Annotated in this window: 46 protein-coding genes, 1 tRNA gene and 2 pseudogenes (1 of these 49 only partly in view); 22 read left to right on the top strand and 27 right to left on the bottom strand. The window is 68.6% G+C overall.

Annotation, left to right across the window (positions count from 1 at the left end):
* On the bottom strand, window positions 1–1,299 hold the 5' portion of the coding sequence (locus tag B2J86_RS13395) for a methyl-accepting chemotaxis protein (protein WP_173025857.1). The gene continues 381 nt to the left of window position 1, outside the view; 1,299 of the gene's 1,680 nt are visible here — the first part of the coding sequence; it begins with the start codon at window positions 1,297–1,299; its stop codon lies off the left edge, out of view.
* Window positions 1,300–1,525: 226 nt separating this feature from the next.
* Between B2J86_RS13395 and B2J86_RS18240 the strand changes: the two are divergent.
* A pseudogene (locus B2J86_RS18240) lies at window positions 1,526–2,599 on the top strand (methyl-accepting chemotaxis protein); the annotation flags it as partial.
* A gap of 645 nt (window positions 2,600–3,244) precedes the next feature.
* Here B2J86_RS18240 and ruvC read toward each other — a convergent pair.
* From ruvC to B2J86_RS13360, 6 genes are all read right to left on the bottom strand, one after another.
* Entirely contained in the window at window positions 3,245–3,793 is a 549-nt protein-coding gene (gene ruvC / locus B2J86_RS13385; RefSeq protein WP_169168029.1) for a crossover junction endodeoxyribonuclease RuvC, read from the bottom strand.
* Window positions 3,794–4,002: 209 nt separating this feature from the next.
* Window positions 4,003–4,557, bottom strand: a complete 555-nt coding sequence (locus B2J86_RS13380) for a PEP-CTERM sorting domain-containing protein (protein ID WP_205763696.1) — start codon at window positions 4,555–4,557, stop codon at window positions 4,003–4,005.
* A 185-nt stretch (window positions 4,558–4,742) separates the two neighbouring features.
* Window positions 4,743–5,504 (bottom strand): transglycosylase domain-containing protein, encoded by a 762-nt coding sequence (locus B2J86_RS13375; RefSeq protein ID WP_169168031.1) that lies wholly within the window; start codon window positions 5,502–5,504, stop codon window positions 4,743–4,745.
* Window positions 5,505–5,518: 14 nt separating this feature from the next.
* The gene (aroE, locus tag B2J86_RS13370) at window positions 5,519–6,418 is read right to left on the bottom strand and encodes a shikimate dehydrogenase (RefSeq protein ID WP_173025855.1); all 900 of its coding nucleotides are present in this window, start codon (window positions 6,416–6,418) and stop codon (window positions 5,519–5,521) included.
* Entirely contained in the window at window positions 6,415–7,275 is an 861-nt protein-coding gene (locus tag B2J86_RS13365; RefSeq protein ID WP_173025854.1) for a TonB family protein, read from the bottom strand. Before B2J86_RS13365 ends, aroE begins: the two co-directional genes overlap by 4 nt.
* Entirely contained in the window at window positions 7,272–9,347 is a 2,076-nt protein-coding gene (locus B2J86_RS13360) for a ribonuclease catalytic domain-containing protein (protein WP_173025853.1), read from the bottom strand. The genes B2J86_RS13365 and B2J86_RS13360 overlap by 4 nt, the downstream gene beginning before the upstream one ends.
* Window positions 9,348–9,531: 184 nt before the next feature.
* Between B2J86_RS13360 and B2J86_RS13355 the strand changes: the two genes are divergently transcribed.
* Entirely contained in the window at window positions 9,532–10,824 is a 1,293-nt protein-coding gene (locus B2J86_RS13355; RefSeq protein ID WP_216842393.1) for a c-type cytochrome, read from the top strand.
* A gap of 49 nt (window positions 10,825–10,873) precedes the next feature.
* On the opposite strand, the gene B2J86_RS13350 is transcribed toward B2J86_RS13355, so the two are convergent.
* The gene (locus B2J86_RS13350; protein ID WP_173025852.1) at window positions 10,874–11,470 is read right to left on the bottom strand and encodes a YqiA/YcfP family alpha/beta fold hydrolase; all 597 of its coding nucleotides are present in this window, start codon (window positions 11,468–11,470) and stop codon (window positions 10,874–10,876) included.
* 35 nt (window positions 11,471–11,505) lie between these two features.
* Between B2J86_RS13350 and rodA the strand changes: the two genes are divergently transcribed.
* The 6 genes from rodA to B2J86_RS13320 all read left to right on the top strand — a co-directional run bounded on the left by rodA (window position 11,506) and on the right by B2J86_RS13320 (window position 16,986).
* Window positions 11,506–12,678, top strand: coding sequence for a rod shape-determining protein RodA (gene rodA, locus B2J86_RS13345; protein WP_169168037.1), 1,173 nt, complete (start codon window positions 11,506–11,508; stop codon window positions 12,676–12,678).
* 88 nt (window positions 12,679–12,766) lie between these two features.
* Window positions 12,767–13,102, top strand: a complete 336-nt coding sequence (locus B2J86_RS13340; RefSeq protein ID WP_169634310.1) for a YegP family protein — start codon at window positions 12,767–12,769, stop codon at window positions 13,100–13,102.
* 81 nt (window positions 13,103–13,183) lie between these two features.
* Window positions 13,184–14,668, top strand: a complete 1,485-nt coding sequence (tldD, locus tag B2J86_RS13335; protein WP_173025851.1) for a metalloprotease TldD — start codon at window positions 13,184–13,186, stop codon at window positions 14,666–14,668.
* A gap of 39 nt (window positions 14,669–14,707) precedes the next feature.
* Window positions 14,708–15,250, top strand: coding sequence for a hypothetical protein (locus B2J86_RS13330; RefSeq protein ID WP_173025850.1), 543 nt, complete (start codon window positions 14,708–14,710; stop codon window positions 15,248–15,250).
* 249 nt (window positions 15,251–15,499) lie between these two features.
* Entirely contained in the window at window positions 15,500–16,636 is a 1,137-nt protein-coding gene (locus tag B2J86_RS13325; protein WP_169168041.1) for a 3-deoxy-7-phosphoheptulonate synthase, read from the top strand.
* Window positions 16,637–16,674: 38 nt separating this feature from the next.
* A complete protein-coding gene (locus tag B2J86_RS13320; RefSeq protein WP_169168042.1) occupies window positions 16,675–16,986 on the top strand; it encodes a hypothetical protein in 312 nt (103 codons plus the stop codon).
* A gap of 123 nt (window positions 16,987–17,109) precedes the next feature.
* On the opposite strand, the gene mpl is transcribed toward B2J86_RS13320, so the two are convergent.
* Window positions 17,110–18,534: a UDP-N-acetylmuramate:L-alanyl-gamma-D-glutamyl-meso-diaminopimelate ligase gene (gene mpl / locus B2J86_RS13315; protein WP_173025849.1), complete on the bottom strand. Its 1,425-nt coding sequence runs from the start codon at window positions 18,532–18,534 to the stop codon at window positions 17,110–17,112.
* A 190-nt stretch (window positions 18,535–18,724) separates the two neighbouring features.
* Between mpl and B2J86_RS13310 the strand changes: the two genes are divergently transcribed.
* The 8 genes and pseudogenes from B2J86_RS13310 to B2J86_RS13280 all read left to right on the top strand — a co-directional run bounded on the left by B2J86_RS13310 (window position 18,725) and on the right by B2J86_RS13280 (window position 25,141).
* The gene (locus tag B2J86_RS13310; RefSeq protein WP_169634308.1) at window positions 18,725–19,321 is read left to right on the top strand and encodes a hypothetical protein; all 597 of its coding nucleotides are present in this window, start codon (window positions 18,725–18,727) and stop codon (window positions 19,319–19,321) included.
* Window positions 19,322–19,377: 56 nt separating this feature from the next.
* The gene (locus B2J86_RS13305) at window positions 19,378–19,899 is read left to right on the top strand and encodes a TlpA disulfide reductase family protein (RefSeq protein ID WP_173025867.1); all 522 of its coding nucleotides are present in this window, start codon (window positions 19,378–19,380) and stop codon (window positions 19,897–19,899) included.
* 135 nt (window positions 19,900–20,034) lie between these two features.
* The gene (gene accB, locus B2J86_RS13300; protein ID WP_169634307.1) at window positions 20,035–20,484 is read left to right on the top strand and encodes an acetyl-CoA carboxylase biotin carboxyl carrier protein; all 450 of its coding nucleotides are present in this window, start codon (window positions 20,035–20,037) and stop codon (window positions 20,482–20,484) included.
* A gap of 116 nt (window positions 20,485–20,600) precedes the next feature.
* Window positions 20,601–21,950, top strand: a complete 1,350-nt coding sequence (gene accC / locus B2J86_RS13295; protein ID WP_169168046.1) for an acetyl-CoA carboxylase biotin carboxylase subunit — start codon at window positions 20,601–20,603, stop codon at window positions 21,948–21,950.
* 85 nt (window positions 21,951–22,035) lie between these two features.
* The gene (gene prmA, locus B2J86_RS13290; RefSeq protein ID WP_173025848.1) at window positions 22,036–22,926 is read left to right on the top strand and encodes a 50S ribosomal protein L11 methyltransferase; all 891 of its coding nucleotides are present in this window, start codon (window positions 22,036–22,038) and stop codon (window positions 22,924–22,926) included.
* Window positions 22,850–23,077, top strand: a pseudogene (locus B2J86_RS18445) (zinc-ribbon domain-containing protein); the annotation flags it as partial. The gene prmA and the pseudogene B2J86_RS18445, both read left to right, overlap by 77 nt.
* Before the next feature lie 591 nt (window positions 23,078–23,668).
* A complete protein-coding gene (locus tag B2J86_RS18230; protein ID WP_254068108.1) occupies window positions 23,669–24,211 on the top strand; it encodes a DUF3426 domain-containing protein in 543 nt (180 codons plus the stop codon).
* A gap of 30 nt (window positions 24,212–24,241) precedes the next feature.
* Window positions 24,242–25,141, top strand: a complete 900-nt coding sequence (locus tag B2J86_RS13280; protein WP_169168049.1) for a carbohydrate kinase family protein — start codon at window positions 24,242–24,244, stop codon at window positions 25,139–25,141.
* Between the two features lie 57 nt (window positions 25,142–25,198).
* Here the strand turns inward: B2J86_RS13280 and B2J86_RS13275 are convergent, their stop codons facing one another.
* On the bottom strand, window positions 25,199–25,840 hold the full coding sequence (locus B2J86_RS13275) for a histone (protein WP_371736549.1): 642 nt from the start codon (window positions 25,838–25,840) through the stop codon (window positions 25,199–25,201).
* On the opposite strand from B2J86_RS13275, the gene B2J86_RS18440 reads away from it, so the two are divergent.
* On the top strand, window positions 25,827–25,976 hold the full coding sequence (locus tag B2J86_RS18440) for a hypothetical protein (RefSeq protein ID WP_371736552.1): 150 nt from the start codon (window positions 25,827–25,829) through the stop codon (window positions 25,974–25,976). The two genes, B2J86_RS13275 and B2J86_RS18440, sit on opposite strands and share 14 nt — an antisense overlap.
* A gap of 163 nt (window positions 25,977–26,139) precedes the next feature.
* On the opposite strand, the gene B2J86_RS13270 is transcribed toward B2J86_RS18440, so the two are convergent.
* The 7 genes from B2J86_RS13270 to B2J86_RS13240 form a co-directional block, all read right to left on the bottom strand.
* Window positions 26,140–27,339 (bottom strand): ribonucleotide-diphosphate reductase subunit beta, encoded by a 1,200-nt coding sequence (locus B2J86_RS13270; RefSeq protein ID WP_173025845.1) that lies wholly within the window; start codon window positions 27,337–27,339, stop codon window positions 26,140–26,142.
* A 128-nt stretch (window positions 27,340–27,467) separates the two neighbouring features.
* A complete protein-coding gene (locus B2J86_RS13265) occupies window positions 27,468–30,377 on the bottom strand; it encodes a ribonucleoside-diphosphate reductase subunit alpha (protein ID WP_173025844.1) in 2,910 nt (969 codons plus the stop codon).
* Between the two features lie 373 nt (window positions 30,378–30,750).
* Entirely contained in the window at window positions 30,751–31,368 is a 618-nt protein-coding gene (gene ampD / locus B2J86_RS13260; protein WP_169168053.1) for a 1,6-anhydro-N-acetylmuramyl-L-alanine amidase AmpD, read from the bottom strand.
* On the bottom strand, window positions 31,343–32,827 hold the full coding sequence (locus B2J86_RS13255; protein ID WP_173025843.1) for a sigma-54 dependent transcriptional regulator: 1,485 nt from the start codon (window positions 32,825–32,827) through the stop codon (window positions 31,343–31,345). The genes ampD and B2J86_RS13255 overlap by 26 nt, the downstream gene beginning before the upstream one ends.
* A gap of 14 nt (window positions 32,828–32,841) precedes the next feature.
* Window positions 32,842–34,557: an ATP-binding protein gene (locus tag B2J86_RS13250; protein ID WP_169168055.1), complete on the bottom strand. Its 1,716-nt coding sequence runs from the start codon at window positions 34,555–34,557 to the stop codon at window positions 32,842–32,844.
* Window positions 34,547–34,768: a PP0621 family protein gene (locus B2J86_RS13245; protein WP_169168056.1), complete on the bottom strand. Its 222-nt coding sequence runs from the start codon at window positions 34,766–34,768 to the stop codon at window positions 34,547–34,549. Before B2J86_RS13245 ends, B2J86_RS13250 begins: the two co-directional genes overlap by 11 nt.
* On the bottom strand, window positions 34,765–35,562 hold the full coding sequence (locus B2J86_RS13240) for an inner membrane protein YpjD (protein WP_169168057.1): 798 nt from the start codon (window positions 35,560–35,562) through the stop codon (window positions 34,765–34,767). The genes B2J86_RS13245 and B2J86_RS13240 overlap by 4 nt, the downstream gene beginning before the upstream one ends.
* 89 nt (window positions 35,563–35,651) lie before the next feature.
* On the opposite strand from B2J86_RS13240, the gene ffh reads away from it, so the two are divergent.
* Window positions 35,652–37,031 carry a signal recognition particle protein gene (gene ffh / locus B2J86_RS13235; RefSeq protein WP_169634300.1) on the top strand — a complete coding sequence of 460 codons (1,380 nt, stop codon included), beginning with the start codon at window positions 35,652–35,654 and terminating at the stop codon, window positions 37,029–37,031.
* Window positions 37,032–37,156: 125 nt separating this feature from the next.
* On the opposite strand, the gene mdoH is transcribed toward ffh, so the two are convergent.
* The 9 genes from mdoH to B2J86_RS13190 form a co-directional block, all read right to left on the bottom strand.
* Window positions 37,157–39,247 carry a glucans biosynthesis glucosyltransferase MdoH gene (gene mdoH / locus B2J86_RS13230; protein ID WP_173025842.1) on the bottom strand — a complete coding sequence of 697 codons (2,091 nt, stop codon included), beginning with the start codon at window positions 39,245–39,247 and terminating at the stop codon, window positions 37,157–37,159.
* Entirely contained in the window at window positions 39,220–40,803 is a 1,584-nt protein-coding gene (locus tag B2J86_RS13225) for a glucan biosynthesis protein G (protein ID WP_173025841.1), read from the bottom strand. Before B2J86_RS13225 ends, mdoH begins: the two co-directional genes overlap by 28 nt.
* A 228-nt stretch (window positions 40,804–41,031) precedes the next feature.
* Window positions 41,032–42,360: a tRNA (N6-isopentenyl adenosine(37)-C2)-methylthiotransferase MiaB gene (gene miaB / locus B2J86_RS13220; RefSeq protein ID WP_169170515.1), complete on the bottom strand. Its 1,329-nt coding sequence runs from the start codon at window positions 42,358–42,360 to the stop codon at window positions 41,032–41,034.
* A gap of 103 nt (window positions 42,361–42,463) precedes the next feature.
* The gene (locus B2J86_RS13215; RefSeq protein ID WP_254068100.1) at window positions 42,464–42,892 is read right to left on the bottom strand and encodes a hypothetical protein; all 429 of its coding nucleotides are present in this window, start codon (window positions 42,890–42,892) and stop codon (window positions 42,464–42,466) included.
* 92 nt (window positions 42,893–42,984) lie between these two features.
* Window positions 42,985–43,061, bottom strand: a tRNA-Met gene (locus B2J86_RS13210).
* 24 nt (window positions 43,062–43,085) lie between these two features.
* Window positions 43,086–43,865, bottom strand: coding sequence for an enoyl-CoA hydratase (locus B2J86_RS13205; RefSeq protein ID WP_173025840.1), 780 nt, complete (start codon window positions 43,863–43,865; stop codon window positions 43,086–43,088).
* A gap of 35 nt (window positions 43,866–43,900) precedes the next feature.
* Window positions 43,901–45,715 (bottom strand): M61 family metallopeptidase, encoded by a 1,815-nt coding sequence (locus tag B2J86_RS13200; RefSeq protein ID WP_173025839.1) that lies wholly within the window; start codon window positions 45,713–45,715, stop codon window positions 43,901–43,903.
* Window positions 45,716–45,794: 79 nt separating this feature from the next.
* Entirely contained in the window at window positions 45,795–46,514 is a 720-nt protein-coding gene (locus B2J86_RS13195) for a DsbC family protein (RefSeq protein WP_169170518.1), read from the bottom strand.
* Between the two features lie 30 nt (window positions 46,515–46,544).
* The gene (locus B2J86_RS13190; RefSeq protein ID WP_173025838.1) at window positions 46,545–47,657 is read right to left on the bottom strand and encodes an FAD-dependent monooxygenase; all 1,113 of its coding nucleotides are present in this window, start codon (window positions 47,655–47,657) and stop codon (window positions 46,545–46,547) included.
* Window positions 47,658–47,741: 84 nt separating this feature from the next.
* On the opposite strand from B2J86_RS13190, the gene B2J86_RS13185 reads away from it, so the two are divergent.
* The 4 genes from B2J86_RS13185 to B2J86_RS13170 all read left to right on the top strand — a co-directional run bounded on the left by B2J86_RS13185 (window position 47,742) and on the right by B2J86_RS13170 (window position 56,050).
* Entirely contained in the window at window positions 47,742–48,614 is an 873-nt protein-coding gene (locus B2J86_RS13185; RefSeq protein ID WP_173025837.1) for an MOSC N-terminal beta barrel domain-containing protein, read from the top strand.
* 71 nt (window positions 48,615–48,685) lie between these two features.
* On the top strand, window positions 48,686–49,777 hold the full coding sequence (ychF, locus tag B2J86_RS13180) for a redox-regulated ATPase YchF (protein ID WP_169170521.1): 1,092 nt from the start codon (window positions 48,686–48,688) through the stop codon (window positions 49,775–49,777).
* A gap of 269 nt (window positions 49,778–50,046) precedes the next feature.
* A complete protein-coding gene (gene putA / locus B2J86_RS13175) occupies window positions 50,047–54,105 on the top strand; it encodes a trifunctional transcriptional regulator/proline dehydrogenase/L-glutamate gamma-semialdehyde dehydrogenase (protein ID WP_173025836.1) in 4,059 nt (1,352 codons plus the stop codon).
* Window positions 54,106–54,400: 295 nt separating this feature from the next.
* Window positions 54,401–56,050, top strand: a complete 1,650-nt coding sequence (locus B2J86_RS13170) for an AAA family ATPase (RefSeq protein ID WP_371736530.1) — start codon at window positions 54,401–54,403, stop codon at window positions 56,048–56,050.
* Here the strand turns inward: B2J86_RS13170 and B2J86_RS13165 are convergent.
* Entirely contained in the window at window positions 56,001–56,483 is a 483-nt protein-coding gene (locus B2J86_RS13165) for a YqaA family protein (RefSeq protein WP_169170770.1), read from the bottom strand. The two genes, B2J86_RS13170 and B2J86_RS13165, sit on opposite strands and share 50 nt — an antisense overlap.
* Between the last annotated feature and the right edge of the window lie 280 nt (window positions 56,484–56,763).

Here is a 56,763-nt window from a genome sequence, read left to right as displayed (position 1 = left end):
TTCGACCGATGCGGTGATCAGTGCCTTGATTTCTTGCGCCGCCGCCGCCGAGCGCGTGGCCAGGCTGCGCACCTCGGCCGCGACCACGGCGAAGCCCCGCCCCTGTACGCCGGCGCGCGCGGCCTCGACCGCGGCATTGAGCGCCAGGATGTTGGTCTGAAAGGCGATGGAGTCGATCACGCCGATGATGTCCACGATCTTGCGCGAGGACTGGTGGATGCCTTCCATGGTGCCCACCACCTGGGCCACCACACTGCCCCCCTCTTGCGCCACCACGGTCGCGGCGTTCGCCATGGCCTGCGCGTGCTGCGCCGATTCGGCGGACTGGATGACATGGTGGGTCAGCTGGTCGAGCGCGGCAGCAGTCTGCTGCAGGCTGGTGGCCGTCTCTTCGGTGCGGCCCGACAGTTCGCTGTTGCCGCTGGCGATGTCCGAGGTGGCCGCGCTGATGTTCTGCGCCGAGCCCCGCACCTGCTGCACCAGCGCACGCAAGGCGTTCTGCATCACCTCCAGAGACACCAGCATGCGGCCGGCCTCGTCGCGCCCATGGCCTGCAATGTCGTGGCGCAGGTCCAGGCTGGCCACGCGGTCGGCGGTGGTGCCAGCCAGAGCGATCGGGCGGGTGATGCTGCGCACTAGCCACAGCGCGAGCAGCGTGCCCAGCGCCAGCGCCAGGGCGCTGAAGGCGATCAGCACCAGCCGGGCCACTTCGCCCAGCCTGGCGACCTCGCGCGCACGCGCATCGATGGCATCGCGCTGTGCCTGCGTCAGCGTGCCCAGCGCCGACAGCAGCGCGTTCGACGACGGCAGGAAATGTTCGGCATAGACCTTGCGGATGCGCTCGGTCAGGCCCGAGTCGCGCGCCGCCACCAGCGCGGAGCGGGCCACCGCGAAATCCTTGCCGGCGGTGCGGATGCCTGCGAGGAGCTGCTGGTGCTCGGCCGCCTGCAGCCTGTCGGCCAAGGCGCTGAGCCGCCCGTCATAGAGCTGCTGCGTCGCGGCAATGTCCGCGCCCAGGGTATCGCCCACCTCGGGCTCTGAACTCAAGGCGATGGCCTTGTAGCGCTCCGAATTGATGGCCTGGTAGCGGTAGGCATCGGCCACCAGCCGCTCGGCCGCGACGCTGTGCTCCACCATGTGCTGCGTGGAGCGCTGGATGCGCTGCAGCGACCAGATGCCAAAGGCCGAGCCCAGCAGCGCGAGCGCCATGGTCGCGAAGAAGACGGCCAGCAATCTGCTGGCCAGCGAGCCGCGCGAAGCGGTGGCAGGGGAGGGAACGGAGGGGGTGGACGAAAGCATAGGAGAAGGAAGGGGTGCTGCCCGCGCGAGCGGCCAGTGCCGCGCGCAAGACAGGTACCTGGGGCCAGCGGCCCCGAGCCCTGTGGACTGTGCCGGTTGTTTGTGACAATTTGCTGTCAATCCCTGGGCAATGCGCGTGCCGTGAACACTGACTCCATGCCGGTGAATACCCTGCGGCTGCTCAAGCGGAAGACGCATACAGTTACTTTTGGTTCGCGCCGTGGGGCGCCAGGACATGGATGCGCGCGCTTCCCGCATGTCGGCGCTGATCGGCGGCGCGCTGCTGCTGGCGCTGGCGGTGCTGGTTCCACTCACCTTGTTCAGCGTGCGCTCCATCACGCGTTCGCTGTCGCAGGCGCGCGACCTGGCCGAGCGCATTGCCGGCGGCGACCTGTCCCAAGAGGTGCGGGCGACGAACCACGACGAGGTTGGCCAGCTGGTGATGGCCATGGAGCGCATGCAGGACGCGCTGCGCACGCTGGTGCGCCAGGTGCAGGACGCCGCGGGCAACATTGCCGCGTCCAGCGGCCAGGTTGCCACCGGCAACCAGGACCTGGGCCAGCGCACCGAGCAGACCGCCGCCAACCTGCAGGAGGCCGCCTCGTCGATGGAGCTGCTCACCGGCACCGTGCGCCACAACGCCGAGTCATCGCACCATGCGCGCGACTTCGCCACCTCGGCCGCCACCGTGGCCGAGCGCGGCGGCAGCGTGGTCGCCCAGGTGGTGACGACCATGGAGCAGATCACTGCCAGCTCGCGCCACATCGGCGACATCACGGGCGTGATCGACTCGATCGCCTTCCAGACCAACATCCTGGCGCTCAACGCGGCCGTCGAGGCCGCGCGCGCGGGCGAACAGGGCCGCGGCTTCGCCGTGGTGGCCAGCGAAGTGCGCAGCCTCGCGCAGCGCTCGGCCGAGGCCGCGCGGGAGATCAAGGCACTGATCGGCACCTCGGTCGGCCGGGTGAAAGACGGCGCCCGCTTGGTGGGCGAGGCCGGGCAGACCATGGGCGAGATCGTGAGCAGCGTGCGCCGCGTCTCGGGCATCATCGGCGAGATCACCGCCTCGGCGGCCGAGCAGAGCGAGAGCATCGACCAGATCGGCCAGTCGGTGCGCCAGCTCGACCAGATGACGCAGCAAAATGCCGCGCTCGTCGAAGAGTCCACCGCCGCCTCCGCATCGCTGCGCGAGCAGGCCGGCCAGCTCACACGGGCCGTGGGCCAGTTCAAGCTCGATGGCGGCAGCGCCGCCGCGCCGCAGGGCGGCCCACGCGCGGCGCCTGTCGCCGCCGGGCTACGCGCCTGGGCGTGGCCGCCGCCGCGCTGCCGCTGCGTTGATTTCGAGCGTTTTAAGGCTCCAGCGCTTGCCCATCAAGCGCTGGTAGCTCTTGATTTCGTAGCGAATGAGCGGGCCGCGCACAGCGCAGGCCCCGGGCGGGACACCGCAAACCAAAGCGTGTCAGCGCCAGGCCGGCGGCAGGCCGCGCGGCGCAGTGGCCAGGGGCTGTTGCAGCCGCCACCCGGCCGCCTCCGCCGTGTCGTGCAGGTTGCGTCCGTCCAGCGTGTAGTGGATCTCGGTGCCCTGCGGCGCATCCAGTGCGGGCAGCAGCGCTCGCAGCACCGAGAGCGCAGCCGCCAGGTCGTGCACAAGGATGTCGATGCGCAGGTACACCACGTCGCGCGAGCCGTCCAAGTGGCGCTCGCCCAGCGAATCGCCCCAGCCCACCACCAGGCCCAGGCCCTGCGCGCGCAAGGCCTCGTCCATCTGCTCCTCGCGCAGGTGCAGAGGGTCGGCCTCGTGCCGTCCCACCGGGATTTTGACGAACACGAATCCCGGCGCTGCGCTGGGCGGAGGGGCGGCAGGGGGAGGGTGGGCCATGGCAGGCCATTCTAGGAACAAGCGGGCCGGTGCGCTGGCCCCTTTGCGCGCGCAGCGCGCGCGCCGTCAGTAACTGCGCCCGCCCTTGTACATCGCGTGCTGGCGCCGCTGCAGCGTTCCCGCCTCGGCCAGCCGCGCCATGGCGGCGCCCGCGTGCGCGTGGGTGATGGCCATGCCCAGCGCGTCGGCCGCGTCGGTGCCCGGCAGGCCGGGCAGCTGCAGCAGGCGGCGCACCATCTCCTGCACCTGGCTCTTGGCCGCACGCCCGTGGCCGACGACCGCCTTCTTCATCTGCAAGGCCGTGTATTCGGCCACCGGCAGGTCGCTGGCCACCAGCGCCGTGATGCAGGCGCCGCGCGCCTGGCCCAGCAGCAGCGTCGACTGTGGGTTGACGTTGACGAAAATGATCTCGACCGTGGCCACGGTCGGCTGGTAGCGTGCCGCCACCTCGCTGATGCCGTCGAACAGCACCTTCAGCCGCCCCGGCAGGTCGCCCAGCGCGAGCTGCGTGGTGCGGATGGTGCCGCTGGCCACATAGCTGAGCGCGTGCCCCTCTACGTCTATCACGCCAAAGCCGGTCGTTTGCAGGCCGGGGTCGATGCCAAGGATTCGCATAACTGTGAAAAATGGAGCTGTCAGTGCTTGTCTGGTAAGCGCTGAGCGCCTTTTTGATTATGGACCAGCGCACCAGCGCACTGGAGGCGGGCTTGCGCTTCCGCACAGGCCTGAACGAACCAGGCGTGCGCTGAGACCGCACGCCGCGGGGATTTGCAGCGGGCACAAGAAAAAACCCGCCGAAGCGGGTCCTTGTTGCAGCGCTGGGCTTAAGCCTTGCGCTGGCGCAATGCGGCAATGCCAGCGAGCCCCAGTCCCAGCAATGCCAGCGCGCCCGGTTCAGGCACCGGGTTGGGCGCGGCGGCGGTGAACACATAGTTGAACGCGCCGCCGCCCTGTGTGGCCTTGTCGCCGCCCACATAGGCGGAAAGATCTCCGCCCTGGTTGTAGCCGCTCTTGCCCACATCGATGAAGAAATTCTCGGCCAACGCGTTGCCGCCACCAAACTTGTTGGTGGTCGGCAGATGGGAAGTGTCTCCGAATCCGTCGTACCAGGCCAGGTGATTCACGAAGGAATCAACGGTTGAAATGGCGTATTGGTATCCATTTGCGAGGGAGCCGAAGACCAATTCGGCGGCTTGCAAAGCCGTGTAGTTGAGAGGGGTGTTCTTCCAGAAAGGTCCGGACCCCACGTCGTAGCTGCCGATGTAGGTCCAACCGACATTGTCCGAATCCAGGTAAGTGTTACCGACCACCGGGGCCGCTTGAGCCCCCACGGCGAGCAGCGAAAAACCAAGAACCAAGGGCGAGAGAAAACGGTGCATTGACATCACCTAGTTGAGGTCTCAAAAAGAAGCATTTTGTGTGCCAAGGTTACAAATCAATGGCTTACGTAACTACACGTCACGAAGTGTCAAAAATATCGACGCTTATAGAACCTGCGGGGCGTTCTTTCGCGCTATGCCATCGCGCGTGCACTACCGCTTTGCTGCGCCGTTGGCCGTGGCAGTCACGGCAGCTCCGCCCCGCCCATGCGCCGCAGGATGGCCCGGGTGCGGCCGCTCAGGTAGGCGGAGCCGGGCATCTTTTCGAAGCGCTTGGGCGCGGGCAGCATCACGGCCAGGCGGGCGGCCTCGGCAGGGGCCAGGCGGGCGGCGCTTTTGCGGAAGTAGTGCTGCGCGGCAGCCTCGGCGCCGAACACGCCGGCGCCCCATTCGACGTTGTTGAGGTAGATCTCCAGGATGCGCTGCTTGGTGAGGAATTGCTCCAGCAGCAGCGTGAGCACGAACTCCTGGCCCTTGCGCAGCAGCGTGCGCTCGCCCGACAGCAGCAGGTTCTTGGCCAGCTGCTGCGTGATGGTGGAGCCGCCCCGGATCTTGGGCGCGCGCACGGGCCGCGCGGCGGCGGCCGGGGCGCGCGGCTTGGCGGGGCGCGCGGCTTCCTGGCGCGCGGCCTGGGCCTCGGCAAGGGCGTTGCGCTCCCAGGCCTTTTCGATGGCGTTCCAGTCCACGCCGTCGTGGTTGACGAAGCTGTCGTCTTCCGCGGTGATGACGGCGCGCTTGAGGTGGTCGGAGATCTGCGTATACGGCACCCACTGCTGGCGCCAGCGCACCGTGCCTGTGTCGGCCCATTGCACCCAGGCCTCGGAGCGCTGGAAGCCGGTGGATTCGGGGGCGATCGCGGCCATGGCGGCGATGCGCAGGGCGAAGAACAACTGCAGCGCCAGCAGCGCCAGCAACACCAGGCCGATCCAGCGCAGCAGCGGCTTCATGGGGCAGTGGCGCTTCAGTGCGCGTGGGTGCCGGAGGCGAAGGCGGGCTGCGCCATCAGCGCGCGCAGTTCAGCGAGTACCGCGGCGCTGGGCGGGCGCACGCCGCGCCAGATCGCAAAGGCCTCGGCGGCCTGTTCCACCAGCATGCCCAGGCCGTCGCGCGGCTGGGCGCCGTGCGCGCGGGCCCAGTCCAGGAAGCCCTGGGCGGCCGGGCCGTACATCATGTCGTAGGCCAGGGCGCCCGGGCGCAGCACGCTGGCGGGGACGGGGACCGCATCGCCTGCGAGGCTGCTGGCGCTGGCGTTGATGACGATGTCAAAGGTCCCGTTTGGGGTCAAATTGCCCTCTAACGCTTGCGGGGTATGCGCTGACAGCTCTGTTTTGTGTAGCGCAGCCAGGGGCGCGTGCGACTGCACCAGCGCCTGCGCGCGCGCCAGGGTGCGGTTCGCCACGGCGACGCGGCGCGGCCCGGCGGCCAGCAGCGGCCCGAGCGCACCTGCGGCCGCACCGCCCGCGCCGACCAGCAGCACGTCGCGCCCGGCCAAGGCAAAGCCGGCGTTGTGCGCGACGTCGGCCACCAGGCCCAGGCCATCGGTGTTGTCGGCGTAGATTTCGCCGTCGGCAAAGCGCAGGGTGTTGGCGGCGCCGGCCAGCTGCACGCGCTCGCTGCGCTGGGTGGCCAACTGAGCGGCTTCGAGCTTGAACGGCACCGTGATGTTGCAGCCGCGCCCTCCGGCGGCGGCGAATTCGGCCAGCGCCTGCGCAAAGCCGTCCAGCGGCACCAGGCGGCGCTCGTAGCGCAGCGCCTGGCCCGTGAGTGCGGCAAAGCGCGCGTGGATCCAGGGCGAGCGGCTGTGTTCGACCGGATGGCCCATGACGCAGTAAAGATCGGGCGGGGGGGCGCTGGCGTTCATCGCACGCTGGTCTCCAGGGTTTGCTCGCGCGTGAACTTGAAGCGCGAGACCACGGCAATCTGGTCGGCCTTGCGGCGCATCTCGGCATTGAAGGCGCCGAACGGGCCCGCCGCGCGCGCAATGGCCTCGGCACGGCTGTCGAGCAGGGGCGTGCCCGAGCCCTGCACGATTTCGGTGGCGAGCACGCGCCCATCGTGGTTGACGGTGACGATCATGGTCAGCTCGCCGTATAGCTTTCTGCCGCCCATCTCGGGGAAGTTCTCGGTGCCCTTGTCTTCGACCTTGCGTCGCAGCGCGTCGTAGTAAACCGCGTACACCTCCTCGCGCGTGGCGGGGCTGATATAGCGCTTCTTGGGGCGCGCGTTCTCTTCGTGGATGCGGCGTTCGATCTCGGCCAGCAGCTTGACGAGCTGGCGGCGCTTTTCTTCCTGGGCGGCCTTGGCGGGGTCGGGGCTGGGCTTGCGCGGGTCGGGGGCGGGCAGGGCGGCAATCTGCTTGCGCAACTGGGCGAGCAGCTGGGTTTGCTGTTCCTGCAGTGTGTCGAGCTTGCGCTGGGCCTCCTCGAAATCGTTGCCGATGTGGGTGAGGGCCGAATAGGGCAGCGGGCTGGTGGCGCGGCCCTGGGCAGCGTCGCCGCCGCCGGCCAGCGCCGCCTGCGCGATGGCCTGCGCCTTGTCGGGGCGCTCGCTGGACTTGGCGTTGACCAGGATCACTTCGAGCGGCGTGTCCTGGAACACGCGGTTGAAGCCCTCCGGATCGACGAAGCGCACCGACAGCACGGCGGCGTGCAGCAGCGCCGACACCAGCAGGGTCAGCTGCAGCGTGCTGAGCTTGCGAAGGAAGGCGGCCCGTGTCACGGCGCAGGGGGATCGGCGCTCGCCGCGGCGTCGCTTTCGCTCACATCGACGGCAATGGCGATCGGGCCGGCCACGGCCTCTTCGTCGTCGGCATCGTCCACCGGGCCATCGTCGCTGGCGTCGGCGGGGTCGTCCAGGCGTTCCAGGACGGTGCCGTGCAGGTCGAGCGTGATGTCGTCGATCTCGCCGAGCCGCACGCGCAGGCGCGCACCGCGCGGCAGGTGCTGCGCGCCCAGCACCGGGAACACCAGCGGCAGCTCGTCGGCGCGCACCAGGAAGCTGCCGCCCGGGCCTTCCTTGAACACCGTCGCCGTGAGTTCGGTGATGCGGTTTTGCGCCAGGTACTGGAGCGTCCAGAAGCGCTCCATGCCGGCCTGGTAGCCGTTGTAGGCGCTGTAGGCGGCGTCAAAGCTGCTGATGATCGAGAACAGGTCGGCGTCCTTGGGCTTGAACGGCGCGGCCAGCGCGGCGGTCTTGCCGTGGCGCGCGCAGGCAATGATCTGCCACTGGTTGACCAGGTCGGTGTAGCGGCGCAGCGGCGAGGTCGCCCAGGCGTAGCTCTTGACGCCGATGCCGGCGTGCGGCAGCGCCTTGGTGCCCATGCGCACCTTCACGCCCGGCGCCAGGCTCGCCTGGCTGCGGTAGATGCCGGGCACGCCGAGATCGGCCATCCAGCTGCCCCAGGTGCTGTTGGCGACGATGGCGGCTTCGGCCACGATCAGGTCGAGCGGCGCGCCGCGCTTGCGCGTGCCGATCTGCACCTGCTCCGTGCCATCGGGCTCGGCGCCGTCGTTGCCGACCAGGCGGAAGCTGTAGTCGGGGCGGTTGAAGGCTTCGGGCTTGCCGCGCACCACCTCGCGCTGGGCCTTCAAACTCTTGGCAAAGCGGTGCAAAAATGAGAGCTGCTCGCGCAGTTCCAGCAAGGGCTGGGGCGTATTTTCAGTGTGAATCGAGGGGTCGGCCAGCCATTCTTCGGTGACGATGTGGTCGAGCTGGTCGTGGCGCAGGTTGACGCTGACGGGCACGCGCTCGAGCTTGGTTTCGGTGCCGGTGACGGCCAGCGTGGCCTCGTCGATGGTCACGTACAGCGACACGGCCGGGTTGGCGCGGCCTGCGTCGAGCGTGTAGATCTGCACCACCTCGTCGGGCAGCATGGTGATCTTGTAGCCGGGCATGTAGACCGTGGACAGGCGCTGGCGCCCGAGCTGGTCGAGCGCGTCGCCCGGTGCCATTGCCAGGCCCGGCGCGGCGATGTGGATGCCCAGCACCACGGTGCCGCTGCCCAGGCCTTGCAGCGACAGCGCGTCGTCGATCTCGGTGGTGGCCGAGTCATCGATGGAGTACGCCTGCACCGGCGCCAGCGGCAGGTCGGCGGGCGGCTGGGGCGCGGCCAGCGGCGGGAAGTCCGTGCCCTTGGGGAAGTTGTCGAACAAGAAGCGCTTCCAGTGGAACTGGTAGCTCGAATCGATGGCGCCGGCCTTTTGCAGCAGCGGGAGCGGCGCGGTGTGCGTGGCGCGGCTGGCCTCGACCACGGCCTTGTACTCGGGCGCGTTCTTGTCGGGGCGGAACAGAATCTTGTAGAGCTGCTCGCGGATCGGCTGCGGACAGTCGCCCTGGGCCAGGGACTGGGCCCACTCGGCGATCTGGGCCAGCACGCGCTTTTTCTTCTCGATGGCGGCCAGCGCCTGCTGCAGGATCTCGGCCGGGGCCTTCTTGAAGCGGCCCTTGCCGGCGCGGCGGAAGTAGTGCGGCGCCTCGTAGAGCGCGAACAGCGCGCCCGCCTGCTGGGCCAGCGTGGCGTGGTCCGAGAAATAGTCGCGCGCCAGGTCGGCAAAGCCGAACTCGTCCTCGGAGGCGAATTCCCAGGCCAGGTCGAGTTCGATGGTCTGCGCCACGGCCTGCGCCTGCGCCACGAGTTCGGCGGGCGCGGGTTTTTCGAATTTCAGCAGGATGTGGGCGGACTTGACCTTGACCCGTTTGCCCGAATCGAGCTCGATCTGGGCCGAAGTGTCGGCCTCCGAGAGGATGCGGCCGGCCAGGAACTTGCCGGATTCTTCAAACAATGCGTGCATGGACAAGATTGTCCCATGGCCGCTGGGGCGCGAAAGCCGCCGGCGGTTGTCACGTTTTCACGCCAGCCCGCATCTAACGGAAAAAGGCCGGAAGAAGCCGGCACGCCGCACCCCAACGCGGCACAGGCGCCGCCCCGGATGCGCTGTGCCGAATCCCTTGTGTGCCCTTGTGCAGGAGAAAACCATGACGCTCCCTCCATTTTTCGTTCCTTCCCAGGCCGTGCGCACCCTGCGCCTGGCCGCGCCCCTGGGCTTGGTAGCGGCAGTGGCCGTGGCCTGTGGCGGCGGCGGTGGCAGTGGCGGTGGCAGTGGCGGTGGCAGTGGCGGTGGCAGTGGCGGTGATTCGTCTTCCGGTGTCCCGGACCCGGCCCAGGCGGCGCTGGTCGAGCAGGGAAAACAGATCTTCCGCTTCGACACCTTTGGCGACGAGGTGCAATGGACCGACACCCTGAAGATGCACGAGGTCATCAGCGCTGCGGTCGACCCGGTGACGGCACTGTCCGTGGGGCTCAAGGTCGATGCCGAGGCGCTGCCGGCGGCCGTGGTGGCGGGCATCCAGGACGGCAGCGTCGACCTCAAGAGCCCGGCCACCACCGTGGCGCTGCTCAAGCTCAACGCGGTCGTCGGCGTCCAGGGCGTGGTGGAAACGGTCAACGGCGTGGACCGGCTCATGCGGGTGGGCATCACCTGCGCGCTGTGCCATTCGACGGTCGACAACTCGTTCGCGAAAGGCATCGGCAAGCGCCTGGACGGCTGGCCCAACCGCGACCTCAACCCGGGAGCGATCATCGCCCTGTCGCCGGCGCTGGACGCGGCGGCGAAGGCCACCCTCAACAGCTGGGGGCCTGGCAAGTTCGACCCCCGCAACAACGTGGACGGCCTGAGCAAGCCGGTCGTGATTCCGCCCGCCTATGGGCTGGCCGGCATCCACCGCATCACTTTCACGGGCGACGGCGAGGACATCGCCTACTGGAACCGCTACGTGGCCGTGGCCGAGATGGGCGGGCTGGGCACGGTGGTCGAGCCGCGCCTGAACCTGCACATCACCCACGGCACCGAGGACCGGGTCTCGGCCCAGCTGCCCGCCCTGCAGGCGTACCAGCTGTCGCTGGGCGCGCCGCCCGCGCCGGCGGGGAGTTTCGACCCGGCCGCCGCGGCGCGCGGTCGCATGGTGTTCGAAGGCGCAGGAAAGTGCGTGGCCTGCCACAGCGGGGGCAGCTTCACGGACGCCAATGCCCGGCTGCACCCGCCGGGCGATTCGATGGCGGAGCCCGAAAGCCCGAGCTACGCCTCCCGTTCGGCGACCAAGATGTACCGCACGTCGCCGCTCAAAGGCGTCTGGCAGCACGCCCCCTATTTCCACGACGGCTCGGCCGCCACGCTCGAGGAGGTGGCGCAGACCTACAACACCCGGCAGGCCCTCGGTCTCAGCGCCCAGGATGTGGCCGACCTGGCGCAGTACCTGAAGTCGCTGTAGCCGGGCGCCGCGGGACCGGCACGCGGTGGCGCGGGCGGGACGGCGGCGCTCAAGCGCTGGCCGGAGCCAGCTGCAGGAACTGCGCCACCCGCGCAATGTGTTCGGCAAAGTCGCTCAGCGCATGGTCCCCGCCTTCGAGCAGCAGCAACTGCGCCTGCGGGTAGCGCGCGACCATCTCGCGCCAGTCCAGCAGTTCGTCGCCCTTGGCCACCACCGCCAGTTGCGGCCCGGTGGCGGCCTGGTCGCGCACGTCGAGGGCACGCAGCTCGCCGATGAAGGCCGGGTCGAAGTAGAAGCGCTCGGCCGGGTCGTGCCAGGCCGTCTGGTCGCCGATGTGGCGCGCGAGGTCGCGCGCGGGGTCCACCGCGGGGTTCAGCAGCACCGACGGGCAGCCCGTTTGCTGTGCCACCCAGCTGGCGTAGAAACCGCCCAGGGACGAGCCGACCACGGCCATGTGGGCGTGCGGCCAGCCAGCGATGCCCGCGCTCACGAGGTCCATGGCCGCACGCGGCGAGGGCGGCAGCTGCGGGCACCAGAACTGCACGCCCGGGTGGTGCCGGACCACATGCGCGGCCATCAGCCGGGCCTTGGCCGATTGGGGGGAGGAGCGAAAGCCGTGGAGGTAGAGCAGATGGGTGGTGGCCATGGCCGGGAATCATAGGCGGCCCGATAATCGCTGCCATGTCCGACGCTTTTGCCAAGCCTTCCGCGCTCCAGCGCATCCTGCCCCTGTTCCGCTGGTTCGATGGGCCGCTGCTGGCCGTGGTGCTGGCCTTGGCGGCCGCGGGCCTGCTGGCCATGTACTCGTCGGGCTTTGACCATGGCACGCGCTTTGTCGACCATGGCCGCAACATGCTGATTGCCGCGGCGCTGATGTTTGCCGTGGCGCAGGTGCCGCCCCAGCGCATCATGGCCATGGCCGTGCCTTTGTATGTCGCGGGCTTGGCGCTGCTGGCGGCGGTGGCACTGTTTGGCATCACCAAGAAGGGCGCGCAGCGTTGGATCGACGTCGGCGTGGTGGTGCAGCCCAGCGAGCTGCTCAAGATCTCCATGCCGCTGATGCTGGCCTGGTGGTTCCAGAAGCGCGAGGGGCACCTGCGCCCGTTCGACTTTGCCGTGGCCGTGGCGCTGCTGGTGGTGCCGGTGGGGCTGATCATGAAGCAGCCCGACCTGGGCACCTCGCTGCTAGTGCTGGCGGCGGGGCTGTCGGTGATCTTTTTTGCCGGCCTGCCGTGGAAGCTGGTGGTGCCGCCGGTGGTGCTGGGCGCCGTGGCCGTGGTGCTGGTGGTGATGTTCGAACCGCAGCTGTGTGCCGACGGGGTGCGCTGGTCGGTGCTGCGCGACTACCAGCAGCAGCGCATCTGCACCCTGCTCGATCCCACGCGCGATCCGCTGGGCAAGGGCTTTCACATCATCCAGGGCATGATCGCCATCGGCTCGGGCGGCGTGTTTGGCAAGGGCTTCATGGCCGGCACGCAAACCCACCTGGAGTTCATCCCCGAGCGCACCACCGACTTCATCTTTGCCGCATTTTCGGAAGAGTTCGGCCTGGCCGGCAACCTGTTTTTGATCGTGTGCTTCGTGCTCCTGGTCTGGCGCGGCCTGGCGATCGCGGCCGGGGCGACCACGCTGTTCAGCCGCCTCATGGCGGGCGCTGTGTCCATGATCTTCTTCACCTATGCCTTTGTGAACATGGGCATGGTCAGCGGCATGCTGCCGGTGGTGGGCGTGCCGCTGCCCTTCATCAGCTATGGCGGCACGGCCATGGTCACGCTGGGGCTGGCGCTGGGCGTGCTGATGTCGATTGCGCGCACGCAGCGCCAGCCCGCCCAGCCGCCGCCGCCGGTGCTGTGACCGGCCAGGCGCCGCGGTTGGACGTCGGAGGCCCTTGCGGGTACAAAGCACGGGCCAACCGTGCTTTGGCATCACCTGGAGGTTACCCATGGCGGCAAAGTTCGAGCTCAAGAAGTCCAAGAACGACAAGTTTGTCTTCAACCTCCTGGCCACCAATGGCCAGGTCATCCTGACGAGCGAGATGTACGAGTCCCGGGCCAGTGCCCTGGGGGGCGTGGAGTCGGTCCGCAAGAACGCGCCCGACGATGCGCGCTATGGCCGCCTGAGTGCCAAGGATGGCTCGCCCTATTTCACTCTCAAGGCCGCCAACGGGCAGGTGGTCGGCCAGAGCCAGATGTATTCGGGCGAGAGGGCGCGCGATGCGGGCATCGAATCGGTCAAGCACCATGCGCCCGCTGCGGTGCTCAACGACACCACCGCCTGAGATCGTGGAACCGTCCTCGGCCGGGCAGCCGGGGCGGCCTGCGTGCCGCGCGGGATTTCAGTGCGCCCCTAAAATGGCCCGATGACCTCCCGCTCTTCCTCTGGCGCGCCGCAGCGCGCACCCACCACCCAGCGCATCGACATCGCCCGCCAGTTGCTGCTGACGCCGTTCGGGCTGGACGAAAGCCACCTGGCGCGTGCGCTGGCAGACATCCGCGCCCACCAGGTGGACGACGCCGACCTTTACTTCCAGTACACGCGCAGCGAAGGCTGGAGCCTCGAAGAGGGCATCGTCAAGACCGGCTCGTTTTCCATCGACCAGGGCGTGGGCGTGCGCGCCGTGAGCGGCGAGAAGACGGCTTTTGCCTATTCCGACGACATCTCCGAGGCCTCGCTGCTCGATGCGGCCCGCACGGTGCGCTCGATTTCGGCCACAGCGCAGAAAGGGCGGGTACGGGTAGCGGGCAAAAAGGTAGCGCCCAGCCGCAGCCTCTACCCCGGCGTGGACCCGATCTCCACGCTCGACAGCACGGCCAAGGTGGCGCTGTTGGGGAGGGTGGAGCAGCTCGCCCGCGCGAAGGACCCGCGCGTGGCGCAGGTCATGGCCGGCCTGGCCAGCGAATACGACGTGGTGCTGGTGGCGCGTGCCGACGGCACGCTGGCGGCCGATGTGCGCCCGCTGGTGCGCCTGTCGGTCACGGTGATCGCCGAGCAGGGCGGGCGCCGCGAGGTCGGCTCGGCCGGCGGTGGCGGACGCTTTGGACTGGCGTATTTTGACGACGCGCAGATCGCGCAGTACGTCGATGAGGCCGTCAATGCCGCCCTGGTCAACCTCGAATCGCGCCCGGCACCGGCCGGCGAGATGACCGTGGTGCTGGGCCCGGGCTGGCCCGGCGTGCTGCTGCACGAGGCCGTGGGCCATGGGCTGGAGGGCGACTTCAACCGCAAGGGTTCGAGCGCGTTCAGCGGCCGCATCGGCCAGCGCGTGGCGGCCAAGGGGGTGACGGTGCTCGACGACGGCACCATCGCCGATCGGCGCGGCTCGCTCAACGTGGACGACGAGGGCCATGCCAGCCAGCGCAATGTGCTGATCGAGGACGGGATCTTGAAGGGCTACATCCAGGACTCGATGAACGCCCGCCTGATGGGCGTGGCGCCCACCGGCAACGGCCGGCGCGAGAGCTATGCGCACATCCCCATGCCGCGCATGACCAACACCTACATGCTGGGTGGCGACAAGGACCCGCAGGAGATCATCGCCAGCATCAAGAAGGGCCTGTACGCCACCAATTTCGGCGGCGGCCAGGTCGACATCACCTCGGGCAAGTTCGTGTTCTCGGCCAGCGAAGCGTACTGGGTCGAAAACGGCAAGATCCTCTACCCGGTCAAGGGCGCCACCATCGTCGGCAGCGGCCCGGAGTCGCTCAAGAAGATCAGCATGATCGGCAACGACATGCGCCTGGACAGCGGTGTCGGCACCTGCGGCAAGGAAGGCCAGAGCGTGCCCGTGGGCGTGGGCCAGCCCACGCTGCGCATCGACGCCCTGACCGTGGGCGGCACCGCCTGAGCGCAGGGCGCTGCGGGCCTGCGGCGCTGCGTTGCGGCCATGACCGTGTTGCGTTCCGGCCCCAGCCTGCAGTCGTGGGACGGCATCAGCCAATGGCTGCGCCATGGCCCCGCGGATGAGGAGACGCATCCGCTGCGTGAGAGCGTGGGCGCGCTGGCCGAGCGCGTCGATGCGGCCGTGCGGGCGCGCCGTGCGCGCCTCGACCCCGCCGCCATCAGCCGCGCCGCCCTGGCGCTCGCCCAGGGTGTGCAGCAGCACCAGCTGTTTCTCACGGGGCTGGGGTCGGCCTGGCACGCGATGCACGCACTGGGCGCCTACCAAAGCGCGCTGCGCGAACTGCTGGATGCGGTCCAGGCCTGGCAACAGGCGTTGGACCGCCGCAGCCGCCGCGAGGGCGCGCGGTTCGATCGCATGGAACTGCTGGCCTGGCGCACGCTGGGCGAGGGCTTGCTGCTGATCGACATGTACGGGCAGGGCGCGGGGCCCGTGAGCGAGGCGCCCGCAGCGTCACCGGTGCGCACGCCGTCGGCCTGGACGCGGCTGCGTGGGTGGTGGAGGCGGGGCCAGCGCCCGCGCCGCTGAACACCTGACGCGGCCGATTTGCAGCTGCTGCACTGCGGCAAGACTGTGCTACATTGACCGCCATGCCACTGCACAGCGCTTTTTATTTTTGGTTTTACTTCTCGGTCCCTGGCGGATGAGAGGCCACAGCGCGCAAGCACCTGAACCCTTCCCATAAACCGCCGACGCTGCAAAGCCCGGCGGTTTTTTTGTTTTTCACCCTCTGTTTTTACCTTCTGTTTTTTTACCCCCCTCGAGAGGAAGCGTGTCATGACGACCCAAGCCACCCCCGCCAGCGATGCCTGGTACCGCAGCGTCGAAAAAACCAGCCAGACCGACGACGAACGTATCAAGGACATCACTGTGTTGCCTCCTCCCGAGCATCTGATCCGCTTTTTCCCCATCTGTGGGACCCCGGTGGAGACGCTGATCACCCAGACCCGCAAGAGCATCCACGACATCATGGCGGGCAGCGACGACCGCCTGCTCGTCGTCATCGGCCCCTGCTCCATCCACGACCCTGCCGCCGCGCTGGACTATGCGCGCCGCCTGCAGGCCGCGCGTGCGCAATATGCCGACACGCTGGAAATCGTGATGCGCGTGTACTTCGAGAAGCCCCGCACGACGGTGGGCTGGAAGGGCCTCATCAACGACCCCTACCTCGACGAGAGCTACCGCATCGACGAGGGGCTGCGCATCGCGCGCCAGCTGCTCATCGACATCAACCGCCTGGGCGTGCCCGCGGGCAGCGAGTTCCTCGACGTGATCTCGCCCCAGTACATCGGCGACCTCATCAGCTGGGGCGCCATCGGCGCGCGCACCACCGAAAGCCAGGTGCACCGCGAACTGGCCTCGGGCCTGTCGGCGCCGATCGGCTTCAAGAACGGCACCGATGGCAACATCCGCATCGCCACCGATGCCATCCAGTCGGCCAGCCGCAGCCACCACTTTCTGTCGGTGCACAAGAACGGCCAGGTCGCCATCGTGGACACCAATGGCAACCCCGACTGCCACGTCATCCTGCGCGGCGGCAAGGCGCCCAACTACGACGCCGCCAGTGTCGCCGCTGCCTGCCAGGACCTGGGCGCCGCCCACCTGCCGGCCACGCTGATGGTCGACTGCAGCCACGCCAACAGCAGCAAGCAGCACGAAAAGCAGCAGGAGGTGGCGCGCGACATCGCTGCACAGATCGCCGGCGGTTCGCGCAGCGTGTTCGGCGTGATGATCGAAAGCCACCTGAGAGCAGGCGCGCAGAAGTTCACCCCCGGCAAGGACCTGCCCGCCACCCTGGCCTATGGCAAAAGCATCACCGACGCCTGCCTGGGCTGGGAGGATTCGCTGCACACGCTCGGCGAACTCTCCGCCGCCGTGCAGGCGCGGCGCGAGGGCGCCGCGGCGCCGGTGTAAGCTCAAAAACCCAGCCCACCCACCAACAAGGATGCACCATGCACAGCGAAGTCTCTGTCACCCTGTCGCCCCGCGAAGAGTTCCGGGTCGATCTGTCGGGCAAGGCCCCCATGGCCAACGAAGAAGGGCGCCGCTGGCTCGACGAGCAGTTCATGCGCCTCGATTGCGAGCCGCTGCGCGCCAGCGGCAAGGTGCTGCTGGCCGACAAGGTGCTCACCGTGGCGCGCGCTGCCGGTGCGCCCTTGCTGGCCGATCCGGTGTGGTCGGCCGACTTCGCGCGCGCCACCACGGCCGCCCTGGCCAAACCCATCGTGCGGGTGGACGTGCCGTCCATGGCCATCAGTTATTGATCGAATAGGGCTCTGGGGCTTTCCCTGCTTGCGCTGACAGCTCTATTTCCATAGCAGCAAAGAGGCTGCCGGGAAGCGGGGCAGCGCCGCCTGGGGCGCTTCCGCCGCGCCGCACAGCACGCTTCAGCGCGACTGCAGTGCGTCCAGCAGGCGCGCATGGATGCCGCCAAACGCGCCATTGCTCATGCACACGATGTGGTCGCCCGGCTGCGCCGCCGCGAGGACCTGGCGCAGCAGCTGGTCCATGTCGGGCGCGACCTGGGCGCGCTGGCCGGGGCCCACGCCCAGCGCTTGCAGCGCTTCGCCCGCGTCCCAGTCCAGGCCCGCCGTGTGGCAGAACGCCAGGTCCGCCGCCTCCAGGGCCCAGGGCAGCTGCGCCTTCACCGCGCCCAGCTTCATGGTGTTGCTGCGCGGTTCGAACACCGCGAGGATGCGCGCCGCGGGGCCCAGGCTGCGGCGCAGGCCGTCGAGTGTGGTGCGGATGGCCGTGGGGTGGTGCGCGAAATCGTCGTAGACCGTGGTGCCCTGCACCGTGCCGCGCAGCTCCATGCGCCGGCGCACGTTCTGGAACGTGGCCAGCGCAGCTGCCGCCTGGGCCGGCGCCACGCCCACATGGTGGGCCGCGGCGATGGCCGCCAGCGCGTTGAGCTGGTTGTGCACGCCGGTCAGCGCCCACTCGACGTGTGCCACGCGCTCGCCACGCAGCAGCACATCGAAGGCGTGGGGTTCGCCTTGCGCGCTGAAGTCGCTCACCGCCGCGCCAAAACTGCGCACGCTGCTCCAGCAGCCCGCGTGCAGCACGCGCGCCAGGCTCTCTTCGAGACCATTGACCACGACGCAGCCCGTGGGCGGCACGGTGCGCACCAAATGGTGGAATTGGCGCTCGATGGCGGCAAGATCGTCAAAGATGTCGGCGTGGTCGAACTCGAGGTTGTTCAGCACCGCGGTGCGCGGGCGGTAGTGCACGAACTTGCTGCGCTTGTCGAAAAACGCCGTGTCGTATTCGTCGGCCTCGATCACGAACAGCGGGGCCGTGGCGGCCGGCCCGGCGCCCGCCACCGGGCGCACTGGAGCACCCAGGCGCGCCGACAGGCCGAAGTTCAGCGGCACGCCGCCCACCAGGAAGCCCGGCTGCAGTCCGGCGGATTCGAGGATCCAGGCCAGCATGGAGGTCGTCGTGGTCTTGCCGTGCGTGCCGGCCACGGCCAGCACATGGCGACCCTGCAGCACGTGTTCGGCCAGCCACTGCGGTCCGCTGGTGTAGGGGACGCCCGCGTCGAGGATGGCATCCATGAGCGGGAATTTGGCGCTGCCATCGGGCAGGCGCGCGCGGCTGACGACGTTGCCAATGACGAACATGTCGGGGGCCAGCGCCATCTGTTCGGCGCCAAAGCCCTCGACCAGGTCGATGCCGAGGGCGCGCAGCTGGTCGCTCATCGGCGGGTACACCCCGGCGTCGCAGCCCGTGACCTTGTGCCCAGCCTCGCGCGCCAGCGCCGCCAAGCCCCCCATGAACGTACCGCAAATGCCCAGGATGTGTATATGCATGGGTGCCGATTCTAAGGTTTTGGCAAAAATGGCCTCCAGCGCTCTTCTGGTCAGCGTTGGCAGCTATGAAAACGGGAGTAATGCCGCCGCCGCCCGTCGGGCCAAGGGCCTGCACGGCGCAGGGCCGTTGGGCGCTTGGGGCAGGATGTGGGGAGGCTGGGCGGCACAATGCGGTGCTGAAAGCCTTGCCATGAACACGTCCATCGCCTCCGAAATCGCCCGTGCGGCCGCCAGCCTGGTGGTCGAGGAGGGCCTCGAATACGGCCCCGCCAAGCGGCGCGCCCTCAAGCAGCTCGCGCTGCCCGCCCGCACGGCGCTGCCCGACAACGAGCAGGTGGAAGATGCGGTGCGCGAGCACATCGCGCTGTTCTGTGCCGACACCCAGCCCAGCGAGCTGCTCGCGCTGCGGCGCCTGGCGCTGGTCTGGATGGAGCGCATGGCCGCGTTTCGCCCGCACCTGGGCGGGGCGGTCTGGCACGGCACGGCCACGCGTTTGTCAGATATTTATCTGCAGTTGTTCTGCGATGACTGCAAATCGGCCGAGATTGCGCTGATCGACCACGGCATCGACTACGAGCCGCAAACCCTGTCCGGCTTGCACGGCAAATCCGTGGAAGCATTGAGTGTGGGCAGCCCCGTTCCCGAACTGAAAACGGTGGTCGGGGTGCACCTGCTCATCTACGACCTGGACGACCTGCGCGGGGCCTTGCGGCCCGACGCGCGCGGGCGCACGCCGCGCGGCGACCTGGCCGCGGTGCGCCGGCTTTTATTGGAGCCCAACTTGTGAGCGAAACCCCTTTCCCCTCCCTTTCCGGACCTCCGTCCGACCAAGATGTGGTCGGCGTGCGGCGTCGCCGGCTGCTGTATGCCTGTGTGGCCGCCGCCGCAGGCCTGGGGGGCGCCGGTGGGGCGTGGTGGAAATTCCAGCCCCATGCGGTCGACCCCGGTGCGCAGCAGGCGCTGTGGGGCGAGGCTTTCACCACCCCCGATGGTGCAGCACTGGCTATGCAGTCGTTCCGCGGCAAGCCTTTGCTGCTGAACTTCTGGGCCACCTGGTGCCCGCCGTGCATTGCCGAGCTGCCGATGCTGAACGCATTTTTCCGGGACAACGCCGCCCGCGGCTGGCAGGTGCTGGGGCTGGCCGTGGACCAGCCTTCGGCGGTGCGCACGTTTCTGGGCCGCCTGCCGCTCGATTTTCCGGTAGGAATGGCGGGCCTGGGCGGCACCGACCTGTCGCGCGCGCTGGGCAACCTGACGGGCGGCCTGCCATTCACCGTCGTGTTCGGCGCTGGCGGGCAGGTGCTGCACCGTAAAATGGGCCAGGTAACGCCGCAAGACCTGAAGCAGTGGGCTGCCGTGCGTTGAGGCTGTGCCATCTGCCGAGTCCGAATGCGATTGGGCAATCGCCTCTTTTAATCAAAAATGTGTTGAGAAGGCTGTAATAGGGCGAATTTGGAGTAAATTCGCGCCCTGTTCAGATTTTTAGCCGTTGGAGTCCCCATGGATTTGCGAAAACTCAAAACCCTCATTGACCTCGTATCCGAGTCGAATGTGTCCGAACTCGAAATCACCGAGGCAGAGGGCAAGGTGCGCATTGTCAAGAGCGGCGGCACGGTGGTGCAGCAGTATGTGCCCGCACCTGTGGTGGCACCAGCTGCCGCGCCCGCCGCCGCGCCAGTCGCCGAATTGCCCGCCCCCGCGGCCGCTGCGCCCACAGGCCATGTGGTCAAGTCGCCCATGGTGGGCACGTTCTACCGTGCGTCGAGCCCCGGCGCTAAATCGTTCGTGGAAGTGGGCAGTGTGGTCAAGGAAGGCGAGACCATCTGCATCATCGAGGCGATGAAGATCCTCAACGAGATCGAGGCCGACAAGTCGGGCACCATCACGCGCATCCTCGGCGAAAACGGCCAAGCCGTCGAATACGGCCAGCCGCTGTTTGTGATCGAGTAAGCACGGTATGGTCACGAAGATTCTTGTTGCGAACCGCGGTGTTCTTGCCGCAGGCAAGGCGAAGCAGATTGCACTGGCACGTGCCAGCGTGCGGGCGATGAGCCGCGGGACAGCCCATGTTTAAAAAGATACTTGTTGCCAACCGCGGCGAAATCGCCCTGCGGATCCAGCGCGCCTGCCATGAACTGGGCATCAAGGCGGTGATGGTCTATTCCGAGGCGGACCGCGATGCCAAATACATCAAGCTGGCTGAAGAAGCCGTGTGCATCGGTCCTGCGCCGTCGCCGCTGTCGTACCTCAACATGCCGGCCATCATCTCGGCCGCCGAGGTGACCGATGCCGAGGCCATCCACCCTGGATACGGCTTCTTGAGCGAGAACGCGGACTTTGCCGAGCGGGTGGAAAAGAGCGGCTTCCAGTTTATCGGCCCCACGCCCGAAAACATCCGCATGATGGGCGACAAGGTGTCGGCCAAGCAGGCCATGATCCGCGCGGGCGTGCCCTGCGTGCCGGGGTCGGACGGCGAACTGCCCGACGATCCGGTGCAGATCCGCCGCATCGCCAAAGCCGTGGGCTACCCGGTCATCATCAAGGCGGCCGGCGGCGGTGGCGGCCGTGGTATGCGCGTGGTGCACACCGAGGCCGCCCTGGTCAATGCCGTGCAGATGACCAAGGCCGAGGCCGGTGCCGCGTTTGGCAATCCGGCGGTCTACATGGAAAAATTCCTGCAGAACCCGCGCCACATTGAAATCCAGATCCTGGCCGACAAGCACCGCAACGCGGTCTACCTCGGCGAGCGCGACTGCTCCATGCAGCGGCGCCACCAGAAGGTGATCGAGGAAGCGCCGGCGCCCGGCATTCCGCGCAAGCTCATCGAGCGCATCGGCGAGCGCTGCGTCACGGCCTGCAAGAAGATCGGCTACCGCGGTGCGGGCACCTTCGAGTTCCTCTACGAGAACGGCGAGTTCTATTTCATCGAGATGAACACGCGCGTGCAGGTCGAGCACCCGGTGACCGAGTGGATCACGGGCGTGGACGTGGTGCGCACGCAGATCATGGTGGCCGCCGGTGAGAAGCTGCCTTTCACGCAGCGCCAGATCGAGGTGCGCGGCCATGCCATCGAGTGCCGCATCAACGCCGAAGACCCCTACAAGTTCATTCCTTCGCCAGGGCGCATCACCGCCTGGCACGCACCCGGCGGGCCCGGTGTGCGCGTGGACTCGCATGTCTACACGAACTACTACGTGCCGCCGAACTACGACTCCATGATCGGAAAGCTCATCGTGCACGGCGACACGCGCGAGCAGGCCCTTGCGCGCATGCGCACCGCGCTGTCCGAGACCGTGATCGAAGGCATCAACACCAACGTGCCGCTGCACCGCGAGCTGATGGTGGACGCCAAGTTCATGGCCGGTGGCACCAACATCCACTACCTGGAAGAGTGGCTGTCGCAGCGCCAGCGCTGATTTCCGCCAGCTCTTGCCCGCGGACCCACGCCCTCTTCAGCGGTGCGGGTCCGCTTTTTCTTTGCCGCAGAGGAGGCGCGATGCCATGTATGAATTGAGCCTGATGTGCCCGGAAGACCGGGTCGAAACGGTGAGCGAGGCGCTCGACGCCCTCGATGCCCTGAGCGTTTCAGTGGAGGACGCCGATGCGCAGACCGACGCCGAGCAAGCGCTGTTTGGCGAGCCCGGCATGCCGCCGCCCAAGGATGGATGGCAGCGCAGCCGCGTGGTGGCCCTGTTCGCGCAGGAGGCGGCGGCGCGCGAGGCGCTGGCATTGTTGGTGGCGCAGGATTTTTTTGCCGGCTGCCATGCGCTGGGCGTGGCGGCGGTGCCCGACCAGGACTGGGTGCGGCTGACGCAGTCGCAGTTCGCGCCCGTGGACATCACGCCCGATTTCTGGATTGTGCCAACCTGGCATGAGCCGCCCGCGCAGGCCACACGCACGATCCGGTTGGACCCGGGACTGGCGTTTGGGACCGGGACGCACCCGACAACACGCATGTGCCTGCGTTGGATCGCGCGCCAGGGGGTGGCGACGCCAGGACTGGGCCGCGTGCTTGACTACGGCTGCGGCTCGGGCATTTTGGCCATTGGCGCTGCCAAGTTTGGCGCCACCGACATCGATGCCGTCGATATCGATCCTGCGGCCGTCGAGTCCACCGCCTACAACTCACAGGCCAATGGCGTCCAGTTGCGTGCGGGCCTGCCGGACCAGGCCTCCGGCACCTACCAGACCGTGCTGGCCAACATCCTGGCGACACCGCTCAAGGTGTTGGCGCCGCTGCTGTGTGCCCATGTCGCACCGGGCGGCAGTCTGGTGCTGGCCGGCATTCTGGAGCGACAGGCACAGGAACTCCAAGATGCCTATGCCCCTTGGCTCGCGCTCTCCGTGGCAGACAGCGAGGACGGCTGGATCCTCATGGTGGCTTCGCGCTGATGCGCAGCGAGGGGCGTGCACCGCGGCCCCCTACAATCCCCAGCCGATGAGCCAGATCACCCGTTGTCCGTCCTGCGCGACCCTTTTCAAGGTCGTCGCGGACCAGCTCCGCATTTCCGACGGGTGGGTGCGCTGTGGGCATTGCCAGCAGGTGTTCGATGCGTCTGAGCATCTGCAGCCGGTGCCTGCCCCGGCACTGATGCCCGATGTGCCACTGGACCGCCAGCCACCGCCGCCGCAGCCCGCGGCGCCCTCCGTCGAGCCGCCACGCGTGTGGGGTTCTGCACGGGGGCCTGGGCCCGACGTGCCTGCTTTCGCGGCCGCTCCTGCCGCTGCCGCTGTACCCCCGGGAGGGAATGCGCCGGCTGCATGGGCCACCCCGTTTGCGTGGACCATGCCGCCGGCGCCGGCCAGCGCCTTGCCTCTCCCGGCAGCCGGGGCAGGGGACATGCGACCGGAGGACAGCGCGGAGTGCGCACCGGAGCCCTTGCCACCGGCAGGGTACGAACTTCCGACGGCGCCGCTGGAGGAGCCCGATATCCCATCGCTGCGGGGCGATGCCGAACCCGTCTTAGAGCCAGAGCCAGAGGTCGGAGGCCTTGGGGATGGGCTGCCGGAAGCGGAGACGCGGCTGGACTCGGTCCGGGAGCCGGCGGCCCTGCACGATGCGCCACAGGCCCTGCACGCGCCGGAGGACGAACCGCTGGCCGCTGGCGATGAGGTGCCCGGCGCAGCCGAACCCATGCCCACCGAGGGCGCGAGCGCGAGCGCCGAGCCATCCTTTGTGCGCATGGCGCGCCGCAAGGCCTTCTGGCGCCGGCCCGCTGTGCGTGTGACACTGGGCCTGGCGGGCGTGGCCCTGCTGTGCGCGCTGGTGCTGCAGGTGGTGGTGCAGCAGCGCGATGCCATCGCTGCGGCCCGGCCCCAGTGGCGTCCGTTCCTTCAGGGCTTGTGCGCACCACTGCGGTGCCGCGTCGAGGCGCATCGGCAGATAGCGTCCGTGGTGGTCGACAGCTCGTCCTTCAACAAACTGCGCGGCGAAAGCTACCAGTTTTCGCTGGCGCTCAAGAACCGTTCCCATCTGGTGCTCGCCATGCCGGCCGTGGAGCTGACGCTCACCGATGCACAAGACCAGCCAGTGCTGCGGCGGGTGCTGCTGCCCCAGGACTTGGGCGCGCCGCCCGTACTGCCCGCCCTGGGCGACTGGAGTGCGAGTCTGCAGGTGCATGTGGCCCTGGGCAATGCGCGCATCGCCGGCTACCGGGTGCTGGCTTTTTATCCCTGAAACGGCTTTGGCCTGAAAAGAACTTTTGATATGGCAGTCCTGATTTGCGGTTCCCTGGCGTTTGACACCATCATGACCTTCGAGGGGCGCTTTGCCGAGCAGATCCTGCCCGATCAGCTGCACATCCTGAACGTGTCGTTTCTGGTGCCGTCGCTGCGGCGGGACTTTGGCGGCTGTGCGGGCAACATTGCCTACAGCCTCAAGCTGCTGGGCGGAGAGCCCTTGCCGATGGCGGCGCTGGGCAGCGATGGTGCGGAATACCTGGAGCGCCTGCAATCCCTGGGCATCAGCACAGCCCATGTGCGGCAGGTGGAAGACACCTATACCGCGCAGGCGATGATCATGACCGACCGCGACAACAACCAAATCACCGCGTTCCATCCCGGCGCGATGATGCAGGCCCACGCCAACCGCATCGATGCCGGCCTGACCGGCGTGCGCCTGGGCATCATCGCGCCCGACGGGCGCGATGCCATGCTGCAACATGCGGCGCAGTTCGTGGCCGCGGGCATCCCGTTCGTGTTCGACCCGGGCCAGGGCCTGCCCATGTTCAATGCCGAGGAGCTGACGTGGTTTGTCGAGCAGGCCAGCTGGGTGACGGTGAACGACTACGAAGGCAAGATGCTGTGCGAGCGCACCGGCTGGAGCTTGGCGGACATTTCGCGCAAGATCCGTGGTCTGGTCGTCACATTGGGAGGCGAGGGGTGCGACGTGTGGATCGATGGCGAAAAGGAGCATGTCACCGCGGCGGTGCCCGAGCGCGTCGTCGACCCCACGGGCTGCGGCGATGCGTGGCGGGGAGCGCTGCTGTTTGGCCTGGAGCAAGGCTGGCCCTTGGCGCGCTGTGCCGCGCTGGGCAACCGCCTGGGCGCACTCAAGATTGCCCGGCGCGGTCCCCAAAACTATGTGTTAAACGCTGCGATGTGGTGAGCAGGCACAAAAAAACCCGGTGCCAGAACACCGGGTTTTTGCGTGGAGCGCGCTCTCTCAGGGTTTGGTACCCGTAGGGAAGGGCCATGCTGCCTGGGGGTTGAGCGTGGTCTGCGCCGCAGGAGCGGCGACGGGGGTCTTGGCCGGCTTCTTGGCTGCGACCGCCTTTTTCATCGCAGGCTTCGCCTGCGCTGCTGCTGCCTTCGGCGCTGCTGCAGCCTTCTTGGCCGGCGCGGCGGAGGAGGTGGCTGCCGCTTTTTTGGCCGGGGCCGCGGCCTTGGCCGCCGTCACTTTCTTGGCGGGAGCAGCCTTCTTTGCAGGCACTGCAGCTTTCTTGGCGGCCGGGGCCTTCTTGGCAGCGGGTGCTGCCTTGCCGGGCGCTGCAGCCTTCTTCGCGGTGGCGGTCTTTTTCGCCGGCGCAGCGGCCTTCTTGGCAGGAGCCGCGGCCTTTTTGGCAGGAGCCGCAGTCTTCTTCGCAGGAGCCGCAGCCTTCTTGGCAGGAGCCGCAGCCTTCTTCGCAGGGCTTGCCGCCTTTTTCGCCGGTGCTGACTTCTTGGCGGCCACGGACTTTTGGGCCGCTGCGGCCTTCTTGGCAGGTGCAGCCTTGGCCGGAGCCGCTGCCTTCTTGGCGGGGGTTGCGCTCTGGGCTGGAGCCGTCTTTTTCGCGGCTGTCTTGGCTGACGGCGTGGCCGTTTTCACTGCGGCGGACTTGGCGGCTGCAGTCTTGGTGGCGGATGCCGTGGCCTTGGTGGCGGATGCGGTTTTCTTTGCGGGTGCGGCCTTCTTGGCGGCCGGTTTTTTTGCAGTTGCCATCATGTTCTCCTTCGGTCAATGAGCAAAGAGCACTTCCTGCCTGCTGTGGGCACGAAGCGATCCATGGCGATGGAGCAAGCGTCCATCGCCATGAACACGGGGACGCCGCGCGCGCCAGCACGGAGTGCTGTGGCGGGTGCGGGGCGTGAAAAGGAAAGCCATGGGCGGTATGCGGTGCGCTGCACTCAGTCCCAGGACAGGGCTCCGCCCGTCTGGTACTCGATGACGCGGGTTTCGAAGAAGTTGCGTTCCTTCTTCAGGTCGATCATCTCGCTCATCCAGGGGAACGGGTTTTCTTCGTTGGGGAAGAGGGTTTCCAGGCCAATCTGCGTGGCTCGGCGGTTGGCGATGTAGCGCAGGTAGCCCTTGAACATGGAGGCGTTCATGCCCAGCACGCCGCGGGGCATGGTGTCTTCCGCGTATCGGTATTCCAGCTCCACGGCCTTCATGAACAAGGCCTTGATCTCGTCCTTGAACTCGGCGGTCCAGAGGTGCGGATTTTCGAGCTTGAGCTGGTTGATCAGGTCGATGCCGAAGTTGCAGTGCATGGACTCGTCGCGCAGGATGTACTGGTACTGCTCGGCGGCGCCCGTCATCTTGTTCTGCCGGCCCAGCGCGAGGATCTGCGTGAAGCCGACATAGAAGAACAGGCCTTCCATGAGGCAGGCGAAAACGATCAGCGACTTGAGCAGGGTCTGGTCGTTTTCATGCGTGCCGGTGTGGAAGTGCGGATCGCTGATGGCCTCGATGAACGGGATCAGGAATTCGTCCTTGTCGCGGATCGACTGCACTTCGTTGTAGGCGTTGAAGATCTCGCCCTCGTCCAGGCCCAGCGACTCGACGATGTACTGGTAGGCGTGGGTGTGGATGGCCTCTTCAAAGGCCTGGCGCAGCAGGAACTGTCGGCACTCGGGCGCGGTGATGTGGCGGTAGGTGCCCAGCACGATGTTGTTGGCGGCCAGCGAGTCGGCGGTCACGAAAAAACCGAGGTTGCGCTTGATGATGCGGCGCTCGTCTTCGGTCAGGCCGTTGGGGTCTTTCCACAACGCGATGTCGCGCGTCATGTTCACCTCTTGCGGCATCCAGTGGTTGGCGCAGGTGGCCAGGTATTTTTCCCAGGCCCATTTGTATTTGAAAGGCACCAGTTGGTTGACGTCGGTCTGGCCATTGATGATGCGCTTGTCGGCGGCGTTCACGCGGCTGCTTTGCGGCGCTACAGATGCGGGAGCTGCCGGCGCAATGGCGGCGGGCGCTGTGGCCGGGATGGTTTGCAAGGCGGGTGTCTGGAATGGCGCGGGCGGTTGATCCACCAGGCGGTTTGTGGGGAGACCGCTGTCCAGTTGTGTTGGCGATGAGGGAGTGACTTCTTCGTCCCAGGTCAGCATAGATTTTCCAGTGCTCGGATTATGAAAGCAGCGCCGCGAAATGCAAAGCGTTGGTGCATGGCGCGGCGCTGTTTTGTTGCTTGGTAGCACATGCGAAGCCGAGCTTTTTCGCGGCTTCGCACGTGGATTTATTGGCAGGCTTCGCAGGTCGGGTCGTCGATGGCGCAGAACTTCACATCGGTCGCTGGCGCCGCGCCCATGTGCGCTTGTGCTGCGGCGGCTGCGGCTTCGAGTGCACCGGCGTTGCCAGCGGCTTCGCTGCCCGACGACACGGCGTTGAGCCGACCGCTTTGCACCGTGGACTTCTCAGCCTGGGTGGCGCTGGTGGTGCGCAGGTAGTAGGTGGTCTTGAGGCCGCGCAGCCACGCCAGCTTGTAGGTCTCGTCGAGCTTTTTGCCCGATGCGCCCGCCATGTAGATGTTCAGCGACTGGGCCTGGTCGATCCACTTCTGGCGCCGTGCCGCGGCCTCCACCAGCCAGGTGGTCTCGACTTCAAATGCGGTCGCATAGAGCGACTTGATGTTGTGTGGCACACGGTCGATGGGGCGCAGGGATCCGTCGAAATGCTTGAGGTCCATGACCATCACGTCGTCCCACAGACCGAGGCGCTTCAGGTCGCGCACCAGGTAGCCGTTGATGATGGTGAACTCCCCCGAGAGGTTGGACTTGACCGACAGGTTGCCAAAGCAGGGCTCGATCGATGCGTCCACGCCCACGATGTTGGAGATGGTGGCCGTGGGTGCAATGGCCGTGCAGTTGGAGTTGCGCATGCCATCCTGTGCGATCTTCTTGCGCAGCGCTTCCCAGTCCAGCGTCGACGACCGGTCCACTTCGACATAGCCGCCCCGCGCTTTTTGGAGCATGTCGATGGTGTCGTAAGGCAGGATGCCCTGGCTCCACAGCGAGCCCTGGTAGGTCTGGTACTGGCCGCGTTCGCGCGCCAGTTCCGACGAGGCCCAGTAGGCGTAGTAGCAGATGGCTTCCATCGACGTGTCGGCGAACTCGACGGCCTGCTGCGATGCGTAGGGGATGCGCAGTTCGTACAGGCTGTCCTGGAAGCCCATCAGGCCCAGGCCCACCGGGCGGTGGCGCAGGTTCGAGTCCTTGGCTTTTTGCACGGCGTAGTAGTTGATGTCGATCACGTTGTCGAGCATGCGCATCGCCGTCTTGATGGTCTTTTGCAGCTTGGCGTGGTCGATGGCGCCGTCTTTCAGGTGCTGCAGCAGGTTGACGGAGCCGAGGTTGCAGACGGCCGTTTCGGTGTCGCTGGTGTTGAGCGTGATCTCGGTGCACAGGTTGCTGGAGTGCACCACGCCGGCGTGCTGCTGGGGCGAGCGCACGTTGCAGGCGTCCTTGAACGTGATCCAGGGGTGGCCGGTCTCGAACAGCATGGTCAGCATCTTGCGCCACAGGTCGGTGGCCTGGATGGTGCGTGCCGGCTTGATCTCCCCGCGAGCGGCCTTGGCTTCATAGGCCACGTAGGCCTTCTCAAAATCGGCGCCGAAGAGGTCGTGCAGGTCGGGCACGTTGTTGGGCGAGAACAGCGTCCACGAGCCCTTTTCCATGACGCGGCGCATGAACAGGTCGGGGATCCAGTTGGCCGTGTTCATGTCGTGCGTGCGGCGGCGGTCGTCGCCGGTGTTCTTGCGCAGCTCCAGGAACTCTTCGATGTCGAGGTGCCAGGTTTCGAGGTAGGTGCAGACCGCGCCCTTGCGCTTGCCGCCCTGGTTCACCGCCACGGCGGTGTCGTTGACCACCTTGAGGAAAGGCACCACGCCTTGCGATTCGCCATTGGTGCCCTTGATGTGCGAGCCCAGGGCGCGCACGCGCGTCCAGTCGTTGCCCAGGCCACCGGCAAACTTCGACAGCAGGGCGTTTTCCTTGATCGACTCATAGATGCCATCCAGATCGTCGGGCACCGTGGTCAGATAGCAAGACGACAGCTGCGAGCGCAGCGTGCCGCTGTTGAACAGCGTGGGCGTGCTGGACATGAAGTCGAACGAGGACAGCACCTCGTAGAACTCGATGGCGCGTGCCTCGCGGTCCGATTCCTTCAGCGCCAGGCCCATGGCCACGCGCATGAAGAAGGCCTGTGGCAATTCGATGCGGGACTTCTGCACATGCAGGAAATAGCGATCGAACAGGGTCTGCAGGCCCAGGTAGTCGAATTGCAGGTCGCGCGAAGGCTGCAGGGCAGCGGCCAGGCGCGGCAGGTCGTAGGTCAGCAGCTGGGGGTCGAGCAGCTCGGCGTCCACACCCTTCTGGATGAAGGCCGGGAAGTAGCTGGCGTACTCGGTGGCCAGTTCGGCTTGCGTCACGTCCTTGCCCAGGACTTCCTTGGCGATGGTGTGCAGCAGCAGGCGGGCCGTGGCGTAGGTGTAGTCCGGGTCTTTTTCAATCAGCGTGCGCGCCGCCAGGATGGATGCCTTGTACACCTCGTCGACGGGCACGCCGTCGTACAGGTTGCGCATGGTCTCGGTGACGATGGGTTCGGCCTTCACGTCGGCGCCCAGGCCCGAGCAGGCGTCTTCGATCAGCGAGCGCAGGCGCGGCAGGTCGAGCGCGTAGCGGCGGTCGCCATCGACCACGTTCAGCACCGGCGTGGCCGGCGCTGCCTGCACCTGCTGGCGCGCGCGGTCTTGCGCATGGCTTTCGCGGTAGAGCACATAGGCGCGCGCCACCTCGTGGTGGCCCCCGCGCATCAGGCCCAGCTCCACCTGGTCCTGCACGTCCTCGATGTGGAAGGTGCCGCCGCCCGGGCGCGAGCGCATGAGTGCGCGCACGACGTTCTGCGTCAGGTGATCGACCACTTCGCGCACGCTGGCAGACGCTGCACCCTGGGAGCCGTGCACCGCCAGGAAAGCCTTCATCATGGCGATGGCGATCTTTGGAGGCTCGAAATGCACGACGGCGCCGTTGCGGCGCAGGATCTGGTAGTGGGGCAGCGTGGCGCCGGCGCCCGGCGCAGCAGCAGAGGCTGGAGCGGCCACAGCAGCGTCCGCAGGGGGCAGGGGGGAATGGTTCGTAGCAGCTTGCATGGCGTCCTCTCGTTGGGCTGGCAGGGTGAAGTGGCGCGGCGGATGGGTCTGCGCCGCGCAAAACGTAATGTGCCGGGTGCACACCCGATCACGCTATAGGTGGTGTGTGGAGTGGCTTCAATACACTACCGGTAGTGTATAGCGCCCCGGGCTTTCGTGGTGCATGGGGTCATGGCAAAGCCGCCTGGCGTCCGTCTTCGGACGGCGCACAGCCCCGGCTGGCGGGGGCAGGAAGGTCTGTCGGCGCGCTCCGGCGGCCACTTTGGCGTCGGGAGCGGCGTGGTGCCTGGCGGTGCGGGTCTGTGGACGCAGTGCCTATCGAAAACCCTTGCCCGCACAGAGACTGAAAAATTCCGCGGGAAGGGGCGCCATTCTAGGGGATGGGCGGGAAGCGGCTGGCATCCCAACCCAGTATTTTTTGCAGCCGCACCCAGTCAAAGCCGCAGCCCGGATCTGCCTTGCGATCGGGGGCGATGTGCTCGTGGCCGGCCACGTGGGCCAGGGGGTAGCGCTTTGCCAGGTCGGTGCACAGCCTGGCCAGGGCGGCGTACTGCGCAGGCTCGAAAGTTCCGCCTTCCAGTCCTTCCAGCTCGATGCCGATCGAGTCGTCATTGCACTGCGGGCGGCCCCGGTACCACGATGCCCCGGCATGCCAGGCGCGCTGGTCGCAGTCGACGAACTGCCAGACCGTGCCATCGCGCCGCACAAAGAAATGGGCCGAGACCTGCAGGCCGCGAATGCTCTGGTAGTAAGGGTGCGCATCCCAGTCGAGGGCGTTGGTGAACAGCTCCTGCACCGCTGTGCCGCCGTATGCGCCCGGGGGCAGGCTGATCGAGTGCACCACCACGAGGTCTGTGACCGCGCCCGCGGGGCGTGGTCCGAAGTTGGGCGAGGGCAGGTGCACGGCGCCGCTGTGCCAGCCGCCCGACCAGGGCGAGGCGGTGTCGGGTGCGGCGCTGTGCGCTTCAGCTTTCGGCGTCGGCGTCGGCATGGGGCTCGGGGTCGTGCGGCGCAGCGATGTTCAGGCGGGCGATCCGGTAGCGGATCTGCCGCAGGCTGATGCCCAGCCGCGCTGCGGTGGCCGTGCGGTTGAACCCGGCTTCGCGCAGGGCGCGCACCAGAATGTCGCGCTCTTGCTGGTCCAGCCAGGCCTGCAGGTCGCTGGGCAGGTCGCCGGCGTTGGGCGCCGCGGTGCCAGGGGCGGGCAGGGTCTGCTGGCGGGGAGGCAGGTCGGGCTGCATGCCGGGGGCGCTTTCTTCCACATGCAGGCTGTCGCCGTCGCTCAACGCCACGGCGCGGTGCAGCAGGTTCTCCAGCTCGCGCACGTTACCCTTGAGGGGGTGGCGGGCAATGGCGGCCAGGGCTGCATCGCTGAGGGGCGGAGAGGCCACGCCCGACTCCTGTGCGATGCGGGCCAAGAGGGCCCGGCATAGCGCAGGCAGGTCTTCGCGGCGCTCGCGCAGCGGCGGGATGGTGATTTCGATGACGTTCAGCCGGTAGTACAGGTCTTGCCGGAAACGGCCTGCCTGCACGTCGCCCGCCAGGTCGCGGTGCGTGGCGCTGACGATGCGCACGTCCACCGCCTCTTCCTGGGTCGATCCCAGCGGGCGCACGCCGCGCTCCTGGATGGCGCGCAGCAGCTTGGATTGCATGGCCAGTGGCAGGTCGCCGATCTCGTCGAGGAACAGCGTGCCGCCCTGCGCGGCCTGAAAGTAGCCCTGGCGGTCTTGCACCGCGCCGGTGTACGAGCCCTTGCGCGCACCGAAGAACTCGGCTTCGAGCAGGTTTTCGGGGATGGCGCCGCAGTTGACGGCCACCATGGGCCCGGCGGCGCGGTGGCTGCTGGCGTGCAGGGCTTGCGCCACCAGCTCCTTGCCCGTGCCCGACTCGCCACGCACGAGCACCGGGGCCATGCTGCGCGCCACCTTGGCCACGCGCTGCTTGACGTTGCGCATCGGCTCGGAATCGCCCACCAGCCGGTCGAGCGCGGTGCTGTCGCTGTCGCCGAAGTCGCCCGCTGCCGCGGGGCGCGCTGGCGGCGTGCGGGTGCCGCTGCGCGGCGCAGGCACACCGTCCGTGCCCTGCACGGCCGAGGCCACGACCGAGCGGAACTGCTTGAGGTCGACCGGTTTGGTCAGGTAGTCGAAAGCGCCCGAGCGCAGTGCCTCGACGGCGTTTTCGGCCGAGCCATAGGCGGTCATGACCACGCAGCGTTCACGCCGCTGCGCCGTGCGCAGCTCCTGCAGCAGCTCCATGCCAAACCCGTCGGGCAGGCGCATGTCGCTGATGACCACATCAAAACGCTGCGCCTGCAGCTGGTCGCGTGCTTCGCACAGCGTCGCGGCGGTTTCCACACGGTAGCCTTCGCGCAGCAACGTCAGTTCGTACAGCGTGCGCAGGTCGGGCTCGTCGTCAACGACCAGGATGGAGGCAGCAGGAGGTGCGTGCATGGCGGTGCGGGCAGTCAAACCACGATTGTGTCAAACAGGGAGGTCGCTTTCTGCAGGCGGCCTGCCTTGCGGAAGTGCACCGTGAAAGCGTTGCCGCCCACGTCGCCGCGCTGCGTATGCCGCGCCAGGCGCTGGTAGCCGATCGAGGCGCCGTGGCGCTCGCACAGCTCCCGGCAGATGTACAGGCCCAGGCCGCTGGAGCGGCTGGCGGACGAAAAGAAGGGCTCGAACAGGTGGCGCTCCACCGACCGGTCCATCGGTTCGCCGTCGCTCCAGACTTGCACGCTGGCGTGGCCCAGGGGGCTGACGAGTGTGTGCAGCTGCAGCGAGTCTGCTTCGTGGCCCATGAAGCGCAGTGCGTTGTCCAGCAGGTTGAACAGCACCCGACGCAGGTGTTCGGCATCGAATTCGACGTGGGCCTGGTCTGCGCCCAAAGTCACCGAGCCATGGCGGCGCACCGGCTCGTGCTCGCGCCACTCGCGCCAGATACCGGCCACCACCGCGTCCAGTGCGAGCACGCTGGGCGGGCTGTGGCCGATCTGGTGCTGCACGCGCGCAATGTCGAGGATTTCCTCGGCAATGCGGGCCAGCCGGTCGGCGTTCTGCTGCACCATGTTCGCCAGGCGCTTGTGTGCGGGATCGTGCAGGTCTTCGTCGAGCAAGGCGTTGGCCTGGACGATGGCGGCCAGCGGGTTGCGGATCTCGTGGGCCACCGCGGCCGACATGCGCCCCATGGCGGCGAGTTTTTCGGTGCGCAGCCGCGCCTCCAGCTCGCGCAGATCGTGCAGGAACATCACGCACAAGCGCTCACCGGCCGCTTCGCCCGCGGCCTCGCGCGGTGCCGTCAGCCAGGTGCGCACATGCAGGCCGATGGGGCTTTGGCCCGGCGCGAGCAAGGTGACGTCGGCGACTTGCGGTGCCTCCTGGAGAAAACTGCGGCGCGCCAGCTCGAGCAGGGGGCGCCAGAGCGCGTCGCGCGCGAGCGTGAACGGAGCCACTGCCGCCGGATCGCCCAGCAGGTGCAGGCCCGCCGGGTTGGCAATGCGCACCGTGTGCTCCGCGTCGACCACCAGCACGCCATCGGCCAGGTGTTGGATGACCAGGGCGCTCACCTGGCTTTGCACGCGCGCGGCCAGCTGGCTGTGCTGGGCCGCCTGCTGCGCGCGCACGAGGCGCACGGACAGCTGGTGCACGAGAAAGGCGACGATGAAATAGCCGGTGCCGGTCAGGGCCGCCTGCAGGTAGCGCTGCGCGGCATCGCCGCCGCCATGGTCACCCAGCCACCAGGCCCAGGCCAACAGCAGCAGCGTGGCAGCCGCCGTGGTGCCCAGTGCCAGCGTCAGCGTGCCCAGCACGGCCGCCATCAGGATGGGCAGGCCCAGCAGCGGCGTGTAGTTCATGCCCCCGGTGTGCAGCAGCTGCAGCGCGCACACCGCCGCGAGGTCCACGCCGATCGAGGACAGCCAGTGCGCACCGGCCTGCGGTGAGGGGGGCGCATGGTGCGCGAGCAGGCGCACGGCGAGCGTGGCGCTCAGATAGGCCAGGCAGACGGCCAGCACCAGTGGCTCGGCCGCCTGGTTGAACGTCTGGCCCAGCGCCTGCAACAGAAGCAGAGCCAGCGCCACCATGACGCGGCCGGTCAGGAAGCCAAGCCACAGGCGCTGGAAGGCGGTCTCTGGCGCCCCCGCAGTGGCGCGCGGCCAGGCCAGCGGCGGGATGCTAATGCCCATCTTCGCGCTGGTGCTCGGCGCAGCAGTAGCTGCGGGGGCCCTGCGCGATCGCCTCGGCGCGTGGCAAGTGCAGGCCGCAGCGTGCGCAGGCCACCATGTCCTGGGGCGGGGGCAGAGGGCGCTGTGCGGGCGGTGCGGGGGGAGCGCGCCGGCCGCTGCGCCACACGCCGTAGACCACGGCCAGCACCAGAAACAAGACCAGATACTTCACAGCATGCGTCCCAGCACCACTTCGAGCACGAAGCGCGAACCGACATAGGCCAGCAGCAGCAGCAGCGCGCCCGCGTAGAGCATGCGCACGGCGGTGCGTCCGCGCCAGCCAAAGCGCGAGCGCCCCAGCAGCAGGGCCGCGAGCGTGAGCCACGACAGCACCGAGAACACCGCCTTGTGGTCCCAGCGCCAGGCGCGGCCATAGAGCGCCTCGCTGAACAGCGCTCCGGCCAGCAGCGTGGCCGAGAGCAGCACGAAGCCGGCGGTGACGAAGCGGAAGGTCAGGCGCTCCAGCGTCAGCAGCGGGATGCCGCTGTGCGTGTCCACCGCCAGGCGGATGCGGCGCTCGGCCCGCGTCATCAGGGCGGCGTGGACCACGGCGGCCGCCAGCAAGCCGTAGGACGCGATGCCCAGCGCCAAGTGCAGCGGCAGCCAGGCCGAGGCGCTCACATGCAGCGGCTGGCCCGGAAAGGCCAGCGCCAGCAGCACTGCGGCGCCGCCGAGCGCCGACAGCGCCCAGCGTGCCTGCAGCTGCGGAAACAGCTGGCGCTCGACCGCGTACACGGTCAGGACGAGCCAGGCAGTGATCGACAGGGCCGGCGCAAAGCCAAAGCGCGCGCTGCCATCGAGCATGCCCCAGGCGAGCGTGGCCGCGTGCAGGCACCATGCGGCCCACAGCGCGTTGCGGGCGCCGCCGGGCTGCAGGCGCGATCCCGCCACCGCCGGCACGGCATAGGCGACGGCAGCCGCCAGTCCCAGCAGGAGACTGGCGGGGGATGCACTGGGTAAAATCATGGGTCACAGTTTACCTTTCGCCCGCTGCCTGCAGCCCGGCCCACCACCCGCCGCCCGCCCCCGGCCGCGCCCTACCCGGAACATCTGATATGGCCTCCGCACTTACCGACAAACTCTCGCGCCTCGTCAAGGAGATGCGCGGCCAGGCCCGCATCACCGAATCCAACGTGCAGGACATGCTGCGCGAGGTGCGCATGGCCCTGCTCGAAGCCGACGTGGCCCTGCCCGTGGTGCGCGACTTCATCGCGCGCGTCAAGGACAAGGCCCTGGGCCAGGAAGTGCTGGGCTCGCTGCAGCCGGGCCAGGTGCTGGTGTCCATCGTCAACAAGGAGCTCGCCGCCACCATGGGCGCGGGCGTGGCCGACATCAACCTCAACGCCCAGCCGCCCGCCGTGATCCTGATGGCCGGCCTGCAGGGCGCCGGCAAGACCACGACCACGGCCAAGCTGGCCAAGCACCTGATCGAAAAGCGCAAGAAGAAGGTGCTCACCGTCTCGGGCGACGTCTACCGCCCGGCCGCCATCGAGCAGCTCAAGACCGTGACCGCCCAGGCCGGCGCCCAGTGGTTCCCGAGCACGGCCGAGCAAAAGCCGCGCGACATCGCGCTGGCCGCGCTCGACTACGCCAAGAAGCATTACTTCGACGTGCTGCTGGTCGACACCGCCGGGCGCCTCGCGATCGACGAAGTGCTGATGCAGGAAATCCAGGACCTGCACGCCGTGCTCAATCCGGTCGAAACCCTGTTCGTGGTCGATGCCATGCAGGGCCAGGACGCGATCAACACGGCCCGCGCCTTCAAGGAGGCGCTGCCGCTCACGGGCATCGTCCTGACCAAGCTCGACGGCGACTCGCGCGGCGGCGCGGCGCTGTCGGTGCGCCAGGTCACGGGCGCGCCGATCAAGTTTGCCGGCGTCAGCGAAAAGATCGATGGCCTCGAAGTGTTCGATGCCGAGCGCCACGCCGGCCGCATTCTGGGCATGGGCGATATCGTCGCGCTGGTCGAGCAGGTCTCGGCCGGCGTCGACATGGAGGCGGCGCAGAAGCTCGCCGCCAAGGTCAAGAGCGGCAGCGGCTTCGACCTCAACGACTTTCTCGGTCAGATCCAGCAGATGAAGCAGATGGGCGGCCTGTCGAGCCTGATGGACAAGCTGCCGGCCCAGCTCACGGCCAAGGCCGGCCAGATGGACATGGGCAAGGCCGAGAAAGACATCAAGCGCAAGGAAGGCATCATCCAGAGCATGACCCAACTAGAGCGGCGCAAGCCCGAACTCATCAAGGCCACGCGCAAGAAGCGCATCGCCAACGGTGCCGGCGTGCAGGTGCAAGAGGTCAACCGCCTGCTCAAGGAGTTCGAGCAGATGCAGGACATGATGAAGAAGATGAAGGGCGGCGGCCTGATGAAGATGATGAAGAAGATGGGCGGCATGAAGGGCCTGGGCGGCGGTGGCATGCCCAAGATGCCGTTTTAAGGGTCTTTTGGGTCTCTAGTGCTTATGGGGTCAGCGTTTCAAGCTATTGAATAGAGAGCGTCATGAGCTCCCGGAAACCGGCGTACTGCGCCGGCTTTCTGGTTGGTGCGCGCCCGCTGCGCCGGTCAGCCCGTCTCCAGCCCTGGCCGTGCCGGGCGGCTGGCATGCCGCCAGGCGCGGCGCAGCACCGGCGGCAGCGACCACGATTCTTCGGGAATCAGCAACAGGCGGCGCGCGCGCAGCGCCTGCCCGAGCGGGGTCTGGCTGGTGAGCACGGCCAGAGGAATCGCCAGCGCCAGCGGCAGGCCCACCGGAACCAGCCACAGCAGCGCGCTGCTGTCGATCAGCGCGATGCCCAGCGCCAGCAGCGCCACCACCCCGCTCATCGGCGCCAGTTGGCGGATGGCGTCGCTCCAGGACACGGCACTGGCGTGGCGCGGCGGCGATCTCCACTCCAGCTTCAGGCCGGCGAGCGCGATCAGCAGGAACAGCGAGTGCGCCAGCATGCGGATCGGCGCCTGCAGAATCGCCAGCACGCTCTCGAGCGCGGCGCTTTGGAGCAGGCTGGCAGCGCCGCCGTACTGCGCCTGCTCGCGCCGCATGAACACCGCCGCCAGGCCCAGGATGCGCGGCAGGAACAGCAGGCACAGCGTCCAGCCCCACAGTCCCTGCAGCTCGAGCGGCAACATGTGCCAGTCGTTCACCAGCTTGGCGCCCGACAGCCACAGCGCCGTGCCCAGCGTCAGGAATGCCAGCCACAGCGGCGCCGACAGATAGGCCATCGCGCCGGTGACGAACATCACGCGGTGCACCAGGTGGATGCCCGGCTCTGCCACCAGGCGTGCATTCTGCAGGTTGCCCTGGCACCAGCGGCGGTCGCGCTGCAGCTCGGCCAGCAGGTCGGGCGGCTGCTGCTCGTAGCTGCCGGTCAGGTCGGCCACCAGCCAGACGTGGTAGCCGGCACGGCGCATCAGCGCCGCCTCGACGAAGTCGTGCGAGAGGATGCCGCCGGCCAGCCCGCCGCTGCCGCGGATCGGTGCCAGCGCACAGTGCGCCATGAAGGGCGCTACGCGGATGATGGCGTTGTGGCCCCAGTAGTGCGAATCGCCGAGCTGCCAGAACTGCATGCCCAGTGTGAGCAGCCGCCCCATGACGCGCGAGCCGAACTGCTGCGCGCGCGCATGCAGCGTCACGTGGCCGATGGCCTGCGTGGCGGTCTGGATGATGCCGGCGCGCGGGTTGGCCTCCATCAGCTTGGCCATGGCCACGATGCAGTCGCCGCTCATCACGCTGTCGGCATCGAGCACCACCATGTAGCGGTAGTCCCGGCCCCAGCGGCGGCAGAAGTCGGCCACGTTGCCGGACTTGCGCTGGGTGCGCCGCGCGCGCAGCCGGTAGTACACCTGGACCTGCGCTGGCCCGGGGTGCCGCGCCAGCGCCGCGCGCAGACCTTCCCAGGCGGCGCGCTCGGCCGCGGCCACCCGCGGGTCGCAGCTGTCGGAGAGCACGAACACATCGAAGCTCTGCGCATGCCCTGTTGCCGCCACCGATTCGCAGGTGGCGCGCAGGCCGGCGAACACCGTGGCCACGTCTTCGTGGCAGATCGGCATGACGATGGCGCTGCGCGCGTCGGCCGGGAGCGTGTGCGCCACCACGCTGCGCGCCGACAGTGCGTGCCGGTCGCCGCGCAGCATGACCCAAAAGCCCATCAGCCCGGTGAGGAAGCCGGTGACCACCCAGGCCGACAGCAGCGCGAACAGCGCCAGCTGCCCGTACTGCAGCCAGGGGCTGCCGTAGACCGGCTGGACCGCGGCAAACAGCGCGCTGGCCACGACTGTGCTGGCCAGCGAGAGGGCCAGAAATACCCGGCGCCGCCGCGCCGCCGCGCCCTCCCAGGCCTGCCGCGGCGCGCGCGCGGCGTCCAGCGCCGCCGCCGGCACTGCCGAAGACAACCCGCCCAGGCGCAGCAGCAGCGCGGTGCCGAGGCTGTTCCAGAAGCCGCGCCACGGCACCGGCGCCATCGGGCCGCGGTGCAGCGGAGGCGTGGTGAGCGAATTGGGGTGGCGTTCCGCGCGCACCGGACTGAGACCCGAGGGGGCAGGTCGGTCGTGCGCCGCGCCGCGCCGCGCCCCCACGGCGGGCGCGGGAACCGGTGCGCCGCGCGCCGGGGAGACGGCCGAGCGGCGGTTCACTCGGGAAGAACGATGTGCGTCCATGTTTCGCTCACTGCGTGGTTGTCGTGTTCAAGGAATGCGCGCAGCTCGGCCGGGCGCGCCCGGTCGATTTGCTGCACGCGCAGCGTCATGCGCCACTGCCCATTGGCCGGGTTGCGGTAGACCAGGCGCTCGAGCACGCGTGCGTTGGCGTCGCTGCTGACGACCGCCTGTACGCGCGCCCGGTCGGACAGCCCGGCCAGCGCCGGGCCGTCGAAGTCGACGACGTACTGCACCTGCTGCGGTGCGTCGGCCTGGGTTTGCCGGGAGTAGCCCAGGCCCCGGCGCGACTGCACCACCCAGGCGCCGGGCGGGCGCTGCTGGTCCTGGCCCTGCCAGCTCAGTTCGTAGGCGAATTCGAGCGCCTGGCCCGGCGCCGGCAGCTGCGCCGGCACCCAGTACGCCACGATGTTGTCGTGGGTTTCGTCGGGGGTGTGCAGCTGCACCAGCTCGACGCGCCCTGCGCCCCAGTCGCCCAGCGGTCGCACCCAGGCGCTCGGACGGCGCTCGTAGCGTGCCTCCGCGTCTTCGTAGCTCGACCACTGGCGGTCGCGCTGCATCAGCCCGAAGCCGCGCGGGGCGGTGGTGGCAAAGGACGTGGTCAGCGCGCGCTGGGGGTTTTGCAGTGGCCGCCAGAGCCATTCGCCCTCGCCGGTGGCGATCATCAGCCCGTCGGAGTCGTGCACCTCGGGCCGGAAGTCGCTCGGACTGGGCTGGTTCTCGCCAAAGAGGAACATGCTCGTGAGCGGTGCGATGCCCAGTGTCGCGATCGGCTTGCCGGTGCCCGGCGCGCGCAGGAACACGCGCGCATGCACGGTGGTGACGGTCTGCGCACCGGGCCGGATGTCGAAGCGGTAGGCCCCCGTGGCGCGCGGCGAGTCGAGCAGGGCGTAGACCGTGGCAACGCGGGCGTCCGGCGCCGGGCGCACCAGCCAGAACTCGGTGAAGCGCGGAAACTCCTCATGCGCGCCGCCCGCGGTGTCGATCGCCAGGCCCCGTGCCGACAGGCCGTACTGCTGGCCGGCGCCGAGCGCGCGGAAGTAGCTGGCCCCCTGGAAGACCACCAGCTCGTCCTTGTACTGCGGCGAATTCAGGGGGTAGTGCAGCCGGAAACCGGCAAAGCCGAGGTCCCCCCAGGCGCCCGGGGTGACGCGGTTCTTGCCGTAGTCGAAGTCGGCGGGCGCATAGGCCAGGTGCCGCGTACCGCTGGGGGTGACCTCGTGGATCTGCACCGGCGCGCTCTGGGTCCGCCCGAGGTGGAACAACATGGCCTCGAACGGCAGCTGCGCGCTCCGCCAGAGCGCGCGCTCGGGTTTCCAGCGCACGTCACGCAGCTGGTCGTAGTCGAGCGCCGCCAGCGCGCGCGGCAGCGCCGCGCTGGCCGCCCGGTACGGGTGCTGCGCGCGGCCGCGCGCCAGCTGCGTGACGCTGTCGAGGTCAAAGGCCAGGGCCGGCGCGCTGGCCGCAGCCCACAGCAGGGCGGCGCACAGCAGCCGCCAGCGCTGGGCCAGCGCGGGCGCACGCGGCTGCACGCGAAAACGGGAGAACACGGACACCATGCACTTCGTGTGGCAAACCGTGTGCCATCGCCGAAAAGCGCTTGGGAATCAACCGGTTAGCTGATCCCTAGGGTGTAAGTATCTGTGCGCCCGCGCTTGGAGCGCCACGGCGCCGCTGGGGGCGGGCGGCTGTCACGCCATGCGGATCCGCCGGCGAATTTTTCATCCAAATTGGCCTCAAACGCTGATGCAGAAAGCGTTTGTAGCTATTAAAAAAATAGTCAGCTCTCAGGCCACCTGGCGCACCTCGCCGCGCAGCGTGTAGGCCTTGGCCTCGGTGATGACCACGTCCACCATCTGGCCCACCAGGCGCGGCTGGCCGACGAAGTTGACGACGCGGTTGCACTCGGTGCGGCCCATCAGCTCGGTCGCATCGCGCTTGGACGCCCCTTCGACCAGGATGCGCTGCACCGTGCCCAGGCGGCTTTCGCTGATGCTTTTGATGTTGGCGTTGATGGCGGCCTGCAGTTCCTGCAGGCGGCGCAGCTTGACCTCGTGCGGCGTGTCGTCGTGCAGGTTGGCGGCCGGCGTGCCGGGGCGCGGGCTGAAGATGAAGCTGAACGAGTTGTCGAAGTGGATGTCGGCAATCAGCTTCATCATCTTCTGGAAGTCTTCCTCGGTCTCGCCGGGGAAGCCGACGATGAAGTCGCTGCTCATCGCCAGGTCGGGGCGGATGGCGCGCAGCTTGCGCACCGTGCTCTTGTATTCCATGGCGGTGTAGCCGCGCTTCATCGCCATCAGGATGCGGTCTGAGCCGTGCTGCACCGGCAGATGCAGGTGGCTCGCCAGCTTCGGCAGCTGGGCGTAGGCCTCGATCAGCCGCGGCGTGAACTCGTTCGGGTGGCTGGTGGTGTAGCGCACGCGCTCGATGCCGGGAATCTCGCAGACGTATTCGAGCAGCAGCGCGAAATCAGCGATTTCTGCCGTCTCGCCCATCTTGCCCAGGTAGGCGTTGACGTTCTGGCCCAGCAGCGTGACCTCTTTGACACCCTGGTCGGCCAGGCCCGCCACTTCGACCAGCACGTCGTCGAACGGGCGGCTGACCTCTTCGCCGCGCGTGTACGGCACGACGCAGTAGCTGCAGTATTTGCTGCAGCCTTCCATGATCGAGACAAAGGCCGAGGCGCCCTCGACGCGCGCCGGCGGTAGGTGGTCGAACTTCTCGATCTCGGGGAAGCTGATGTCGACCTGCGAGCGCCCCTGCAGCGCCTGCTGCGCCAGCAGCTGCGGCAGGCGGTGCAGCGTCTGCGGGCCGAAGACCACGTCCACATAGGGTGCGCGCTTGATGATCTCGGCGCCTTCCTGGCTGGCCACGCAGCCGCCCACGCCGATCTTTACGCCCTTGGCCTTGAGGTGCTTGATGCGGCCCAGGTCGCTGAAGACCTTCTCCTGCGCCTTCTCGCGCACCGAGCAGGTGTTGAACAGGATCAGGTCGGCTTCGTCAACGTTCTGCGTCGGCTCGTAGCCCTCGGCGGCGTGCAGCACGTCGGCCATCTTGTCCGAGTCGTACTCGTTCATCTGGCAGCCGAAGGTCTTGATGAATACTTTTTTGGTCATGGTCGATGGGGCCGGCAGCTGCCTGGTGGGCGTGCGCGGCGCAAATGAATATGTGTGGCCGGTCGCCAGGGCCTGGCGCGCGGTGTGGGGGCGCAGGGGCCGTTCAGCGCGGGCTGGCGGCGTCGGAACCGAACACGAAATTGCGTTCGCCTTCGCTGCCTTTGCGCTTGTGCTCGGCCTCGCCCTTGCTCAGGATCCAGGCCGTCAGCAGCATGCCGGTGCTGCTTTCCTTGACGTAGTTCACCGTGAACGGTGTGCCGATCACCGTGTGCGCCTGCACCAGCGTGTTCTGGGGGCTGAACAGCCGCACGCCGGGCGCCATGCGGACCGCCTTGCCGTCAAGCTGCGCGTCGTACATGCCGGTCACGACCAGCGTGCCGCGCAGCGCCGCGTCGGGGAAGTTGCGCACATTGCCCAACGCCGCAGGCACCTGGGCCGGGGCTGGGGCAGCGCAGACGACGCCCACGGCAAACAAGGCCGCCAGGAGGCTGGGCCGTCGTGGGGAGCGGAGCAGGGGCGCGCAGCGGTTCATGGTGTGTATCCAGAGGCTGTGGAAGAAAAGAGTCCGATTCTACGGAGCCAAAGAAAAAGCCTGCAATGGCAGACCATTGCAGGCTTTCAATGTGGTGGTGATAGGTGGATTTGAACCACCGACATCAGCATTATGAATGCTGCGCTCTAACCAACTGAGCTATATCACCGCAGGCAAAGATTATAGCCCAATTTTATTGGTGCGTGAACGTGGCTTTGCGCTTGTTCATGAAGGCGTCCATGCCTTCCTTCTGGTCGCTGGTGGCAAACAGCGCATGGAACAGGCGGCGCTCGAACATCACGCCGTCCGACAGACCGCTTTCGAACGCGCGGTTGACCGACTCCTTGGCCGCCATGACGGCGATCTGCGAGAACTCGCTGATCTGCAGCGCGGCGCCCAGGGCCTCTTCCTGCAGTTGGGCAAGTGGCACTACGCGGCTGACCAGGCCGGCGCGTTCGGCCTCCTGCGCGTCCATCATGCGGCCCGTGAGCGCCAGGTCCATGGCCTTGGCCTTGCCGACGGCGCGTGGCAGGCGCTGCGTGCCGCCAGCGCCGGGGATCACGCCGAGCTTGATCTCGGGCTGGCCGAACCGGGCGTTGTCGGCGGCGATGATGAAGTCGCACATCATCGCCAGCTCGCAGCCGCCGCCGAGGGCGAAGCCGCTGACCGCGGCGATCACCGGCTTGCGGATGGCGCGGATCTGTTCCCAGTTGCGGCCGATGTAGTCGCCCTTGTAGACGTCGGCAAAGCTGTAGTGCGCCATGGCGCCGATGTCGGCGCCGGCGGCGAAGGCCTTTTCGCTGCCCGTGATGACCATGCAGCCGATCTTTTCGTCGGCGTCGAAGGCCTGGAGCGCCTGGCCGAGTTCGTCCATGAGCTGGTCATTGAGCGCATTGAGCTGCTTGGGGCGGTTGAGCGTGATGATGCCGACCTTCTCGGCTTCGGTGCGCACTTCAATCATTGCGTAGGCCACGGGTGTCTCCAATCGTTGTTGTACCAAGCCAGCCACTATACCGACGCGGCCCCGGCCAGCCAGCGCGTGGCCAGGGCGCGGTCGGCCACGCCGAGCGAAACGGTGTCGGCCGCAGGCACAGGCGTCTTGCCGCCACGGCGCGGCGCTGCTGCGGGCTCGAGCTGCAGCGGCAGGCGCAGCAGGCGCGCGTCGCGCGCGACCAGCGCGGTGACCTGCTTTTCTGCGCCCGCGTACAGCGCGATGTCCGCGAGTTTGGCGATGCGCCAGCCCTGGCCCTGCACCTCGATGCCCAGCCATTCGTCGCCCGCCGCCATGCCGGCACGCTCGGCCAGGCCGCCGCGCAGCACGGCCTTGATCTGCACGGCGCTGTTCTCGGCCACGCGCAGGCCCAGGCGCTGGGCCGGCTGCGGCACTTCGGCTTGGAGCGCGATGCCGTGCGCGGCCAGCAGCTCGGCCAGCGGCAGCTCGGCGGTGCTGTGCACCCAGGCGTCGAGCTCGGCATCGAACGCGCGGCCGGCCAGCTGCTGCAGCACGGCGCGCAGGTCGCTCTCGGCCATGGGGCCGCCGGCGCAGCGCTGCCAGAGCGCGCGCATCACATCGTCGAGCGTGGTGGCGCCTTCGCGGCGCAGCGTAAGGTCCAGGCACAGCGCCACCAGCGCACCCTTGGTGTAGTAGCTGATGGTGGCGTTGGGCGTGTTCTCGTCCGGGCGGTAGTACTTGACCCAGGCGTCGAAGCTGGCCTGGGCCACGGTCTGCACCTGGCGGCCCGGCGCCTGCAGCACCTGGTGCGAGGTCTTGGTCAGCAGCTTGAGGTAGGTGGCGTCGTCGATCAGGCCGGCGCGGCGCAGCAGCAGGTCGTCGTAGTAGCTCGTGAAGCCTTCGAAGAACCACAGCAGCTCGGTGTAGTTTTCCTGCGTGTAGTCGTAGTGCCGGAACTCGGACGGGCGCAGGCGCTTGACGTTCCAGGTGTGGAAGTACTCGTGGCTGATGAGGCCCAGCAGCGTGCTGTAGCCCTCGCCGGTGTGCGGCGCGCTGGTGCGCGGCAGGTCGGCGCGCGCGCAGATCAGCGCCGTGGAGTTGCGGTGCTCCAGGCCGCCGTAGCCGTCGTGCACGGCGTTGAGCAGGAACAGGTAGCTCTTGAACGGCGGCTTGCCCTTGCCGTGCCAGAAGGCGATGGTGGCTTCGCAGATCTTGCGCGTGTCGGCCACCAGGCGTTGGCCATCAAACGACGGCGCGGCGCCAGCCACGACGATGCGGTGCGGCACGCCGCCGGCGTGGAAGCGCGCGCTCCAGAAAGCCCCCATCTCGACCGGGCAGTCCACCAGCTCGTCGTAGTCGGCGGCCCGGTACAGGCCAAAGCCCTGGGCATCGGTTTCCAAGCCAAAAAGGCCTGTGACGCAATGCCACTGTGCGCTGGTAGCTATATTTTCAGGAGCAACGATGTCCAGCGTGCACGGCTGGTCGGCCTGGCCCTCAGAGCGCAGGCACAGGCTGGTGGCGTTGAAGAAGCCGCGCGTGGCATTGAGGCTGGCGGTGCGCACCGAGGCGTCGTTGGCATAGACCGCGTACTCCACCACCAGAGGCTCGGTGCTGTCGCAGGCGACTTGCCAGCGCTGCTTGTCGCGCTGCTGGATGGGCAGGGCGCGGCGGCCCTGGCGCGCGCGCAACTGCTGCAGGTTCTTGGCGAACTCGCGCACCAGGTAGCTGCCTGGAATCCACACCGGCAGCGACAGCTCCTGCAGCGCCTCGGGCCGCGCCAGGGTCAGCGTGACGTGGAACAGGTGGGCATGAAGGTCGGCCGCTTCCACGCGGTAGTGGACGGCGGCATGAGTGTTTTTTGGTGCGGGCATGGCAGAACCGGCAGGGGCGCTGGACAGCGCGGGGTGAAAGGAAAGGCGGTGCCCGGCACGGCGTGCCGGGCCCGGGCGCTCAGGGCGCGGATGCGCTGGCATCGGCCAGGCGCTTTTCGAGTTCCGGCAGGCCGATGGCGCCGGGCACGCGGCCGCCGTCGGCAAAGATCAGCGTCGGCGTGCCGGTGATCTTGTGCTTCTTGCCAAAGGCCAGGTTGCGCTGCAGCGCCGCGGTGTCGCAGCTCGCGGCAGCCGGCGCCTTGTCGCGCAGCATCCAGTCGTCCCAGATGGTGGAGCGGTCCTTGGCGCACCAGATGTTGCGCGACTTCTCGGCCGAGTCGGGGCTCAGGATCGGGTAGAGGAAGGTGTGGATGGTGACGTTGTCCACCTTCTGCAGGTCGCGCTCGAAGCGCTTGCAGTAGCCGCAATTGGGGTCCGCGAACACCACCAGCTTGCGCTTGCCGTTGCCGCGCACGGTGACGAAGGCGTCTTTGAGCGGCAGGGCGCTGAAGTCGACGGCGCTGAGCTTGGTGATGCGGTCCTCGGTCAGGTTGCGGCGCGCCTTGGTGTCGATCAGCTCGCCCTGGATCAGGAAGTTGCCCTTGGCATCGGTGTAGAACAGGTCGGTGCCCACGCGCACTTCGTAGAGCCCGGACATCGGCGTGCTGCGCACTTCATCGATTTTTTCGAGCTGCGGAATGCGCTCGGCCAGGGTCTTGCGGATCGTGCTTTCCTGGGCAGAGGCGTTGAGGGACAGGGCGAAGGCGGCCGCAGCCAGCAGGGTGGGGATCAATGTCATGGGTATTGGTGGGTATCCGTACAGAAGAGTTCAGTGCGAACCCATGGCGCGGCGCGCAATCCAGTTCTTCAGCGGGCCGCTGTGTTCAAAACGCTTCATCCCCCCGTTGCGCAGCATCTGCCAGGCCCCTTCGGGGCGCGCAAACAGCTGCTGCAAGCCATCGGTCGCCAGCCCCATGGGCAAAATCTCGGCCTTGCGCTGGCGCTCGTAGCGGCGCAGCAGGCGCAGGTCGCCCACGCTGCGCCAGCCCTCGCGCGCGCCCAGCACCTGCGCGAGGGCCTGGGCATCGCCCAGGCCCAGGTTCAGCCCTTGCCCGGCCAGCGGGTGCACGTTGTGCGCCGCGTCGCCGGCCAGCACCCAGCTGCCGGTGGAGGGGGCGGTGCCGCACCAGTGGCGCGCTTGCGCCAGCTGCAGCGGCCAGGTGGCGCGCTCGCTGCCCAGGCGCACGCTGCCCAGTGCCCCCAGGCTGGCGGCGTACAGGCGCTCTTCAAAGGCGTGCGCGTCCAGCGCCAGCAGGCCGGGGACCTGCTCGGCAGGGACCGACCACACCACGGCGACAGCGTTCCCGTCGGCGCCGCCCAGCGGCAGGAAAGCCAGGATGCTGTCGTGCGAGAACCACTGCCGCGCGGTCTGCCCGTGCGGCAATTCGCAGACCAGGCGCGTCGCGATGGCGTGCTGCGGGTAGGGCGTGGCGTCGAACTCGACGCCGAACTCGGCGCGCGTGCGGCTCGCGCGGCCTTCACACACGACCGTGAGGGCCGCCGGCACGGGTGCTTCGAGCAGTTCGATGTGGGACTGAAAGCGCACCGCATCGGCCAGGCGCGCTTCGAGCGCGGGCACGTCGACGATCCAGGCCAGCGCCGGCACGCCCTGGGCGGCGGCGTCGAAACTGACTTCGCCTCCCTGGTCGCCGTGCACCTGCATGCGCGCCACGGCCGTGGCGTGCGCTGCGTCGGGCCAGCTGCGCAGCGATTCGAGCAGCTGGCGCGAGGCGGCATTGAGGGCGTAGGCGCGGACGTCCGAGGCCACCGGTGCAGGGCCCGCCACCAGCGCCACGCGCAGCCGCTCGCGCGCCAACAGCAGGGCCAGGGTGCGGCCCACGACGCCGGCCCCGCGGATACAGATATCAAAGGTTTGCGGCATGCGGCGATTGTAGAAGGCGGGTCTGCGCCGCGGGGGGCGGCGAGAATCGCTCTCTCAGTGATTTACCCGCAGGAGGTGTGCGCCGTGTCTTGCCCCGCCGATTTCGACCTGGCCGGCACCGTGGCCCGCCTGTTCATCCATCCCGTCAAGTCCTGCGCCGGCATCGAGGTGCAGCAGGCGCTGCTGACCGACACCGGACTGGAGTGGGACCGGGCCTGGATGGTGGTGGATGCCCAGGGCGCGTTTCTGACGCAGCGGGCCCTGCCGCGCATGGCCCTGGTGCGCCCGCAGATGACCGCCGCCGACCTGGTGCTGCACGCGCCGGGCCAGGCGCCGCTCAAGGTGCCGCTCGCCGCCACCGGGCTCACCGCCGCCGTGCGCGTCTGGAACGACACGGTGCCGGCCTGGGACATGGGCGACGCCGCCGCGCATTGGTTCAGCGGCTTTCTTGGTCAGCCCTGTCGCTTGGTGCGCTTTGACCCGGCGCAGCGCCGCCTCTCGAGCCTGGAATGGACCGGCGGCGCCGAGGCGCCGAACCAGTTTGCCGACGGCTTTCCGCTGCTGGTGGCCAGCACGGCGGGGCTGGAGGCGCTGAACGCGCAGCTGGCGGCGGTCGGGCAGGGGGGCGTGGGCATCGAGCGCTTTCGGCCCAACCTGGTGCTGGGCGGCGTCGAAGCGCACGACGAGGACCGGGTGGACCTGCTGCACATCGATACCGGCGCGGGCGGCGCAGTGCAACTGCAGCCCGTCAAGCCCTGCGTGCGCTGCCCCATCCCCGACATCGACCCGGCCAGCGCCGAGCGCGGCACCCAGGTGGGCGACGCGCTGCGCCGCTACCGCCAGGACGCGCGCATGGGCGGCGCGATCACCTTCGGCATGAACGCCATCGTGCGCCGCGGCGCAGGCCAGGTGCTGTGCGTGGGCCAGCCGCTGGGCGCCCATTACCGCTTCGGATGAGCGTAAGCAGGGGTTTGCACGGTCGGCCTTAAAATTGCGGGTTTGTCTCCCGAAACCCAGAAAGCCCTGCCATGAGCCTCCAATGCGGCATCGTGGGCCTGCCCAACGTCGGCAAGTCCACCCTCTTCAACGCGCTGACCAAGGCCGGCATCGCCGCCGAGAACTACCCCTTCTGCACCATCGAGCCCAACACGGGCGTGGTCGAGGTGCCCGATCCGCGCCTGCAGCAACTGGCCGACATCATCACGCCCGAACGCATCGTGCCCGCGATCGTCGAGTTCGTCGACATTGCCGGCCTGGTGGCCGGGGCCAGCACGGGCGAGGGCCTGGGCAACAAGTTCCTGGCCCACATCCGCGAAACCGATGCCACCGTGAACGTGGTGCGCTGCTTTGAAGACGAAAACGTGATCCACGTCGCCGGGCGCGTCGATCCCATTTCGGACATCGAGGTCATCCAGACCGAGCTGTGCCTGGCCGACCTCGGCACCGTCGAAAAGGCGCTGCACCGCCACACCAAGACCGCGCGCTCGGGCGACAAGGACGCCATCAAGCTGGTGGCCTTGCTCGAGAAGTGCCAGGCGGCCCTGAACGAGAACACGCCCGTGCGCGCGCTCGAGTTCAGCAAGGAAGACCAGCCGCTGGTGAAGCAGTTTTCGCTCATCACCGCCAAGCCTGCCATGTTTGTCGCCAACGTCGCGGAAGACGGCTTTGAGAACAACCCGTTTCTCGATCGCCTGCGCGAATACGCGGACAAGCAGGGCGCGCCCGTGGTGGCCATCTGCGCCAAGATCGAGGCCGAACTGAGCGAGATGGACGACGAAGACAAGAAAATGTTCCTCGCCGAAATCGGCCAGAGCGAACCGGGCCTGGACCGCCTGATCCGTGCGGCCTACAAGCTGCTGGGCCTGCAGACCTACTTCACCGCCGGCGTCAAGGAAGTGCGCGCCTGGACGATCCACATTGGCGACACGGCGCCGCAGGCCGCGGGCGTGATCCATGGCGACTTCGAGCGCGGCTTCATCCGCGCGCAGACCATCGCATTCGACGACTTCATCCACTACAAGGGCGAACAGGGCGCCAAGGATGCCGGCAAGATGCGCGCCGAAGGCAAGGAATACGTGGTCAAGGACGGGGACGTGCTGAACTTCCTGTTCAACGTCTGAGCCCTGCCACTGCACGCCCCAGGGCGCTGGGAGATCGGACCAGGCCTCTGCCCAACGGCCCCGCGGTGCCCCCGGCCCTCTGTCACACCGAGGGATTTTTTTATGGGCGGCCCCGCGGCATGCGCGCCCGCGGGCGGTTGTTTCTCAGGCCGAAAACGCAGTCCGGCGGCGCTGCGCTGGTGCCGAAATGCCAGGGTTACCACCAAGAGAGTGCGGGTTGCACCTTTTCTAAAATTCGGTGCAACCCATGCTCGGAAAAGGTGAAACCCATGGCTACCGTCACGCTGGGGCTCAAGGTCGACGAGGCGCTGCGCAGCCGCATCCGCGAGGCCGCGGCCCGGCAGGGCCGGACACCGCACTGGCTTATCAAGCAGGCGGTGCTGCACTATGTCGAAAGCCTGGAGCGCGGCCTGCCGCTGCCCGGCGGTACAGAAGGTGCAATCGCTGCGGGCGCTCCGGTGTCCAGCGATGAGCCGGAGCCGGTGCCGCCCCTTCCCAACGCGCCCCAGCCCTTTCTCGACTGGGCGCAAAGCGTGCTGCCGCAGAGCGACCTGCGCGCTGCCATCACCGCGGCCTGGCACCGGCCCGAGCCTGAATGCCTGCCGATGCTGGTGCAGCTGGCGCACACGCAGGATGCCGTGCAGCGCGCCGCCACCGAGGCGCTGGCCACCCGCCTGGTGCAGGGCCTGCGCGCCACCAAGGACAGCGGCGGCGTCGAAGCGCTGGTGCAGGAGTTTTCGCTCTCCAGCCAGGAAGGCGTGGCGCTGATGTGCCTGGCCGAGGCGCTCTTGCGCATTCCCGACAACGCCACGCGCGACGCGCTGATCCGCGACAAGATCAGCCGCGGCGACTGGCAGGCCCACCTCGGGCATTCGCCGTCGATGTTTGTCAATGCCGCCGTCTGGGGGCTGGTGCTGACCGGCAAGCTGACCGCGACCAGCAGCGAGACCAGCCTGGCCGCGTCGCTCACGCGGCTGATCGGCAAGGGCGGCGAGCCGCTCATCCGCCAGGGCGTGCACCGCGCCATGAAGCTCATGGGCGAGCAGTTCGTCACGGGCCAGACGATTTCCGAGGCGCTGGCCAACAGCCGCGCGTTCGAGAAAGCCGGTTTCCGCTATTCGTACGACATGCTGGGCGAGGCGGCGCTGACCGAGCGCGACGCCGAGCGCTACCTGGCGTCGTACGAGCAGGCGATCCATGCCATTGGCAAGGCCTCGCACGGGCGCGGCATCCACGAGGGGCCGGGCATTTCGGTCAAGCTCTCGGCGCTGCACCCGCGCTACAGCCGGGCGCAGCGCGACCGCGTGGTGGGCGAACTGCTGCCGCGCCTGCTGCGCCTCACGGTGCTGGCGCGCGGCTACGACATCGGCCTGAACATCGACGCCGAAGAGGCCGACCGGCTCGAACTCTCGCTCGACCTGCTCGAGCGCCTGTGCTTTGCGCCCGAACTCAGGGGCTGGAACGGCATCGGCTTTGTGGTGCAGGCCTACCAGAAGCGCTGCCCCTATGTGATCGATTACCTGATCGACCTGGCGCGGCGCAGCGGACACCGGCTGATGGTGCGGCTGGTCAAGGGCGCCTACTGGGACAGCGAAATCAAGCGCGCGCAGACCGACGGGCTGGACGGCTACCCGGTCTTCACGCGCAAGGTGCACACCGATGTGTCGTACCTGGCCTGCGCGCGCAAGCTGCTGGCCGCACCCGACGCGGTCTACCCGCAGTTTGCGACCCACAACGCGCAGACCGTCGCCAGCATCTACCACCTGGCCGGGCAGAATTTCTACAGCGGCCAGTACGAGTTCCAGTGCCTGCACGGCATGGGCGAGCCGCTGTATGGGCAGGTCACGGGCAGCGTCGCCGCCGGCAAGCTGGGCCGGCCCTGTCGCATCTACGCGCCCGTGGGAACGCACGCAACGCTGCTGGCCTACCTGGTGCGCCGGCTGCTCGAAAACGGTGCCAACACCTCGTTCGTACACCGCATTGGCGACCCCGCTGTGCCGGTCGCCGAGCTGGTGGTGGACCCGGTGGCCGAGGTGCTGCAAACCGCGCGCGATACCGGTGAGCTGGGCGCGCCGCACCCCCACATTGCGCTGCCGCGCCAGCTGTTTGCCGACCTGGGCGCGCAGTCGCGCCCCAATTCCGCGGGCCTGAACCTGGCCCATGAGCAGCAGCTGGCCTCGCTCGCCGCCGGCCTGCTGCGCAGCACCCAAAGCCTCTACACCGCAGCCGCCAGCGTGGCGGGCGCCCCGCCTGCCCCGGCGGGCAGTGCGGCCGCCGGAGACGGCTGGCAGCCGGTGCGCAACCCGGCCGATACGCGCGACCAGGTCGGCTGGGTGCGCCCGGCCACGGCCGAGGAGGTCGAGCGTGCCGTGCAGCGCGCCAGCCATGCCGCGCAGATCTGGCAGGGCACGCCGCCGCAGGAGCGCGCCGCCTGCCTGCGCCGTGCGGCCGACCTGCTCGAGCAGCGCATGCACAGCCTGGTGGGCCTGGTCGTGCGCGAGGCCGGCAAGTCGTTGCCCAACGCGGTGGCCGAAGTGCGCGAGGCGGTGGACTTCCTGCGCTATTACGCCGCCCAGGTCGATGCGACCTTTGACAACGCCACGCACCGCCCGCTCGGCGTGGTGCTGTGCATCAGCCCATGGAATTTTCCGCTGGCGATCTTCACCGGCCAAGTCGCCGCCGCGCTGGCCAGCGGCAACTGCGCGCTGGCCAAGCCGGCCGAGCAGACGCCGCTGGTGGCCGACGTGATGGTGAAGATCCTGCACGTGGCGGGCGTGCCACCCGACGCGGTGCAGCTGGTGCCCGGCAGCGGCGAGGGCGTGGGCGCGGCGCTGGTGGCGCACCCGCTGGTGGCCGGCGTCGTGTTCACCGGCTCGACCGAGGTCTCGCGCGTGATCGCTCAGGCGCTGGCCCAGCGCCTGAGCCCGCAGGGCCGCGCCATTCCGCTGATTGCCGAAACCGGCGGACAGAACGCGCTGGTCGCCGACTCGTCGGCGCTGGCCGAGCAGCTGGTGGGCGACGTGCTGGCCTCAAGCTTTGATTCGGCCGGCCAGCGCTGCTCGGCGCTGCGCCTGCTGTGCCTGCAGGAAGACGGCGCAGACCGCGTGGTCGAGATGATCGGGCACGCGATGCGCGAATGGGTCATGGGCAACCCCGACCGCATGCACACCGATGTCGGTCCGGTGATCGACGCGGACGCGCGCGCGCAGATCGAGCAGCACATTGCCGCGATGCAGGCCGCCGGTCAGCGTGTCACCCGCATCGCACGCGACGACAGCGCGGGCCAGGGCCATTTCGTGCAGCCCACGATGATCGAGATCGACGGCATTGCGCGCCTGCAGCGCGAGGTGTTCGGCCCGGTGCTGCATGTGCTGCGCTACCAGCGCGAGCAGCTGGGCGAGGTGCTGGCCGCCATCAACGCGACCGGCTACGGCCTCACGTTCGGCGTGCACAGCCGCATCGACGAAACCATTGCCCAGGTCACGCAGCAGGTGCAGGCCGGCAACATCTATGTGAACCGCAATGTGATCGGCGCTGTGGTGGGCGTGCAGCCCTTTGGCGGCATGGGCCTGTCGGGCACCGGCCCCAAGGCCGGCGGGCCGTTGTACCTGTACCGGCTGCTGCAGGCCGGGCCGCACGGCAACCTGGCGCTGGCCGGGCTGTCGGCGATGCCCGTGGGCCAGGCCGCAGCCCACGCGGCCGCCGAGCCGGCCGCGCCCGCTGCCCTGCGCAGCCTGGCCGACGCCGTGGCCGGCCCGGTGTGGGCTGCGCTCGAGGGCTGGAGCGCCCGGGGCGACGTCGCGCGCGCGCAGGCCGCCTGCGAGGCCTACCGCGGTGCCAGCGTGCTCGGCCGCGTGTTCACGCTGCCCGGGCCGACGGGCGAGTCCAACCGCTACCGGCTGCTGCCGCGCGGCGCCGTCTGGGCCCTGCCGCAGACCGCGCTGGGCCTGGTGCACCAGCTGGCGGCGGCGCTGGCCAGCGGCAATGCGTGCTGGCTGCCAGCGCCGGCCGCAGGCAGTGCCGTGGCGCAGGCGCTGGCTGCGCTGCCGGCCGAGGTGCGCAGCCAGGTGCAGCTGCGCAGCGCCGACGACCAGCTGGCCGAGGCGCAGCCCAGCGCGCTGCTGTTCGAGGGCGATGGCGACGCGCTGCAGGCCCTGCTGCCGCGCCTGGCCCAGCGCGGCGGCGCCCTGGTGCGTGTGGAAAACCTCGCACCCGCGCAGCTGGCCGACGGCGCCACCTACGACCTGAGCGCGCTGATGCACGAGCAAAGCATCAGCACCAACACCGCGGCGGCTGGCGGCAACGCGCAGCTCATGGCGATGGGCTGACCGCCGTTTTGGGCCTTGCCCGTGCCACACCGGCGGCAGATTTCCCAAGGCGTAACGCCCTGCCGTGGACGCAAGCGTGCAGGCCCTTCCCGCAGGACCCGCACGGGCTTTTGGGCCCCAGCGTTAGCATGCTCGGCAGAGGCGGTCCGGCGCGCGGTCGCACCACGGCGCGGCAGAATTTGCATGAAATAGGCCTCTGGCGCTTTGTGGGTCTGCGCTGATAGCTATTTAAAAGCTATTTAAAGCATAGCGTCTGCCGACCCCTTGCCTGTCCCTCCCACACCGAGCTTGCCCTGTGCCCGATCCCCGTTTGTCCCGCCCGCCCTGGCTGCAGTCGCTGCTGCAGGGCCCCGATGCGACCTGCATCGAAACCCATGTGTCGTGGGTGCTGCTGGCGGGGGCGCAGGCCGTCAAGTTCAAGAAACCGCTGAAGCTCGACTTTCTCGACTTCAGCACGCTCGCACAGCGCCGTGCCGCCTGCGTGGAGGAGTTGCGCATCAACCGCCGCACGGCGCCGCAGCTGTACCAGGCGGTGGTGGCGCTGCTCGGGCCGGCGCAGGCGCCGCGCCTGGTGCCGCTGGAGCGGCTGGCGCCCGCGCAGCAGGGCCAGGTGCTCGACTACGGCGTGCAGATGCAGCGCTTTGGCGACGGCCAGCTGCTGGCGCGGCAGCTGGCCGCCGGCACCTTGCAGGCCGACCACCTGGCGGTGTTGGCCGAGCGCGTGGCGCAGCTGCACGCCAGCGCCGCGCCTGCGCCCGGCGGCAGCGCATGGGGCAGCGCGGCGCTGGTGCGCCAGCAGGCGCAGGCCAACCTCGACGCGCTGGCGGCCTTGCCGCTGCCCGCTGCGGAGCGCCGCGCCCTGCGGGCGCTGGCCGACTGGACCCGGCGCGAGGGCGATCGCCTCCAGGCCCTGATGGCCGCGCGCCAAGCCGCCGGCCAGGTGCGCGAATGCCACGGCGACCTGCACCTGGGCAACCTGGTGCTGCTGGAGGACGGGCCGCAGCTGTTCGACGCCATCGAGTTCAACGCGGCCCTGCGCTTCATCGACCCGGTGGCCGATGTCGCCTTCTTGTGCATGGACCTGCAGGCGCACGGCCGGCCCGACCTGGGCTGGCATTTCCTCAACGCCTGGCTGGAGCATGCGGGCGACTACGCCGGTCTGGCGCTGCTGCCCTGGTACCTGGTCTACCGCGCGCTGGTGCGCGCCATGGTGGCGGGCCTGCGCTGGGCGCAGGCGCCGCGCGGCCCGGAGGGCGATGGCCCCGGCGAGGGCGCCGCCAGCCTGCGCGAGCTGCGGCGCTACCTGGCGCTGGCCGGGCAACTGCACCGGCCGCGGGCGCGCTGGCTGTGGCTGGCGCAGGGCGTCTCGGGCGCGGGCAAGAGCCACCACAGCGCGCCGCTGGCGGCGGCGCGCGGCGTCGTGCGGCTGCGCGCCGATGTCGAGCGCAAGCGCCTGTTCGGGCTGGCGCCCACGGCGTCCAGCGCCGGTGCAGGGGGCGTGGCGGGCGGCATCTACAGCGCCGATGCGACCGGGCGCACCTACGCGCGGTTGCTGGCGCTGGCGCGCCAGGTGCTGGAGGCGGGGTTTCCGGTGCTGGTCGATGCCACCTTTCTGGCGCGCGCGCAGCGCGCGCCGTTCCTGGCGCTGGCGGCGCAGTGGCAGCTGCCCTGCCGCATCCTGGCGTTCGATGCGCCCGTGCTGGTGCTGCAGGCGCGCGTGCAGCGGCGCCTGCAGCAGGGTGGTGACGCGTCCGAGGCCACGCTCGAGGTGCTGCAGGCGCAGCTGGCGCGGCGCGAGCCGCTCGGCGCGCAGGAAGCGGCCCTGGCGCTGCACGTCGACACCGCGCAGGCGGTGGACTGGGCGGCGCTGCTGCCGCCGGCGTGGGACGCGGAGCTCAGTGCGCCAGCAGCCCCGGCCACAGCGACAGCAGCGCGGTCGTCATGACCGCATAGCGCAGGAACTTGCCGACCGCCATGTAGGCCAAGCAGGGCCAGAAGGGCAGCTTGAGCCAGCCGGCCACGGCGCACAGCGGATCGCCCACCACGGGCAGCCAGCTCAGCAGGCAGGCCTTGGCGCCAAAGCGGCGCAGCCAGGCCAGCGCGCGCACGTCGGTGGGCGCACCGCGCGCCCGGTCCACGGCCTTGTGCGCGCCCAGGCCCATCCACCAGCTCACGCCGCCGCCCAGCGTGTTGCCCACGGTGGCCACGGCGATGGCGGGCCAGAACAGTTCGGGATTGAGCTTGACGAGGCCGAACACCGCGGGCTCCGAGCCCAGCGGCAGCAAGGTGGCCGAGACGAACGAGACGACGAACACCGTGCTCAGGCCAAATTGCGGCAGCGCGAGCAGGTCAAGCAGGTGGGTTAGCCAGGCTTCCATAGGTGGCGCCAGTGTAGTGCGCGGCTGCGGGCACCCCCCCTTGCGCGCTGGTGGTGCCATCCTGTATCTTTTGCTGCTTTACGTAAAACCCCCAGGAGGCGACCGATGCAGCAGGGCACCCAGACCCGAGAGTGGTGGCCGCGCCTGCGCCTGCGCGGGAGCATATGCGCCGCAGCCTGCCTGCTCGCCGCCTGCGCGGCGCCCCCGGGCGACCAGGCCGGCGCGCCGGCGGGCTTGGTGCCCCTGGCCGCGCTGGTGCCCGACGCCGTGCACGGCCTGC

The sequence above is a fragment of the Acidovorax sp. SRB_14 genome, assembly GCF_012932145.1.
Classification (GTDB): Bacteria; Pseudomonadota; Gammaproteobacteria; order Burkholderiales; family Burkholderiaceae_C; genus Simplicispira.
Note: the sequence above shows the minus strand (reverse complement) of the source record. Positions and strands in the feature narration are given on the sequence as shown.

Excerpts from the sequence above, each read along its gene's own strand:
- ruvC (WP_169168029.1), bottom strand. The coding sequence starts at position 3,793 with ATGCGAATCCTTGGCATCGACCCCGGCCTGCAAACGACCGGCTTTGGC.
- B2J86_RS13380 (WP_205763696.1), bottom strand. The coding sequence starts at position 4,557 with ATGCACCGTTTTCTCTCGCCCTTGGTTCTTGGTTTTTCGCTGCTCGCC.
- B2J86_RS13375 (WP_169168031.1), bottom strand. The coding sequence starts at position 5,504 with ATGAAGCCGCTGCTGCGCTGGATCGGCCTGGTGTTGCTGGCGCTGCTG.
- aroE (WP_173025855.1), bottom strand. The coding sequence starts at position 6,418 with ATGAACGCCAGCGCCCCCCCGCCCGATCTTTACTGCGTCATGGGCCAT.
- B2J86_RS13360 (WP_173025853.1), bottom strand. The coding sequence starts at position 9,347 with ATGCACGCATTGTTTGAAGAATCCGGCAAGTTCCTGGCCGGCCGCATC.
- B2J86_RS13355 (WP_216842393.1), top strand. The coding sequence starts at position 9,532 with ATGACGCTCCCTCCATTTTTCGTTCCTTCCCAGGCCGTGCGCACCCTG.
- B2J86_RS13350 (WP_173025852.1), bottom strand. The coding sequence starts at position 11,470 with ATGGCCACCACCCATCTGCTCTACCTCCACGGCTTTCGCTCCTCCCCC.
- rodA (WP_169168037.1), top strand. The coding sequence starts at position 11,506 with ATGTCCGACGCTTTTGCCAAGCCTTCCGCGCTCCAGCGCATCCTGCCC.
- B2J86_RS13340 (WP_169634310.1), top strand. The coding sequence starts at position 12,767 with ATGGCGGCAAAGTTCGAGCTCAAGAAGTCCAAGAACGACAAGTTTGTC.
- tldD (WP_173025851.1), top strand. The coding sequence starts at position 13,184 with ATGACCTCCCGCTCTTCCTCTGGCGCGCCGCAGCGCGCACCCACCACC.
- B2J86_RS13330 (WP_173025850.1), top strand. The coding sequence starts at position 14,708 with ATGACCGTGTTGCGTTCCGGCCCCAGCCTGCAGTCGTGGGACGGCATC.
- B2J86_RS13325 (WP_169168041.1), top strand. The coding sequence starts at position 15,500 with ATGACGACCCAAGCCACCCCCGCCAGCGATGCCTGGTACCGCAGCGTC.
- B2J86_RS13320 (WP_169168042.1), top strand. The coding sequence starts at position 16,675 with ATGCACAGCGAAGTCTCTGTCACCCTGTCGCCCCGCGAAGAGTTCCGG.
- mpl (WP_173025849.1), bottom strand. The coding sequence starts at position 18,534 with ATGCATATACACATCCTGGGCATTTGCGGTACGTTCATGGGGGGCTTG.
- B2J86_RS13310 (WP_169634308.1), top strand. The coding sequence starts at position 18,725 with ATGAACACGTCCATCGCCTCCGAAATCGCCCGTGCGGCCGCCAGCCTG.
- accB (WP_169634307.1), top strand. The coding sequence starts at position 20,035 with ATGGATTTGCGAAAACTCAAAACCCTCATTGACCTCGTATCCGAGTCG.
- accC (WP_169168046.1), top strand. The coding sequence starts at position 20,601 with ATGTTTAAAAAGATACTTGTTGCCAACCGCGGCGAAATCGCCCTGCGG.
- prmA (WP_173025848.1), top strand. The coding sequence starts at position 22,036 with ATGTATGAATTGAGCCTGATGTGCCCGGAAGACCGGGTCGAAACGGTG.
- B2J86_RS18230 (WP_254068108.1), top strand. The coding sequence starts at position 23,669 with ATGCCCACCGAGGGCGCGAGCGCGAGCGCCGAGCCATCCTTTGTGCGC.
- B2J86_RS13280 (WP_169168049.1), top strand. The coding sequence starts at position 24,242 with ATGGCAGTCCTGATTTGCGGTTCCCTGGCGTTTGACACCATCATGACC.
- B2J86_RS13270 (WP_173025845.1), bottom strand. The coding sequence starts at position 27,339 with ATGCTGACCTGGGACGAAGAAGTCACTCCCTCATCGCCAACACAACTG.
- B2J86_RS13265 (WP_173025844.1), bottom strand. The coding sequence starts at position 30,377 with ATGCAAGCTGCTACGAACCATTCCCCCCTGCCCCCTGCGGACGCTGCT.
- ampD (WP_169168053.1), bottom strand. The coding sequence starts at position 31,368 with ATGCCGACGCCGACGCCGAAAGCTGAAGCGCACAGCGCCGCACCCGAC.
- B2J86_RS13255 (WP_173025843.1), bottom strand. The coding sequence starts at position 32,827 with ATGCACGCACCTCCTGCTGCCTCCATCCTGGTCGTTGACGACGAGCCC.
- B2J86_RS13250 (WP_169168055.1), bottom strand. The coding sequence starts at position 34,557 with ATGGGCATTAGCATCCCGCCGCTGGCCTGGCCGCGCGCCACTGCGGGG.
- B2J86_RS13240 (WP_169168057.1), bottom strand. The coding sequence starts at position 35,562 with ATGATTTTACCCAGTGCATCCCCCGCCAGTCTCCTGCTGGGACTGGCG.
- ffh (WP_169634300.1), top strand. The coding sequence starts at position 35,652 with ATGGCCTCCGCACTTACCGACAAACTCTCGCGCCTCGTCAAGGAGATG.
- mdoH (WP_173025842.1), bottom strand. The coding sequence starts at position 39,247 with ATGGACGCACATCGTTCTTCCCGAGTGAACCGCCGCTCGGCCGTCTCC.
- B2J86_RS13225 (WP_173025841.1), bottom strand. The coding sequence starts at position 40,803 with ATGGTGTCCGTGTTCTCCCGTTTTCGCGTGCAGCCGCGTGCGCCCGCG.
- miaB (WP_169170515.1), bottom strand. The coding sequence starts at position 42,360 with ATGACCAAAAAAGTATTCATCAAGACCTTCGGCTGCCAGATGAACGAG.
- B2J86_RS13215 (WP_254068100.1), bottom strand. The coding sequence starts at position 42,892 with ATGAACCGCTGCGCGCCCCTGCTCCGCTCCCCACGACGGCCCAGCCTC.
- B2J86_RS13200 (WP_173025839.1), bottom strand. The coding sequence starts at position 45,715 with ATGCCCGCACCAAAAAACACTCATGCCGCCGTCCACTACCGCGTGGAA.
- B2J86_RS13195 (WP_169170518.1), bottom strand. The coding sequence starts at position 46,514 with ATGACATTGATCCCCACCCTGCTGGCTGCGGCCGCCTTCGCCCTGTCC.
- B2J86_RS13190 (WP_173025838.1), bottom strand. The coding sequence starts at position 47,657 with ATGCCGCAAACCTTTGATATCTGTATCCGCGGGGCCGGCGTCGTGGGC.
- ychF (WP_169170521.1), top strand. The coding sequence starts at position 48,686 with ATGAGCCTCCAATGCGGCATCGTGGGCCTGCCCAACGTCGGCAAGTCC.
- putA (WP_173025836.1), top strand. The coding sequence starts at position 50,047 with ATGGCTACCGTCACGCTGGGGCTCAAGGTCGACGAGGCGCTGCGCAGC.
- B2J86_RS13165 (WP_169170770.1), bottom strand. The coding sequence starts at position 56,483 with ATGGAAGCCTGGCTAACCCACCTGCTTGACCTGCTCGCGCTGCCGCAA.